This is a genomic window from Brevibacillus formosus (genome assembly GCF_003013405.1).
Lineage (GTDB): Bacteria > Bacillota > Bacilli > Brevibacillales > Brevibacillaceae > Brevibacillus > Brevibacillus formosus.
The window spans coordinates 1-57671 of the sequence record NZ_PXZL01000013.1; the positions used below are offsets into that span (position 1 = coordinate 1).

The 57671-nt window shown below is 46.8% G+C and carries 52 protein-coding genes and 7 tRNA genes (2 of these 59 only partly in view); 40 read left to right on the forward strand and 19 right to left on the reverse strand.

Features of this window, described 5'->3' with window-relative positions:
* Nucleotides 1–50: 50 nt before the first annotated feature.
* The 8 genes from C7R91_RS12470 (at nt 51) to mnmL (ending at nt 3727) form a co-directional block, all read left to right on the forward strand.
* Nucleotides 51–141 (forward strand) — tRNA-Ser (locus C7R91_RS12470).
* 10 nt (nt 142–151) lie between these two features.
* A tRNA-Met gene (locus C7R91_RS12475) sits at nt 152–228 on the forward strand.
* A 17-nt stretch (nt 229–245) separates the two neighbouring features.
* Nucleotides 246–321, forward strand: a tRNA-His gene (locus tag C7R91_RS12480).
* Between the two features lie 9 nt (nt 322–330).
* Nucleotides 331–404 (forward strand) — tRNA-Cys (locus C7R91_RS12485).
* Nucleotides 405–409: 5 nt separating this feature from the next.
* Nucleotides 410–486: transfer RNA gene (locus C7R91_RS12490), tRNA-Arg, on the forward strand.
* Nucleotides 487–960: 474 nt separating this feature from the next.
* A tRNA-Leu gene (locus tag C7R91_RS12495) sits at nt 961–1045 on the forward strand.
* Between the two features lie 298 nt (nt 1046–1343).
* The gene (locus tag C7R91_RS12500) at nt 1344–2582 is read left to right on the forward strand and encodes a glycosyltransferase family 2 protein (protein WP_047068638.1); all 1239 of its coding nucleotides are present in this window, start codon (nt 1344–1346) and stop codon (nt 2580–2582) included.
* Between the two features lie 176 nt (nt 2583–2758).
* The gene (mnmL, locus tag C7R91_RS12505) at nt 2759–3727 is read left to right on the forward strand and encodes a tRNA modification radical SAM protein MnmL/YtqA (RefSeq protein ID WP_047068639.1); all 969 of its coding nucleotides are present in this window, start codon (nt 2759–2761) and stop codon (nt 3725–3727) included.
* 50 nt (nt 3728–3777) lie between these two features.
* Here the strand turns inward: mnmL and C7R91_RS12510 are convergent, their stop codons facing one another.
* Both C7R91_RS12510 and yjcZ read right to left on the reverse strand, forming a co-directional pair.
* Complete coding sequence (locus tag C7R91_RS12510) at nt 3778–4506, reverse strand: glycerophosphodiester phosphodiesterase (RefSeq protein ID WP_052773368.1); 729 nt, start codon at nt 4504–4506, stop codon at nt 3778–3780.
* A 96-nt stretch (nt 4507–4602) separates the two neighbouring features.
* Complete coding sequence (gene yjcZ / locus C7R91_RS29960) at nt 4603–4917, reverse strand: sporulation protein YjcZ (RefSeq protein WP_106786205.1); 315 nt, start codon at nt 4915–4917, stop codon at nt 4603–4605.
* On the opposite strand from yjcZ, the gene ablB reads away from it, so the two are divergent.
* The gene (gene ablB / locus C7R91_RS12520) at nt 4865–5719 is read left to right on the forward strand and encodes a putative beta-lysine N-acetyltransferase (RefSeq protein ID WP_047068640.1); all 855 of its coding nucleotides are present in this window, start codon (nt 4865–4867) and stop codon (nt 5717–5719) included. The genes yjcZ and ablB overlap by 53 nt on opposite strands.
* 4 nt (nt 5720–5723) lie before the next feature.
* Here the strand turns inward: ablB and C7R91_RS12525 are convergent, their stop codons facing one another.
* Complete coding sequence (locus C7R91_RS12525; protein WP_047068641.1) at nt 5724–7268, reverse strand: PucR family transcriptional regulator; 1545 nt, start codon at nt 7266–7268, stop codon at nt 5724–5726.
* A 156-nt stretch (nt 7269–7424) separates the two neighbouring features.
* Here C7R91_RS12525 and C7R91_RS12530 point away from each other — a divergent pair, with 156 nt between their 5' ends.
* The 7 genes from C7R91_RS12530 (at nt 7425) to C7R91_RS12560 (ending at nt 14855) form a co-directional block, all read left to right on the forward strand.
* Nucleotides 7425–8777 (forward strand): aspartate aminotransferase family protein, encoded by a 1353-nt coding sequence (locus C7R91_RS12530; protein WP_047068642.1) that lies wholly within the window; start codon nt 7425–7427, stop codon nt 8775–8777.
* Between the two features lie 16 nt (nt 8778–8793).
* Entirely contained in the window at nt 8794–9486 is a 693-nt protein-coding gene (locus tag C7R91_RS12535; protein WP_047068643.1) for a 3-oxoacid CoA-transferase subunit A, read from the forward strand.
* On the forward strand, nt 9468–10145 hold the full coding sequence (locus C7R91_RS12540; RefSeq protein ID WP_012685801.1) for a 3-oxoacid CoA-transferase subunit B: 678 nt from the start codon (nt 9468–9470) through the stop codon (nt 10143–10145). The genes C7R91_RS12535 and C7R91_RS12540 overlap by 19 nt, the downstream gene beginning before the upstream one ends.
* A gap of 32 nt (nt 10146–10177) precedes the next feature.
* A complete protein-coding gene (locus C7R91_RS12545; protein WP_047068644.1) occupies nt 10178–11458 on the forward strand; it encodes a peptidase in 1281 nt (426 codons plus the stop codon).
* Nucleotides 11459–11557: 99 nt separating this feature from the next.
* Nucleotides 11558–12976, forward strand: a complete 1419-nt coding sequence (locus C7R91_RS12550) for an aldehyde dehydrogenase family protein (RefSeq protein WP_174769345.1) — start codon at nt 11558–11560, stop codon at nt 12974–12976.
* Nucleotides 12977–13043: 67 nt separating this feature from the next.
* Nucleotides 13044–13132, forward strand: a tRNA-Ser gene (locus C7R91_RS12555).
* A gap of 157 nt (nt 13133–13289) precedes the next feature.
* Nucleotides 13290–14855 carry an acyl-CoA synthetase gene (locus C7R91_RS12560; RefSeq protein ID WP_047068646.1) on the forward strand — a complete coding sequence of 522 codons (1566 nt, stop codon included), beginning with the start codon at nt 13290–13292 and terminating at the stop codon, nt 14853–14855.
* A gap of 67 nt (nt 14856–14922) precedes the next feature.
* On the opposite strand, the gene C7R91_RS12565 is transcribed toward C7R91_RS12560, so the two are convergent.
* Nucleotides 14923–16971 carry an exo-beta-N-acetylmuramidase NamZ domain-containing protein gene (locus C7R91_RS12565; RefSeq protein ID WP_047069457.1) on the reverse strand — a complete coding sequence of 683 codons (2049 nt, stop codon included), beginning with the start codon at nt 16969–16971 and terminating at the stop codon, nt 14923–14925.
* A 222-nt stretch (nt 16972–17193) separates the two neighbouring features.
* Here C7R91_RS12565 and C7R91_RS12570 point away from each other — a divergent pair, with 222 nt between their 5' ends.
* The 7 genes from C7R91_RS12570 (at nt 17194) to C7R91_RS12600 (ending at nt 25812) form a co-directional block, all read left to right on the forward strand.
* Nucleotides 17194–18021 (forward strand): copper amine oxidase N-terminal domain-containing protein, encoded by an 828-nt coding sequence (locus tag C7R91_RS12570; protein WP_047068647.1) that lies wholly within the window; start codon nt 17194–17196, stop codon nt 18019–18021.
* 66 nt (nt 18022–18087) lie between these two features.
* Nucleotides 18088–18711 carry a YhcN/YlaJ family sporulation lipoprotein gene (locus C7R91_RS12575; protein WP_047068648.1) on the forward strand — a complete coding sequence of 208 codons (624 nt, stop codon included), beginning with the start codon at nt 18088–18090 and terminating at the stop codon, nt 18709–18711.
* A 122-nt stretch (nt 18712–18833) separates the two neighbouring features.
* Nucleotides 18834–22040 (forward strand): AfsR/SARP family transcriptional regulator, encoded by a 3207-nt coding sequence (locus tag C7R91_RS12580; protein ID WP_047068649.1) that lies wholly within the window; start codon nt 18834–18836, stop codon nt 22038–22040.
* Nucleotides 22041–22167: 127 nt separating this feature from the next.
* Complete coding sequence (locus C7R91_RS12585; RefSeq protein WP_047068650.1) at nt 22168–22749, forward strand: TetR/AcrR family transcriptional regulator; 582 nt, start codon at nt 22168–22170, stop codon at nt 22747–22749.
* 28 nt (nt 22750–22777) lie between these two features.
* On the forward strand, nt 22778–23968 hold the full coding sequence (locus tag C7R91_RS12590; RefSeq protein WP_047068651.1) for an HlyD family secretion protein: 1191 nt from the start codon (nt 22778–22780) through the stop codon (nt 23966–23968).
* Complete coding sequence (locus C7R91_RS12595) at nt 23958–25136, forward strand: ABC transporter permease (RefSeq protein WP_047068652.1); 1179 nt, start codon at nt 23958–23960, stop codon at nt 25134–25136. The genes C7R91_RS12590 and C7R91_RS12595 overlap by 11 nt, the downstream gene beginning before the upstream one ends.
* 163 nt (nt 25137–25299) lie before the next feature.
* Nucleotides 25300–25812 carry a YpuI family protein gene (locus tag C7R91_RS12600; RefSeq protein WP_047068653.1) on the forward strand — a complete coding sequence of 171 codons (513 nt, stop codon included), beginning with the start codon at nt 25300–25302 and terminating at the stop codon, nt 25810–25812.
* Nucleotides 25813–25911: 99 nt separating this feature from the next.
* On the opposite strand, the gene C7R91_RS12605 is transcribed toward C7R91_RS12600, so the two are convergent.
* On the reverse strand, nt 25912–26073 hold the full coding sequence (locus tag C7R91_RS12605) for an anti-repressor SinI family protein (RefSeq protein WP_083995021.1): 162 nt from the start codon (nt 26071–26073) through the stop codon (nt 25912–25914).
* Between the two features lie 190 nt (nt 26074–26263).
* The gene (locus C7R91_RS12610; protein WP_047068654.1) at nt 26264–26593 is read right to left on the reverse strand and encodes a helix-turn-helix domain-containing protein; all 330 of its coding nucleotides are present in this window, start codon (nt 26591–26593) and stop codon (nt 26264–26266) included.
* A 726-nt stretch (nt 26594–27319) separates the two neighbouring features.
* Between C7R91_RS12610 and C7R91_RS12615 the strand changes: the two genes are divergently transcribed.
* From C7R91_RS12615 to C7R91_RS12645, 8 genes are all read left to right on the forward strand, one after another.
* Entirely contained in the window at nt 27320–28021 is a 702-nt protein-coding gene (locus C7R91_RS12615; RefSeq protein ID WP_160309976.1) for a HEAT repeat domain-containing protein, read from the forward strand.
* A 22-nt stretch (nt 28022–28043) separates the two neighbouring features.
* Nucleotides 28044–29447: a glycosyltransferase family 2 protein gene (locus C7R91_RS12620; protein ID WP_047068655.1), complete on the forward strand. Its 1404-nt coding sequence runs from the start codon at nt 28044–28046 to the stop codon at nt 29445–29447.
* Nucleotides 29448–29474: 27 nt separating this feature from the next.
* On the forward strand, nt 29475–30278 hold the full coding sequence (locus C7R91_RS12625) for a response regulator transcription factor (RefSeq protein WP_047068656.1): 804 nt from the start codon (nt 29475–29477) through the stop codon (nt 30276–30278).
* 25 nt (nt 30279–30303) lie between these two features.
* Nucleotides 30304–31665 (forward strand): nucleotide sugar dehydrogenase, encoded by a 1362-nt coding sequence (locus C7R91_RS12630; protein ID WP_047068657.1) that lies wholly within the window; start codon nt 30304–30306, stop codon nt 31663–31665.
* A gap of 41 nt (nt 31666–31706) precedes the next feature.
* The gene (gene glmS / locus C7R91_RS12635) at nt 31707–33539 is read left to right on the forward strand and encodes a glutamine--fructose-6-phosphate transaminase (isomerizing) (protein WP_047068658.1); all 1833 of its coding nucleotides are present in this window, start codon (nt 31707–31709) and stop codon (nt 33537–33539) included.
* Between the two features lie 111 nt (nt 33540–33650).
* Complete coding sequence (locus C7R91_RS29350) at nt 33651–33809, forward strand: YwzD family small protein (protein ID WP_160309977.1); 159 nt, start codon at nt 33651–33653, stop codon at nt 33807–33809.
* Nucleotides 33810–33831: 22 nt separating this feature from the next.
* On the forward strand, nt 33832–35208 hold the full coding sequence (gene glmU / locus C7R91_RS12640; RefSeq protein ID WP_047068659.1) for a bifunctional UDP-N-acetylglucosamine diphosphorylase/glucosamine-1-phosphate N-acetyltransferase GlmU: 1377 nt from the start codon (nt 33832–33834) through the stop codon (nt 35206–35208).
* 147 nt (nt 35209–35355) lie between these two features.
* Nucleotides 35356–38289 carry a hypothetical protein gene (locus C7R91_RS12645; RefSeq protein ID WP_052773370.1) on the forward strand — a complete coding sequence of 978 codons (2934 nt, stop codon included), beginning with the start codon at nt 35356–35358 and terminating at the stop codon, nt 38287–38289.
* Between the two features lie 92 nt (nt 38290–38381).
* Here C7R91_RS12645 and C7R91_RS12650 read toward each other — a convergent pair whose 3' ends face one another.
* From C7R91_RS12650 to C7R91_RS12670, 5 genes are all read right to left on the reverse strand, one after another.
* Nucleotides 38382–39782 carry a S8 family peptidase gene (locus C7R91_RS12650; RefSeq protein WP_047068660.1) on the reverse strand — a complete coding sequence of 467 codons (1401 nt, stop codon included), beginning with the start codon at nt 39780–39782 and terminating at the stop codon, nt 38382–38384.
* An 85-nt stretch (nt 39783–39867) separates the two neighbouring features.
* On the reverse strand, nt 39868–40638 hold the full coding sequence (locus C7R91_RS12655) for a Cof-type HAD-IIB family hydrolase (RefSeq protein WP_047068661.1): 771 nt from the start codon (nt 40636–40638) through the stop codon (nt 39868–39870).
* Nucleotides 40639–40748: 110 nt separating this feature from the next.
* The gene (locus tag C7R91_RS12660; RefSeq protein WP_047068662.1) at nt 40749–41864 is read right to left on the reverse strand and encodes an ABC transporter ATP-binding protein; all 1116 of its coding nucleotides are present in this window, start codon (nt 41862–41864) and stop codon (nt 40749–40751) included.
* Between the two features lie 112 nt (nt 41865–41976).
* Nucleotides 41977–42984: a PucR family transcriptional regulator gene (locus tag C7R91_RS12665; RefSeq protein ID WP_047068663.1), complete on the reverse strand. Its 1008-nt coding sequence runs from the start codon at nt 42982–42984 to the stop codon at nt 41977–41979.
* Nucleotides 42985–43026: 42 nt separating this feature from the next.
* Entirely contained in the window at nt 43027–43926 is a 900-nt protein-coding gene (locus C7R91_RS12670; RefSeq protein ID WP_047069460.1) for a metallophosphoesterase, read from the reverse strand.
* A 161-nt stretch (nt 43927–44087) separates the two neighbouring features.
* Here C7R91_RS12670 and acsA point away from each other — a divergent pair, with 161 nt between their 5' ends.
* On the forward strand, nt 44088–45803 hold the full coding sequence (acsA, locus tag C7R91_RS12675) for an acetate--CoA ligase (protein WP_047069461.1): 1716 nt from the start codon (nt 44088–44090) through the stop codon (nt 45801–45803).
* Nucleotides 45804–45850: 47 nt separating this feature from the next.
* Here acsA and C7R91_RS12680 read toward each other — a convergent pair whose 3' ends face one another.
* The 3 genes from C7R91_RS12680 to C7R91_RS12690 all read right to left on the reverse strand — a co-directional run bounded on the left by C7R91_RS12680 (nt 45851) and on the right by C7R91_RS12690 (nt 48472).
* Nucleotides 45851–46870, reverse strand: coding sequence for a cation diffusion facilitator family transporter (locus C7R91_RS12680; RefSeq protein ID WP_047068664.1), 1020 nt, complete (start codon nt 46868–46870; stop codon nt 45851–45853).
* Between the two features lie 29 nt (nt 46871–46899).
* Nucleotides 46900–47940 (reverse strand): flavin-containing monooxygenase, encoded by a 1041-nt coding sequence (locus tag C7R91_RS12685; RefSeq protein ID WP_047068665.1) that lies wholly within the window; start codon nt 47938–47940, stop codon nt 46900–46902.
* Between the two features lie 142 nt (nt 47941–48082).
* On the reverse strand, nt 48083–48472 hold the full coding sequence (locus C7R91_RS12690) for an ArsR/SmtB family transcription factor (RefSeq protein ID WP_047069462.1): 390 nt from the start codon (nt 48470–48472) through the stop codon (nt 48083–48085).
* 176 nt (nt 48473–48648) lie between these two features.
* Here C7R91_RS12690 and C7R91_RS12695 point away from each other — a divergent pair, with 176 nt between their 5' ends.
* From C7R91_RS12695 to C7R91_RS12725, 7 genes are all read left to right on the forward strand, one after another.
* On the forward strand, nt 48649–49653 hold the full coding sequence (locus C7R91_RS12695) for a permease (protein WP_047068666.1): 1005 nt from the start codon (nt 48649–48651) through the stop codon (nt 49651–49653).
* Nucleotides 49654–49663: 10 nt separating this feature from the next.
* The gene (locus C7R91_RS12700) at nt 49664–50662 is read left to right on the forward strand and encodes a TIGR03943 family putative permease subunit (protein WP_047068667.1); all 999 of its coding nucleotides are present in this window, start codon (nt 49664–49666) and stop codon (nt 50660–50662) included.
* Nucleotides 50663–50679: 17 nt separating this feature from the next.
* Nucleotides 50680–51129, forward strand: coding sequence for a GNAT family N-acetyltransferase (locus tag C7R91_RS12705; RefSeq protein WP_047068668.1), 450 nt, complete (start codon nt 50680–50682; stop codon nt 51127–51129).
* Between the two features lie 80 nt (nt 51130–51209).
* Nucleotides 51210–51650: an Rrf2 family transcriptional regulator gene (locus C7R91_RS12710; protein ID WP_047068669.1), complete on the forward strand. Its 441-nt coding sequence runs from the start codon at nt 51210–51212 to the stop codon at nt 51648–51650.
* A gap of 81 nt (nt 51651–51731) precedes the next feature.
* Entirely contained in the window at nt 51732–52601 is an 870-nt protein-coding gene (locus C7R91_RS12715; protein WP_047068670.1) for an alpha/beta hydrolase, read from the forward strand.
* A 240-nt stretch (nt 52602–52841) separates the two neighbouring features.
* A complete protein-coding gene (locus C7R91_RS12720; protein WP_047068671.1) occupies nt 52842–53021 on the forward strand; it encodes a hypothetical protein in 180 nt (59 codons plus the stop codon).
* 77 nt (nt 53022–53098) lie between these two features.
* Nucleotides 53099–53293, forward strand: coding sequence for a transcription initiation factor TFIIIB (locus C7R91_RS12725; protein ID WP_083995022.1), 195 nt, complete (start codon nt 53099–53101; stop codon nt 53291–53293).
* A 114-nt stretch (nt 53294–53407) separates the two neighbouring features.
* On the opposite strand, the gene C7R91_RS12730 is transcribed toward C7R91_RS12725, so the two are convergent.
* From C7R91_RS12730 to C7R91_RS12740, 3 genes are all read right to left on the reverse strand, one after another.
* A complete protein-coding gene (locus C7R91_RS12730; RefSeq protein ID WP_047068672.1) occupies nt 53408–53812 on the reverse strand; it encodes an SET domain-containing protein in 405 nt (134 codons plus the stop codon).
* Nucleotides 53813–53893: 81 nt separating this feature from the next.
* On the reverse strand, nt 53894–54541 hold the full coding sequence (locus tag C7R91_RS12735) for a response regulator (protein WP_012685827.1): 648 nt from the start codon (nt 54539–54541) through the stop codon (nt 53894–53896).
* The gene (locus C7R91_RS12740) at nt 54538–55344 is read right to left on the reverse strand and encodes a sensor histidine kinase (RefSeq protein ID WP_106786197.1); all 807 of its coding nucleotides are present in this window, start codon (nt 55342–55344) and stop codon (nt 54538–54540) included. The genes C7R91_RS12735 and C7R91_RS12740 overlap by 4 nt, the downstream gene beginning before the upstream one ends.
* A gap of 108 nt (nt 55345–55452) precedes the next feature.
* Here C7R91_RS12740 and thiD point away from each other — a divergent pair, with 108 nt between their 5' ends.
* On the forward strand, nt 55453–56247 hold the full coding sequence (gene thiD, locus C7R91_RS12745) for a bifunctional hydroxymethylpyrimidine kinase/phosphomethylpyrimidine kinase (RefSeq protein WP_047068674.1): 795 nt from the start codon (nt 55453–55455) through the stop codon (nt 56245–56247).
* A 59-nt stretch (nt 56248–56306) separates the two neighbouring features.
* Here the strand turns inward: thiD and C7R91_RS12750 are convergent, their stop codons facing one another.
* Nucleotides 56307–57671, reverse strand: partial view of a DUF4179 domain-containing protein gene (locus tag C7R91_RS12750; RefSeq protein ID WP_258183143.1) — the 3' portion only. Its footprint extends 27 nt past the window's final position; 1365 of the gene's 1392 nt are visible here — the last part of the coding sequence; its start codon lies beyond the right edge, outside the window; its stop codon occupies nt 56307–56309.
* Nucleotides 57644–57671, reverse strand: the 3' end of a protein-coding gene (locus C7R91_RS12755) for a sigma-70 family RNA polymerase sigma factor (protein WP_047068676.1). It continues 497 nt past the right edge of the window; 28 of the gene's 525 nt are visible here — the last part of the coding sequence; its start codon lies beyond the right edge, outside the window — the gene reads right to left on this strand; its stop codon occupies nt 57644–57646. Before C7R91_RS12755 ends, C7R91_RS12750 begins: the two co-directional genes overlap by 55 nt.

The following is a 57671-nucleotide window of genomic DNA, read 5'->3' on the forward strand; positions in this document are numbered from 1 at the left end:
CACACTCTTAGCAATCATGCATATCTAGTTTTGAAGGTGCATATAATCACGGAGAGTTACCCAAGAGGCCGAAGGGGACGGTTTGCTAAACCGTTAGTATGCGCAAGCGTAGCGAGGGTTCGAATCCCTCACTCTCCGCCATTTTTATTTTGGCGGCGTAGCTCAGCTGGTTAGAGCGTTCGGTTCATACCCGAAAGGTCGGGGGTTCGATTCCCTCCACCGCTACCAAACTACATAAAAATATGGCGGTCGTGGCGAAGGGGTTAACGCACCGGATTGTGGCTCCGGCACTCGTGGGTTCAAGTCCCATCGATCGCCCCATAACAACACGGGAGTATAGCCAAGTGGTAAGGCACGGGTCTGCAAAACCCTTATCCCCGGTTCAAATCCGGGTACTCCCTCCATTTTAGTCCCAGTAGCTCAGCAGGATAGAGCAACGGCCTTCTAAGCCGTCGGTCGGGAGTTCGAATCTCTCCTGGGACGCCACGCCTTTTCAAAAGATAGCCTCCTTGAGACGTTGTGGCGTCCGCAGGAGGTTTTTTTCGTAGAAGATAGCGTGTCCTTTCAGGAGACAATCAGAAGCAAGTGATAAGTCAAATGGCCTATTTCGAAAAAATAGTAAAAAAACTTTCATCCACAATTGGAAATGTTTTGTCTAATTTGTCATAAATTATGTAAAAAAATCACAGAATATGGCTCCCTTTCTATTCCGAAAATGTGACGAAACGATGATATTTTTGTAGAGAGGCGTTTGCATTCTTTCAAAATTTTTGCGACATGTAACTTTCTTTTTCGACAAACGTATCTACTAGAAGACTGAGCAAACAAAGCGATAGTTTGACAGGGAAAATCTGGGCTCCATCCAGTTGAAAACGATATTGACTTGCGAAAATTGATTGTGTATACTCAAAAACGTACTTCGTGTCAACAGAAAAACACGAGTAAAATCAGCGTTTATAGGCGGTCGTGGTGGAATTGGCAGACACACCATCTTGAGGGGGTGGCGGGGCGACCCGTGCGAGTTCGAGTCTCGCCGACCGCACCAATCCCGGAAACAATCAGGAAGAAATGGAAACGAGTGTTTGTGTTTTTCTAAATAAACAGAGCCTTTTTCGACAAGGGCTTTTTTTTCTGCCAACTGCCAAGCACTGTCGAATAGAAAGAGAAAAAGGTGGGAAAGGTGATAGCAGTGCCTTATTTTTTCCCACTTTTGGGTCATTGCTTATGAATCGCATTTGATGTAAACTGCCAATTGAGAGAAAAACAATAGAGAAATGTTGGAAAAACAACACTACCTAAATTCAGATCAGACCCAATCTGATTTAGGTCGAGGAGAAGAACCCATGAGTGTAATTAGAGAGATCATTGAGGGATTATTCATCGGATTTACTTCTGCGGTGGGCGTAATCGGCACATACCAAACACTGGTTTCTTGTGCAGGCCTATTCCGCAAAAAAGAGCAAGTAACATCTGAGCCGCAAAAGACGTTTGCTGTGCTCGTGGCCGCTCACAATGAGAGCGCCGTAATTGCTCCGCTTATTGAAAACCTGAAGAAACTCGACTATCCACGTGAAATGTACGACATCTTTGTCATTTGCGACAACTGTACAGATAACACGGCAGAAATTAGTCGGGCGCATGGTGCAATTGCATGTGAGCGTTTTGACACATCCAAGCGTGGGAAAGGCTACGGTATCGAATGGATGCTGGAGAACCTCTGGGCAAGACCAAAGCAGTACGACGCTGTCGTCATGTTTGATGCTGACAACTTGGTTGAGAAAAACTTCCTGAAAGTAATGAATGACCGTCTCTGCAAAGGGGCGCGTGTGATTCAAGGCTACCTTGATTCCAAGAACCCGTTTGATTCCTGGATTACGCTGTCCTATGCGGTTACCTACTGGTTTACAAACCGTATGTGGCAGCTGGCTCGTCACAATTTGGGACTGCCGAACACTTTGGGCGGAACTGGCTTGTGCGTTGAGAGCAACCTGCTCAAAGAAATGGGCTGGGGAGCAACAAGTCTCACGGAAGACCTGGAATTTGCAACACGTTGTATTGAACGCGGTATTTACCCGACTTGGGCTCATGACACCAAGGTCTGGGATGAAAAACCGATTGACTTAAAATCGTCTATGCGCCAGCGTTTGCGTTGGATGCAAGGGCACTACGATGTGGCAGGACGCTACATTCGTTCTGTCTTGTTTAATGGTGTGAAGTCGAGAAAGCTGGGGATGCTTGACGCAGCCTTCTACCTCTTCCAACCGATGTACGTGCTTATGGTGACAATGATGTCGGTATTGTTTCTGGCAAGATTTTTTGATATTGGTACGTTTTCAACGGTATCCACGATCTTGCCTACGTGGCTGGTATACGGTTCTACTGCCGTGTTCTACCTGTTGCCAATCTTGGCCCTCTATTTGGATAAAGTTCCGTGGAAGGGGTATTTCGGGCTCCTCTTGCTACCGTTCTTTTTCCTGACCTGGCTTCCGATTATGTTTTACGCGTTCTTTACGAAGAAAAACCAAGTGTGGAGTCATACCTCTCACACACGCGCGATTCGTATCGAGGAGATCCAGCAATAGTGATGTAAACAAGCAAAAACCACAGGGGGAATATTCACCTGTGGTTTTCCTATTATCTTAAAGTAGCGAGACCGTTGCCGAATTTGTTATAATGACGTGATCAAGCAAGTAGCGTTTGCCAACGGGATTAAGGCACCAGCGCCAGACGTAGCGGTGCCCATAGGAGGAAAACAGCAATGAAGCTCGCGACAGATATTCACAACAACGACGTCCCATTGTTGTGGGGCGATAAAAGATACCATACATGGAATTATCATTTAAGAGGGACTTTTCACGAAAAGATTTTCAAGGTTCCATTGGATGGCGGCTTTAGCTGTCCGAATCGGGATGGGAAAGTAGCGACAGGCGGCTGCACGTTTTGCAGCGCGAGAGGATCTGGAGATTTTGCCGGTGACCGCAGAATGGATCTGGAAAGACAGTTTCATGATGTGAAAAATCGCATGCACGAGAAATGGCCGCAAGCCAAGTATTTGGGCTTCTTCCAAGCGTATACGAATACGTATGCTCCTGTGGAGGAACTGCGGGAGATGTACGAAGTCATCCTTAAACAGGAAGGGGTAGTCGGACTCTCCATTGCCACACGTCCTGACTGCTTGCCAGATGACGTCGTGGAGTATTTGGCTGAACTGAATGAGCGCACATATTTGTGGGTGGAGCTCGGTCTGCAGACAGTCCATGAGCACACAGCTCAGTTAATTAATCGAGCGCACGATTATCAATGCTACGTGGACGCTGTAGAGAGGTTGCGCAAGCACAACATTCGTGTATGCTCTCATATCATCTACGGATTGCCAGGAGAGAGCCACGAAGAGATGATGCAGACGGCAGATGCTGTGGCACATCTGGATGTGCAGGGGATCAAGATACACTTGTTGCATCTGCTGCGCAAAACGCCGATGGTGAAGCAATATGAAGCAGGTCTCTTGGAATTCCTGTCGCAGGAGGAGTACACGAAACTCGTTGTGGATACATTGGAAATTCTACCTCCGGAGATGATCGTCCATCGAATCACAGGGGACGGACCACCTGATCTCTTGATTGGACCGATGTGGAGTCGCAAAAAGTGGGAAGTTCTGAATGGCATTGATGCAGAACTGAAAGCACGGAATAGCTGGCAAGGAAAGTTTTTCGTGCCACGCACGTAAATGTCACAGCACCAAAAAGGAGGGAGCCTTTTCAGGGCTCCCTTTCTTTTTTATAGATTTCGAATGAGATTTCTCGCACGCTTCGGGTAATTGGTGATCAGTCCATCTACCCCACAGTCAATGGCTCGCTGGATTTGCCGACCAGTATTTACGGTCCAGCTCAAAACTTCAAAATGATGCTGCTTTGCTTGTTTGACCAAGTCTTCCGTCAATTGATCAAATGGGACGTGCAATTGATCAGCACGATAGCTGCTGGCTACTTCCCAAGGCTTGGCGAGTGGTCCAACGTATAAAAGTCCCGTCGTTTGCGTGGCATCCAATTGCTTGATTCGTAAAAGGCTGTCGAAGTTAAACGTTGAAATGATGGTTCGCTCTGTTAGCTGATAGCGTCTGATTTGTTCGATGACGAGCTCCTCTAAGTGAGGTTGATCAAGGAAGAAATTTTTCATCTCGATGATGAAACGCAGTGGTGTGTCTACAAACGTCTGGAATACCTCCTGTAGGGTTGGAATGTGGGCTTTTGGTACTCGCATAGACGAGTCTTTATCCGCACGTAGCTGACGCAGCTCACGCAATGTGTATTGACGCACCAATCCAGAACCATTGGTTGTGCGCTCCAGGCTATGGTCATGAATAACGACCAGCTTATTGTCACTGCTGAGCTGAACGTCTAATTCGATCCCATTGGCTTTTCGTCGGACAGCTCCTTGAAACGATTCCATCGTATTTTCCGGAAACAGGCCGGAAGCGCCACGATGGGCATAGATAAGTGGGGGCACGAGGGCTTCCTCCCTTCTCGAGCGTGTAATTCCCTACTACCATGATATGTAAAGGGCCCCTCGATACGACCTGACATGAGAGGCATCTGCAGAAGTCTATCCGATTACGACAAGTACGATGACCAAAAGGACAAAGAGGACAAGGATCATGGCAAAATTGTTATTGCAGCTCACAAAAAACACCCTCCTTCTCGCACATGAAGCATCTACTCTCATGGTATGAAGAACGAGTAAATATGACCCAACAGAATGCCCACCTTCTGTTTTTTTGTGCATGTGGAACGCTTTTTTATACAGATTGGCAGATGACGGCTTTACTTGTTTTGCTACAATGAGAGGAGGAGTATTGTAGGGGAGGATGAAGACCGTGATAAATGTTATAGGCGCACAGGACGCTGGCGACCTGATCATTGATCGACAAAATCGCCGGGTAAAACTGCATGTGTATGAACCATCACAAATCGAGCAGTGGAATCGGGTCTTGAAGGAGCTGGCCGAAGAGTCAGAGGCAACAAAAGTGATTGTGTACGGGAAGAAACAAGATGTTCCACAATGGCAATCCCTGGGTTACGAGCTGGAGGGAACCATCGATGGTTTTTTTCAAGGGGAAAACGCACAGATGCTCACCTGCTATCTGACAAAAGAGCGAGCTACCTCTGGTGCAGCAAAACTTGCCGAGGAAATTCTTGCGCTAAGTCTATCTCGAGCGGGGAGTACGATAGAAAAATCATTACCTGAAGGGTACCGCCTACGTGAAGCAACGGAGGCAGACACGAAGGAATTGGCGTGTTTGTATGGACTGGTATTCGCGACGTATCCTACACCGATGAACGATCCGTCCTACATTCGCAAAACCATGCAAGAAGGTACCGTCTACTATGTCGTTGAATTTGAAGGTAAGATCGCATGTGCTGCTTCAGCTGAAGTATCCGAACGCTTTGGTTCAGCGGAAATGACGGATTGCGCGACCCATCCAGACCATGCAGGGAAAGGTCTCCTCCAACCGCTGTTTATCGCGCTGGAACAAAGGATGGAGGAGGCGGGGATTTACTTTTTGTACACCTTGACCCGGGCACAATCTGCAGGAATGAATGTGACGGCTGCCAAAATGGGTTATGAATATCGGGGAAGGCTGATTAATAACTGTACGATTTTTTCAGGCTATGAAGACATGAATATATGGGTAAAGCCGCTTCGCCCGACGAGGGAATAACAGGCTACCTGTTTGTAGGATACAACTGCTGTTGCAGACGACGGGCCATCAGGGCCAACTGAAGCTGCCAGCGTTGATGGGCATCCTCCAGGCGGTAGCCTGTTTTTTCTTCGATCTGGGTCAACCGGTACTTGAGCGTATGTCGATGGATATACAAGGCTTGCGAGGTTTGCAGACCATTTCCATTCTGGGCCAAATACACTTCAAGTGTTTCGAGCAGCTGTTGATTGTATTTTGTATCATAGCGAATTAATGGGTCCAGCAATGGGTTCCACAGGCGGAGCAAGCTTTCTTTTTCACGATGGTACGGAAACAAAAACTGATAGCCCTGCATATCCCGGTATCGCAAAATTTGCGGGGATTGGGCCAACAGCGGGTACGCTTGCAGAGCAAACATCGCTTCTTCGGAGGCACTGACGACGTTTGGCAATTGCTCACAGGGATTGCTCAAGGCGATCTGTAGTGCAAGCTCAGGATGCAGCCCTCTCCAGCGGGAAGTGAGCTGTTCTAACAGGCGTAGGCTCGTCTGATCATCCGGCAAAATAAACAAGAGGCAATGTGGCCGCTCGCGAAGCAAATAAGAGCGCTGATGACGGTCGCTAAGCCTCCGCATCAACGTAATGACACTTTGATGCATGTCTCCGAGCATCGTCTGATCGGCTACCTCTACGCGAACAGCGACACAGAGATGATGTCCAGCAAGCGGGTACCCCAGCATGCGACAACGGCTCTCCAGCTCCGTATGGGTCATCTGCTGCCCGTTGAGCAACTCCTCCACAAAATCCCCTTTTAACCGCCATTCCGTTGCCGCTACCGCCCTTTCCTTTACATATTCGAGTGCACATAAGGTAGAGGCATGCTGTAGAGCGACGTCATCGAGCTCTTTCCAGGCGTGCTCAGGCTTCGTTAAGGTCAACGTGCCAAAATGCTCGCGATTGGCGCGAATCGGGACACGATGCGCGATTTCCTGAGACTGATCATGTAGGAGTGCTTCCGAACTGCCATGCTGTGTGACTTCGAAGCCTAATGCATCAACGAGTGACACGACGCCTCCCGTAAGTGCAGCGAGCTCCCCGGCAATAGCGGGAAGGCCTCCCTTGGACAGGGCAGCGTCAATCATACGGTTATGAATGGCAGAGGAATAGGCCAGCGTTTCAAATTGCCGATTCATGATCGGCTGCAAGATGGCTTTGGTTATGGTTGAAAAGTTTATCTCCGTGGGAATTTCAATCAATGGCAGTTGATAGTGATCCGCCAAAGTCAAAAACGTCTCGGGAATTTCCCGTAAATAAAAACCTGTATGAATCGCAACGCCACTCAGCTTTTGCTTCGCCAACGAAGGAATAAAAGAAGCGAGCTTTTCTGTGTGCTCAGCCAGCCCAAAGCCGGTTGTAATCAAAAATTCGCCTTCCTGCAAGCGACTCGTATCCTCCAGCACCTCGACAATTGTCACCCAACGAATCGGATTGTCCAGTCCGCCTGCTCCTGCGATCAGCCTGGTGTGAACCATGTCCGGCAGTTGCAGCGCTTCTCTTATCGTGATGGTCATCAGGTATCTCCTCCAAAAGTCTCGGTAAAGGTTCTCTTATACAAAATGTACAAAAGATTTTGTCTCTTTTCCATGTTTTTTTGCCAGCACGTAGGATGGCTCTTGCGTGCTGGTCAGCTAGGATAGAGGTAGAGAATAAGTGAGGTGGCGACGAAAATGACGAAAAGCTATGTAATCAAGCCTGAATTGGGCAAAGAGTATCCGGTTATTTCTCACGGTAAAGGCATCTATCTTTACGATAAAGATGGGAATCGTTACATCGACGGTTCCAGTGGAGCAGTGACGGCAAGCATTGGCCACGGTGTAGAAGAAGTAGCTGAGGCGATGTATGCGCAAGCCAAGGAGGTTTCCTTCGTATACCGGTCGCATTTCAGCAGCGATGCTGTGGAGAAGCTGGCTACAAAGCTGGCGGAGTGGGCACCAGGCTCACTGAACTGGACGTTTTTTGTCAGCAGCGGTTCGGAAGCAACCGAGACGGCACAAAAAATCGCGATTCAATACTGGCAGGAAAAAGGTAGACCAACGAAAAACCGGATTATCTCCCGCTGGATGAGCTATCACGGGATTACAATGGGTGCACTTTCGATGTCTGGACACGTCTTGCGCAGAAAGCGGTTCACTCCACTATTGGCTGACTATCCGGCGATCACAGGACCATATCCGTATCGCAAACCAGAAGACATGTCCCTCGAATCGTATGCGCTTGCGTGTGCAAACGAGCTGGAGACCGCAATTTTGCGCGTCGGACCTGAGCAGGTAGCGGCATTCATTGCAGAGCCTGTCATCGGCGCTTCAGGGGGAGCGGTCGTGCCACCAGACGGTTACTTCCAGCGTATTCGCGAGATTTGTGATAAATATGAGGTTTTGTTTATCGCAGACGAAGTAATGACAGGAGTAGGTCGCACAGGGAAAGCGTTTGGGATCGACCATTGGGGCGTCGTGCCTGACCTGATGACATTGGGTAAAGGGATGAGTGCCGGTTACACGCCTATGGCTGCTACGATTGTCTCGGACGAAATCATTGAGACCATTACAAAAGGTAGCGGCTCGATTATGGCAGGACATACGTATAGTGCCAATCCACAATCTGCTGCTGTTTCTCTGGCTGTCCTCGACTATGTGGAAAAGCATCAGTTAGTCGACAAAGCAGCCGAACAAGGTGCCTATATGCTTGCCCGCCTAAAAGAACTGGCAGACGAGCTGCCGTTGGTCGGAGATGCACGTGGTCTTGGCATGCTGTGCGCACTGGAATTTGTGAAAAACAAGCAGACAAAAGAACCGTTTGCGCTCTCGGGGGGAGTAGGCGGGAAGGTCATTCAAAAAGCATTTGAAAAAGGCTTGCTTATTTATCCGGCAATGGGCGGAATCGAAGGGGTGGCAGGAGACGCTGTCATCATCTCACCTCCACTGACCATTACTACGGAGCAAATCGATGAACTGATATCTCTGCTGAAAGAAGCGGTGGTAGCTGTTCAGCAAGAGCTCCAAGACAAGGCACTGATCGGATAGAAGAGGAGGAACGAGGATGACAAATCGATTTGAAAAGGTCGTCTCCCTGTCCGAAGCGCTCACCCATTTTCGCGATGGGATGACGCTTTTGGCAGGGGGATTCGGTGGGGTAGGCAACCCGCCTACTTTGATTCAGGGAATTTTGGATAAGGGCGTGCGTGATCTGACGCTGATCAGTAACGATACTGCTTTCCCGCATATCGGAATAGGCAAGCTGGTGACCGAAAAGCGCGTAAAAAAAGTGATAGCTTCACATATTGGCTCAAATCCGAACGCAGGGGCCCAAATGACGGCTGGAGAGCTGGAAGTAGAGTTCTGCCCGCAGGGGATACTTGCAGAGCGTGTACGGGCAGGTGGAGTCGGTCTGGGAGGCATTCTATCGGATGTCGGCATCGGGACGATCGCGGAAAAAGGGAAGCAGAAGATCGTTCTGGATGGAAAGGAATACTTGTTGGAGACACCACTCACTGCCGAAGTGGCGATCGTACATGCGAAAAAAGCGGATCGCTTTGGCAATTTGGTGTTCGATACAAGTGCACGCAATTTCAATCCGTTAGTGGCGATGGCGGGCGACATTACGATCGTGGAGGCGGATGAGATAGTAGAGGTAGGTATGATCGACCCGGAAGAAATCGTGACCCCGGGCGTTTTCGTGAACTTTATCGTCCAAAGTGAAGGGGTGAACTGGCAATGGGCATGGGAGAAGTAAAAGAAACCGAGAGCTATCGTGAACGTATTGCCCGCCGCGCAGCACTGGAAGTGGAAGACGGCATGATTATTAACTTGGGAATCGGCATTCCAACGTTGGTTGCGGATTTTATTCCAGCTGAGAAAAGAGTCATGTTTCACGCGGAGAACGGCATTCTCGGTACAGGGCCAAGCCCTGCAAAAGGCGAGGAGAACGCCATGCTTTGCAATGCGGGCGGTTTTCCTGTCACGCTTGCCACAGGGGCATCCTTTTTCGATAGTGCGACCGCTTTTGCCATCATCCGCCGCGGACTGTTGGATATGACGATTTTAGGAGTCCTGGAAGTAAGCCAAAATGGTGACATTGCCAACTGGATCGTTCCAGGCAAACGCGTCCCTGGCATGGGAGGAGCTATGGAACTGGCACAAAAGGCCAAAAAGGTCATGGTTGTGACCACGCATCTGGATAAAAACGGACGTTCAAAAATCGTTCGTGAATGCTCACTGCCGTTAACCGCAACAAAAGCTGCGGATTTGATTATCACGGACATGGCTGTTATGGAGGTCATGCCAGATGGGTTGTATCTGCGGGAAGTCATGTATCCGTACAGTGTCGCTGACGTGATTGGAGCAACGGAAGCCGAGCTCAAGATGGACGGAGAGGTTGGCGTTTTCCGCTAAGCAAAGACAAAACCATGGAACGGGGGAAAAACATGGCAAACTGGAAGGGGCTTATACGGGAGCAATTGGAAAAAGATCGAGAGGCTGCTGTTCAACTGCTGCAGCAATGGGTAAAAAGCCCGAGTGTACAAGGAGAAGAGCAATCCATCCAGCAAAGCATTGCAGAGCTTTTGGGGCAGATGGGGTTGGACGTTGACTTATGGGTCATGGAAGGCGAAGAGCTGGTGTCACATCCGTATTTTGTCTCCCCGCGTACGACGTTTGAAGGCAGTCCAAATGTCATCGGCGTGTGGAAGGGACAAGGAGATGGCCGTTCCATCATTCTAAACGGACACGTGGATGTAGTGCCCGCGGGCGATCTGGCACAGTGGGACGATGATCCGTTTAGCGGGAAGGTTGAAGACGGCAAGCTTTATGGACGCGGAGCAACCGACATGAAGGGTGGAAATTTATCATCGTTGTTGGCGATCCAGGTTCTACAGAAGTTGGGTGTGCAACTGAAAGGCGACGTCATTTTTCAGAGCGTCGTAGAAGAAGAAAGCGGCGGTGCAGGTACATTGGCGACGATCATTCGCGGTTACAAGGCGGATGCTGCCCTGATTCCAGAGCCGACCAATATGAAAATTTTCCCGAAGCAGCAAGGCTCCATGTGGTTCAGATTGACCGTCAAAGGGCGTTCTGCTCACGGAGGGACCCGCTACGAGGGAGTCAGCGCCATCGAAAAGAGCATGCTTGTCGTTCAAGCAATTGGACAATTGGAAAAAGAGCGTAACGATCGACTCGACGATCCGCTCTACGCCAAGCTGCCCATTCCGATCCCGATTAATTTGGGGGTGATTGAGGGGGGCAAGTGGCCTTCGTCTGTAGCTGACCTCGTCAAGCTGGAAGGAAGGATGGGGGTTGCCCCAGGAGAACAGATGGACGATGCCAAAGCAGAAATGGCGGCAGCACTCAAAAAGCTGGCAGAGGTCGATCCGTGGTTTGCAGAGCAGCCTGTTGAGCTGGAATGGTTCGGAGCTCGTTGGGTCCCGGGAGCAGTGGAGCTCGATCATCCGTTGATGGATATTCTGCAAGCGCAGTTTGAAGCTGTGACAGGAGATCGTGCCATTGTGGAAGCATCGCCTTGGGGAACAGATGGCGGCTTGCTGACTGCTTTGGCCAATACGCCAGCGATTGTGGTCGGACCTGGAGTCACACAGGTTGCACACTACCCGAATGAATACATCGTTTTGGATGAGGTATTCCGTTGTGCTGAGATCTTTGCGCTTACGTTACTGGAATGGTGCGGTGTGGCTGAAAGTGTGAAAGAGTAAGGAGATATCCAAATATTTCAAAGTCAAGACAGGAAGGCACGTATATGAGGGAGAATGATTGGATGGTGAACGCCAATCAATGAGAGTGGGGATATGCCGATGAAAAAAACGTGCTTTATCGGGGGGGAGTGGGTGCCAGCCACTGCTCATGCACCGCTATTCTCTCCATGTACGGGTCAAGAGATTGCACAAATTTCGCAAGCAGACTCATCATTGGTTGAAAAAGCAATTGCTGCGGCCCACGAAGCGACAGCCGTCATGCGGCGACTTCCTGCCTATCAACGCGCCTTCCTGCTTGAAAAAATCTCGATTTTGATGAATGAACGTTTGGAAGAGGCAGCGCGGATCATTGCAATAGAAGCGGGGAAACCAATCAAAACAGCCCGTGGTGAAGTGATTCGAACCATTCAGACGTATAAATTTGCGGCAGAGGAAGCCAAACGGCTCCACGGAGAAACCGTACCACTCGATGCAGCTATCGGGGGAGAGGGACGTTTGGCTTATACCGTGCGTGAACCGCTGGGAGTCATCGGCGCAATTACACCCTTTCATTTTCCAATGAATCTCGTTGCTCATAAGGTCGGACCTGCTCTAGCTGCTGGCAATACTGTTGTTCTCAAGCCAGCATCGCAGACACCGCTTAGCGCATTGTTTCTAGCAGAGCTTGCAGAGCAAGCTGGTGTGCCCGCAGGAGCCCTCAATGTGATCACGGGCAGTGGGGCGAGCGTAGGTGATAAAATCGTATCTGATCCGAGAGTCAGGGCGGTGACCTTTACAGGGAGTCCAAATGTTGGGCTGGATATACGCAATCGAGCGGGTATGAAAAGAGTCACGCTCGAGCTGGGATCGAATTCGGCAGTAATCGTTGATCGTAATGTGCAGCTGAATGAAGTGATTCCTCGATGCGTTTTTGGCGCCTTCGCCTACTCTGGGCAGGTATGTATCTCTGTGCAAAGAATTTATGTGGACAAAGAGATCTATCGAGATTTCGTCGAACATTTTGTTGAGCAAACACGAGCACTTCGCGGTGGTGATTCGCTTTCTGAGGAAGCGGACTATTCTGCCATGATTAATCCGCGCGAAACAGAACGTGTGTTGGAGTGGATTCATGAGGCACTTCTACAGGGGGCGCGTTTGGAGTGTGGGGGACAGATCGTGGATCGGATGCTCCAGCCTACGGTATTAACGGGTGTTCCAGCAGATGCAAAAGTATCTTGTCAGGAGGTATTCGGCCCTGTCGTTCTGATAAATCCAGTGGAGTCGGTCCGGCATGGTATTACGTTGGTAAACGATTCTCGCTATGGATTACAGGCTGGTGTCTATACCAACAATCTGTCGTTGGCTCTGGAAGCGGTAGAAGAGCTACGCGTAGGAGGTGTGATGGTGAATGATATTCCCACTTTTCGCGTGGACCATATGCCGTACGGTGGCGTGAAAGAGAGTGGACTTGGTCGGGAAGGGGTCAAATACGCGATAGAAGAAATGACGGAATTGAAACTCGTTGCCATCAAGCGATAAAGGAAATGGGAAAAGAGCTCTTGCAAAAAATAGTAGAGCTGTGATATAGTATATATTGTTGAAATACGGAGGGATACCGAAGTGGTCATAACGGGGCGGTCTTGAAAACCGTTAGAGTGCAAGCTCACGCGGGTTCGAATCCTGCTCCCTCCGCCATAAATACAAATGAACCGACTCCAGTTGAAAAACTGGGGTCTTTTTTATGGTCGAGCGCTTTGAGAGTTAGTTGTGGGTTCTTTTTTGTAAAAATATCAGAAAATAAAGAAAACTATTATATAATGGAGATGAGATTATAAGTGATGGGGGAATTTGCATGCTAGAAGCGCAAAGGGTTCGGAGAAATGCACTTGGCGATATTTTGCGAAGAAGTCGTGGACGAAACCCTGATAAGCCTGCCCTGTACTTTGAAGAAGAAGTATTGACCTACACGCAGCTTGATCAGCTTGCAAACAAGACGGCTCATTCGCTTCTTTCAAGAGGCTTGCAAAAAGGGGAGCGGGTAGCAGTACTGTCACGCAACTCGATGGATTTTGCGATTCTGAATTTTGGGCTAGCGAAAGCAGGAGCCATCATGGTGCCGATCAACTTCATGTTGAATAAGGAAGATGTCGCCTATATTTTCGGTCATGCGGAAGTGAGTGCGTGCTTCGTAGCCCCCGAATTCATGCAGCTCGCTCAAGACGGACTCCACTTAGCTGGAATTTCCCCCAAGCTGCTTTCCCTCATCTCCAAACCAGCAGTACAAGAAGAGGAATGGTTGCCTTTTCGCACGCTGATTGAATCGGCAGACGACCATGAGCCTGAAGTAGACATAGTGGACGAAGATGTTGTGCAGATTTTGTATACCAGCGGAACGGAATCAAAGCCAAAAGGTGTTATGCTCACTCATAAAAGCATCATCTCCGAATATGTCAGCACGATTATCGAAGGTGGAATGACGCAGGATGATGTGGCTGTTCACGCACTCCCCTTGTTCCATAGTGCGCAGCTTCATTGCTTTTTGGGTCCGTACGTGTACCTGGGTGGAAGCGGAATTATTTTGGAACAGGCAACCCCTGCGTTGATGCTACAGACGGTAGAGGAGTATAAGGCTACTCAGTTGTTTTGTCCGCCAACCGTGTGGATTGCCTTACTGCGTTCTCCCGATTTTGCCGCGCGTAATTTGGGTTCTTTGCAAAAGTGCTACTATGGTGCAGCAATCATGCCAGTAGAAGTGTTAAAAGAGCTTGGTCAACGCCTCCCCAACGCTCAGTTTTACAATTTTTACGGACAGACGGAAGTAGCGCCATTAGCAACTGTTTTACAACCGAAGGATCAGATGAGAAAAGTAGGCTCTGCAGGCAAGCCAGCATTAAATGTGGAAACGAAAATCGTCGATGATGATGGGAAGGAAGTCCCACGTGGTAGTGTAGGTGAGATTGTACACAGGACCAGCCATGCGATGCTGGGGTATTTCCGAGATGAGGAAAAGACACAGGCTGCCTTCCAAGGAGGGTGGTTTCACAGCGGGGATTTAGGCATTATGGATGAGGAAGGCTATATCACGGTCGTTGATCGGAAAAAAGATATGATTAAATCGGGGGGAGAGAATGTAGCAAGCAGGGAGGTTGAGGAGCTTATTTATCAACATCCCAAAGTGTCTGAGGTCGCAGTAATCGGAGTTCCCCATCCGTACTGGATCGAAGCAGTGACGGCTGTCGTTGTGCCAAAAGCAGGTGAGTTACTGACTGCTGACGAGATGCTTGCTTTTTGCAAAGATCGTCTTTCCTCCTTCAAAGCACCCAAATATGTAGTGATTGCTGACAATCTTCCTAGAAACCCCAGCGGCAAAATCTTGAAAAGAGAGTTGCGCCTCCGATACGAAACACTTACGACGTAGACACTCGCAAGGTCTAAAGCGCAGAAAAACCCGCTCTGAATCCGGAGCGGGCTTTTTGCTGCTGTGATTATTTTACGTTGGAAACAGTTGGGCGATCGGCTTGAATGACTTCAAAACGATAGCCTTTTTCTTTCAAGTACGAAATGATTTCGGGGAGAGCTTCAGCCGTTGGCGACTTGGTACTGGAATCATGCATCAAAACAACGATTTCTTTTTGTGACTTTACTTGCTGCTTTATATTTGCCAGTGCTTGCGCGGCTGTGTATTTGTTACTCCTTGCATCGCCGTTGGTTACATTCCAGTCGATAAACATATAGCCACGTTGTTTCGCCTCTGCTTTGATCGCCTGCATGACTGTATGCTGCTTGTTATAACGCGTAGGATCTTGATATTTCAAACTGACAGTATTCGTACTGCCACCTGGATAGCGAAACACGGTTGGTTTTACGCCGACTGCCTTTTCAATCATTTGACTGCCTTTTTCCAGGTCTGCAAAAAAGCCATCCATATTTTTGTAAAGAAGCTGATAATTATGGGAATACGAATGTCCTCCCAGCGCATGTCCTTCAGCTACAATCCTCTTAAGAATGGCCTCATGACCAGCCACCTCACGGCCTACAATAAAGAAGGTGGCTTTGACCTGATGCGTTTTTAGCGTATCCAAAACGCGTGGAGTTACAGGAGAGGGTCCATCGTCAAAGGTTAAATAAGCGATCTTCTCAGAAGTCTTCGGTGTCTGAGGGGCCGGTTTTTTAGCTGGTTCAGGCTTTTTCGTTTGATCGGTCGTTCCGTTATGATTGCCAGTCTTCGGTGGAGTCGGTTTCTCTGGTTTTGCTGGCTTGGACGGTTTTGGCTGTTCTGGTTGCTTTGGTTGTTCCGGTTGTTTTGTGTGCTTTTGGTGAAGCGGCTGCATCGGGATAAATGGTTCATCGCCATAGATCAAATATTTTTGCCGCAGCTCTACAAATTTCTTCAGATCCGCTTCATAGGAGGAAACGATCTCCTGCGGGGATTTTCCTTGTTCGAGAAGCAGACCGATTTTGTTGGTACCCATTACCTTGTCGAACATAGAGATTTGCATACTCGTACTTTTTGGTATAGGGAATGGCTGCAATTGCTTGGCATAAGCTAGCGCGTAAATACCTGTTTTTGCCGGGTTAAACTGATGTGGATCGTTGATCTGAAGGCGTACGCCCCCGGCAGTTCCTTTATTCTCAGGAATAAAGAGGACGCCAGGCAGAAGACTGCCATTTAACAAATCGGCGTACTTGTGCGAATCTAGGCCCTCTGCCCCGATCCAGGTGAAATGGTCGCCTTGACGAATAGGGGTACCCTCACCCAAACCAGTTGCCATATACCCAAAAACCGAGGTCAAGTTAGGGATGTGCGGAGAACTCGGAATCCAGGCCAATCCTGTCTGTTGGTAAATCATGTTGCGTGTATACCCTTGCATCGGAATGACGGTAAGATCTACACCGATAGTACGATTGAAAAACAAGGCCAGCTCTCCGATGGTCATACCATGTGCAAGCGGGAGGGTATCCACTCCGATAAAGGAGCGGTAAGGAAGTTCAACTACAGGACCCTCGACAATCGTTCCACCGAGAGGATTCGGTCGATCCAGTACCATTACTTCTTTTCCTTGTTCTTTTGCAGTTATCATGGCGTATTGCAAGGTAGATATGTATGTGTAGGTTCTCGATCCGATATCCTGCAAATCAACGAGAAGAATATCGATGTCTTTCAGCATTTCTGGTGTCGGCTTGCGAGTTGATCCAGACAAGCCGTAGACGGGAATAGCGTAGACGGGGTGAACAAAGCTCGTTACTTGTTTCCCTGCGACCGTTTTTCCGTCGAGGCCGTGTTCAGGTGCATACAGAGCGGTTAAATGGACGGAGCGATCACGTCGTAACATGTCGATCGTGCTAACCATTTGACTGTTTTGACCTGTTTGATTCGTAATTAACCCGACTTTTTTGCCTTCAATGAGATGGTGGAACTGATTGAACAGTACATCACTTCCCAATTGGATGGCAGTCGTGTTGGCGGAGCTTCCTACGGGAGGAATTAAGGTTAAGATAATTGCCAGGATGAGGAAAGGGAGAAATTTGTTCATCATACATTGCCTCTTTCAAGATAAAATACTGTCGCTTCTTGTCTATTGTAACGGTTTTGGAAAGCAAGATGGTTGCATTTTTGTAACAATTTGAAATTAGGTCAAAAGGAGGAGGAAAAGTAACGGAAAAGAGGAGAGCTACTAGGAAAGAATGATCTTTTGAAAAGGAGACTAGAGGAAAATCTTGAAACAGCCTTCATCCTATAGTAGATTAAGAATCGTGTGAACCTTTTTGGAAATGGAGTGAATGTTTTGCTAAAAAAAGTAACCTCATTACTGCTGGCGATCGCCTTGGTACCGATGGCAGCATTTTCTGCGGCTGCAGCGCCTGCAACTGTAACGCCTAAAGCCGTACAGAATGCTGTTAAGGTGGAGTACAATAAAAAACAAATTGCGTTTCCTGACCAAGCACCTATTATCAACCAAGGACGTACACTGGTTCCGATTCGTCCGATTGCAGAGAGTCTTGGATTTGAAGTGAAATGGAATGAACAAACTCGTACCGTTACCATCAATAAAGGGAAAGATAACATCAGATTGGTCGTTACTCAAAAAATTGCCAACAAAAATGGACAAACGATTAAGCTAGATGTACCTGCACAGATTGTGAACAAGCGCACCGTAGTACCTGTTCGGTTTATCGCGGAAGCTCTGAGCTACAAGGTTGAGTGGGATCCGAATACACAAACTGTATTGATTGCGGATAATGTGAACACTAATCAAGTCGGCCAACAGGAACAGCCAAAAGATCCAGCAAAGCCTGCAACAGACGAGAAAAAATCCGATACACATGTAGCATTGTTCGATAAAGCAAGTATTGAGGGGAAAAAGGTGAACGTCTTTGCTTATTATCAAGTTACCGGAAAAGTTGACCCCGACTCAGAAGTTGTCGTCGTCTTAGGAGATGATACATTTGAGGTTGATGTCAATAAAGACGGTACTTTCAAGTTCCAACATGAAGGTGAGCATGATGGCATTCGTTCCTTCACTTTAAAAGCAGAAAAGGACGGTAAACAAGATACAGTAGACGGTGAGTTTATCGCTCAATAAGGCAGCTACTTCCTGAGTAAGAATACCTCCTGCACATCATACTAAGTGCAAGGAGGTGTTTTTGTTGTGAGACGAATAAGTAGGAGTATCATTGCTGTACTTCTGTTTGCCGGCTTGCTGACAGGGTGTTCGCCTAACAAAGAACAGGGCACCGAAGATCAGAACGGAAATCAGGCCAAATTTGAATCTCTCGGAATTAATTTCCAAAACGATAACGTCGGTAGGGACAAAGGACCGGCAGCCATGATTAGCCAAAAGAGGGTTCATCAGCGAGAGCCGCAGCTCGTGAGGCACTTGGAAGGGCATGCGGAAAAGCTGCCCGGTGTAGCCGATATCAAGGTGTTAGCGTACAAGGATAACTTGATTGTAGGTGTGTTGCCAGTCGATACACCAAAGCCTGACGAAGTCAACCCGCGGCCGTCCATTCCGTATACGCCTGGAAAAATTGTGCGAGTCGATAATGGACATCCAGATTCACTGCACAGACGTGTTGTGGATCGGATGAGGTCACGCTTGCAGGCAGAAACACGCTTCAACATTTTGTACGTGTCTACCAATCGCGCTGTTTATGACCGGATTGCAGATTTGCATTCACGAATTACAAACGGAGAGCACATCAGTGACGAGGAGTTCCAAGTTTTGTTAAATGATATTGGATATACGGTCATTGGATATAATTTAGTGGATTGAAAGAGCACCACCTGGACTCCCGGGTGGGCTTTTTGTCGATTAAGGCTCAAATGGCAGGAGAATAGTTAGAAATGGGGAAATAGTCAAAGAAGAGCAGGAGAACGGCAAGGAGTGCACATTGTATGATACCAATCCACATCCCTATATCCAAAATAACTCCTCCAGGACAGAAGCCATATGTCTTACGGCGACCTGCATTGGCAAAAAAATTACGCCTGTTGAAATATACGCAGCTTTGTCTCATTCATGCAGGGACAGGCTATGGCAAAACGACTTCTTTGGCTACATTTCTACATGATGAAGCACTGGCTGCTTCCTGGTATACCATTCAGGATGGAGACGATGCCCTGCTAGCGTTTGTCTTCTGTCTCGTCGAAAGCGTTCGTCAGGTTCATTCTGATTTTGGACAGGTATTGCGAGAGCAACTCAAGCGTATCACAGAACAAAGTCCGGTGCCCTCCATAGACAGTAAGGTATTGGTCGACTGGTTTGTCGGGGAATGCGTACAGCTTCAGGCTGACCACATACTCGTTTTGGACCATTACCAGCGAATTGAGAATGGTAGTGACGTCGATCGATTTGTTCAAAGGTTAGCCGAGGCTCTTCCACAAAAGGTCAAGCTGGTTATTTTAACGCGCTTTCGACCGAAATGGTCCACCCTCGACTTGTTGTCTGCAAGAGGAGAGTGTCTGGAGCTTACATCAAATGACCTTTCGTTTACACTGGAGGAGAGCGAGGCCTTTTATTCTGATCAATACGACATCACGCTGTCTGAAGAGGATTGGGGCCGAGTCGAAGAGGTGGCCCAAGGCTGGGTGATGGCTCTGCGGACTTTTGGTGAAATGGTAACGAGGGGACAGACGGTTTCTGACAGTCTGCGTGAGTTATCGCGATTGCTGCATTTGCTGGAAGTAGAAGTCTGGACACAGCTGGATGCAGGTATGCAGTGCTTTTTAATGGAGGCAGCGGTTCTCGAACAATTCGATTTGGAGGATTGCAAGCAAATACTTGGGGAAGGATGCATAGAACACCTGTTGGAAGCACAGCGTTGTAATCTATTTCTTCATGTCCAAGCAGGATCTCTTTATTCCTTTCATCCGCTTTTCCAGCGTCTTTTGTCTAGCAAGCTGGCTGCGAATCAAGCGACGTACGTACATGTCAATCAAAAGGCCGCAGGATGGTACAGACGTAAAGGGGACGAGGCAAAAGCTTTCGGGCGGTTGCGTCTCGTGGAGCAGTGGGAGGTGCTGGGTGAGTGGCTGTGCCAAGCATCAGAAAGGTTGCTCCAAGCAGGGAAGCTAGACTTTTTATACGAGTGGATAACGTTGTTACCTGAGCGCATCAAGTGCGAACAGCATTGGCTGTTGTTTTATCAGGGCGAAGTAGAACGTTATCGCTGTCTATATGCGAAGGCTTTTTCTTCGTACGAGCAATTTTTGAAGCACTGTGAACAAAAGCAAGATCAAATCGGATTGTGCCGCGGGTTGGAAGGGCAAGCACGCGTTCATCTCGACAGCGTGCAAGGCGTCCGGGCAGAAGAACTGCTCAAGAGGGCGATTCAACTTTTGCCCCCGTTTGAGCAAGAGAATGAGATGGCACCGAGGCTATACCGCTTGCTGGCAGAAATCTATACGAATCGCGGAGATGCCAAACAGGCGGCAGCTTGGTATGAACGGAGTCAGGAATTAGAGCAGCAGACGGAGGTTGAGCTGGAATCGCGCCTGTTGTTTCGTACTGGCCGATTGCAGTCCTCCATTCAGCTCTTGGAGAGTAAGTGGCAGGTAGAACAGAGGAAGCATCCTCCGTTGACCAGATCGTATCGGGAAACCTCTTTGCTGTTATCTTTCGTCTATGCATTGAATGGAGAATGGGAGCGAGGATGGGAATCTGCAGAAACTGCCATACAACTTGGGCGTGCAGCGCATTCACCTTTTGTAGAGGCGAATGGCTATGTTCGAAAAGCCCATGCGGCCCTGATCAGTCAAACTTTGCCTACGGACGAGATTCGCCAGCTTTATGAAAAAGGTTTGCAAATCATGGAGGAGCTCCAGTCGACACGCGGAAAGTCAGAAACGCTTCTGGGACTAACCTTGCTTCATGCAAGAGAAAAGGCACTCGACCAAGCGCTTTTGTATGGCAACAGGGGGATACAAGAGACAGAGGCAATGCGCGACGACTGGTTAGGCAGTCTCGTACGTATGGCGATCGGGATTGCATATGCCAAATACGGGAAAGAAGAGGAAGCGTGGGCTACCTTTATCGATTGTGCCGACCGGCTTAGTCACTGCGGGGATAGCTACAGTGTCGTCATTTGCCAATTGTGGCTGAGCTTCTTGGCTTATCGCAAAAAACAATGGGATTTGTTTGTGCCTGCGGTGACGCAAGCGCTGTCCTTGATGAAGTCCGGTGAATATCAATTCCTTTTGCAGAGACCTACCCTGCTTACACCACATGATGTACAGCAGCTTATGCCGATTCTGATTGAGGCAGAGCGCCGAAAGGTATCGCCGGATTACGTCTCTCAGCTGTTAAATGATTTGGGCTTGCAAAACGTGACATTCCACCCCGGGTATACCCTTCGTATTCAGACGCTGGGCGCTTTCCGTGTATGGTTGGGAGACCGGGAACTGAGCGAAAAGGCGTGGCAGCGTGGGACGGCCAAGCTGTTGTTTCAGCTTTTATTGACAAAGAGACATCATTTGTTAGCCCGGGAAGAAATCATGAACCGACTTTGGCCAGACAGTATCGAGGAAGCGGCCATTCGCGATTTTAAAGTGTCACTGAATGCATTGAACAAAGCCCTTGAGCCAGATCGTGCTGCCAGAACAGACACATTCTTCATTCAACGCCATGGCAGCTCTTACGGTTTCAATCTGGCATCGGGCTACCATATGGATGTCGAAGAGTTCGAGAAGCTCGTTACACTGGGCTTGGCAGAATCAGATCGGCGCCAGGGGGCCATCCTTTTGGAAAAAGGGCTTGCGTACTACTTGGGTGATTACATGCCGGAATGCCGCTATGAGGATTGGTGTGTAGAAGAGCGAGAGAGAGTGCAGGCGCTGTTTTTACGCGGAGCAGAGAGGTTAGCTAAAATCATGCTAGAGGACGGGCAATTGGAAAAAACGATCCGTTGGTGTGAAGCGATTCTGCGGGTGGATGATTGCTGGGAGGAGTCGTACCGCTTACTTATGACTGCGTATTATCAGCAGAATAATCGGACACAGGCAATCCGCTGGTATGAAAAATGTGTAGGAAAGCTAAGGGAGAACCTCGGTGTCGCGCCAATGCCTGCAACCATGGAGACTTACCTTCAAATTATCGAGAAGTAAAAGATCGCCCGCAAAGCGATCTTTTTTTGTACATAGAGCAATGGCTGCTTGACAAAACTAGGAAGTATTCGTAATATAATCTTTGTACTGACCAGTCAGTTCAAAAAATCGAAAGGGGACAGGAGTGATGGCACCATCCAAAAAAGATCAAATTGCGAATGGAGCGCTAACCGCATTTGCCCAATTGGGTTATAGCGAAACGACCATGGATGCAATCGCGGAAATGGCGCAGGTGGCAAAAGGAACACTCTATTATCACTTTTCCACAAAGGAAGAGCTATTTTTGTACGTGATAGAAAAAGGCGTGAAGATGCTGATTTACCATGTAGATAATGTAATACAAAATGAAGAGCTTTCCTTGGAGGATCGCATTCTGAATGTGCTGGATGAGCATCTTCGCTTCTTTTCCGAGAATCAAGATTTGTGTTTTCTGTTGCTGAGTGCCTTCTCAGGAGATGGGCAGCGCGACAGGATGGTTGGCAATCTGCTAGGTGGCTATTTCAGCACAATGGAGTCACACATGCTGGAACTTCAGCAGCAGGGGTATATTCGGGCGGATATCGATATTCGCACACTTGCTTCCGCGTTGTTTGGTATGGTTGGTTTTACCGTACTTCGCAAGCAGTTTCGCAAAGAGCCAGTGAACAGTGCCGCAGATAAACAGACGCTTCGTTATATGCTTTCAGGAATGTTTCAAAATAACGTCTAGAGAAACGTAAAACAAGAGGAGAAGACAGATGAACAAACGTGCATGGATCGGTGTAGGTAGCTTTGTAGTCAGCATTGCAGTGCTTGGAACCGTATTGTTTGGTTCCAATGTGAGTAGCATGGCTGGTCAGAATACAACGAAATTAGCAGGTGTAATCGAGGGAACAGAGGTAGACCTCTCTTTTAAAATGGGCGGTTCCATCGAACAGCTCTCACTAAAAGAAGGAGACGAAGTAAAAGCAGGGCAAGTAGTTGCCACGCTAAGCAGCGCGGAAATCCTTGCGAAGAAAGAGCAGGCTGAAGCTGCTTACAAGCTCTCACTCGTCAGACTGGACCAGGCGAAAAAAGGAGTATCAGTGACGGATAACTCCAGCAATGCTCAAGTCGACCAAGCAAAAGCAGCAGTCAACTCGGCGCAAGCGCAGCTTGACGCGAACAAAAATGGAGCCCGTTCAGAAGAAATTACACAGCTCAAAGCGAAATTACAAGCAGCACAAACTTCGAATCAAATTGCCGCGACAAATTTGGAGCGAATGAAAAAATTACTGGCGGAAGGTGCCGTTCCACAAGTGAAAGTGGAAGAGGCACAGATGCAAGCAGATAAAGCACAAGCGGAATTTAAGGCAGCAGAAGAACAGTTGAAAATGGCTCAAACTGGATCGCGCAAAGAGCAGGTCGATGCCGCACAAGCACAACTGGATCAAGCAAAAGCTGCATACAACCAAGCTGTAGCAGGGAGAGGTCAAGTAGGCTTGAAGGAGCTGGATGTTAAATCCGCAGAAGCGAACGTCATGCAGGCAAAAGGCGCCCTGGCAGAAATGGAAGCCTATGTGAACAACACCAAGCTGACAGCTCCAGTAGACGGTATTGTAAAATCAGTTGCCGTTCAAAAGGGAGAGCTGGTTTCGCAAGGCTTCACCGTCTTGACGATCCAAACGAAATCAGACAACTATGTCAAATTTTATGTGAATGAATACATGCTCGCGAATGTGAAAACAGGCGATCAAGTGAAATTGTTTGTCCCAGCCCTGAACAGAGAAGTAGACGCCAAAGTAGTTACTGTAGCTCCTGCTGCTGACTTTGCCGTAAAAAAAGCGACACAAGAACTCGGTGATCGTGACATTCGTTCCTTCCAGGTGAAGCTGCTGGTGTCCGATCCGGAATTGCGTCCAGGCCTGACGGTTGAGTGGCAACTTGAAGGAGCTGGTAATGGTGAATAGTTTCTCTCACCTGTTCTGGAGCGAATGGAAAAATCTTTTTGCCAACAAAACCATTCGGAATATTCTCTTCCTCGTACCGCTGATTTATTTGACGATGTTCGGCTTTCTGTACAGTGAGAAAAAAGTAATGGAGATCCCGACTGTCATGGTGGATGCCGATCAAACCGAATTGAGTCGTGAGCTCTATCGCGCCTTTGAGGTCGATCATACATTTCGGATCACGTCGATCGTAGGAACAGAAGAAGAAGCAATGAAAATGGTTGACAAGGGCGAAGCAAATATCGCCCTGATCATTCCTGCTGGATTAGAAAAGGATGTGAAGGCTGGGAGAGAGGCAGAGGTATTGACTGTTATCGACGGCAGTAACATCATGATTTCGAATACGGCAGTTCGGGCAGCGAATACAGCGATTAAGTCTGTTTCAGCAGGAACCACGCTGAAGAAGATGGAAGCACTTGGCGGCTGGGGAGAAGAAGGAAAAAACATGTTTACGGGTATCGACTATCGATACAGAGTGTTGTATAACCCGACCTTCAGTTATCTGTCCTTCATGGTATTCGGACTTGCAGGTACAGTGCTTCAGCAAGTACTGTTCCTAGGAATTGTATTGTCGGTTGCCCAACAAAAAGAAGAGGGCACTTGGAAAGATACACTCTCTCGCCATGGCTTCTTCGCGATTACAGCGAGCAAATTGTTGCCGTACTTTCTGGCAGGAACCCTCAACATGTTCCTGGCGTTTACACTGATGTTAAAAGGTTTCGATATCCCTTATTACGGAAGCACGTTTGACCTAATGCTACTGGCTACCATGTTTAACTTGGCGGTGTTGGCTATCGGTTATGCCATCTCCTTTGTATCCGGCAGCCAGCTCCAAGCCACTCAGATCGGGATGATGATTGCCGTACCTTCTTTCATGCTATCGGGTTACACATGGCCACTGATGTCGATGCCAACCGGGATTGCTGCGATTGCAAAATCTTTGCCGCTGACCTATTTCCTCGATGGTGTCAGAGAAATTTTGACGAAGGGACACGGGCTGTCAGCAGTCATGGATGACTTTATGGTTCTCGGTTTCATGACACTCATTGGGTTGTTCGCAGCCTATGTCATTTATTTGTTGCAGATAAGGAAAATGAAGGGGAAAGTAAGAGAACAAACGGCGGCATAAATGTAAGAATTTGGCTGCGCCAAAGCTATGGCGTAGCCTTATTTGTGTTTACATGCATCTTGATTGGCAGGCAGGTTGTATAAAAATAACCCTTGTGTAATAAATAATCTTTCCTTTATACTTATTTTAAAAAAGGCAGATTCTTCAACGCTAGGGGGATTTTATGTCAGCGACTCATCTAAAGCAATTGTGCGAGGAGACATACACCAAGTTGAAAAAGGTCAGCATGGAAGTGGAACGTTTTTTGAATCAGGTTACCTTATCTGCTCTAGTATCCGCGTCAGGTGATCCTGAAGAATTTGAAACGTATTACCGTAACTATCTTTCCGACTTGCGCCACCTTTTAGTCTACTGCGAAAATGCATATGAAAGGCTGGGAGTATCACTCCGGCGCGCACGATTCCATGAGGAGTTTGCCGAAGAAGTATTGTATCAGGTATACCATACCTGTATAAATAACTTCTACTATCCCAAAGGCGAGGTCTATGAAGAAGATGGGCGGTTGGCCTATACGGGTCAGGATTGTATCATTTTCCGCAAGCAGGTAGTCCCTGAGTTGCAGCAATTGACCTTGTCTCTATCCAGAGTGTTCGAACAGATGCGTAATGATCTTCAATATTACGAGACAGACTACATTGCGAAAAAAAGTATGCAAATAGAAAAAGCACAGGCCTAATAAGCCTGTGTTTTTCTTTGGGTTCCCGATCAGGGATGAACCGTGATGGAAGTCCTATCATTTATGAAAGTGTAGCGTAATGGATAATAGCTGTTTACATTATGCTTCGAAAGAATCAGTTTTCTCCTCGTTAAAAGAGGGAGGAGAGTTCACGAGAAAAAAACGAATTTCCTCAATGGATAATCCCATTTTTCGTGCTGTAAGGATTAAATCGATCCATTCCTTATCTAGGAGATCTTTAGGAGACGGAGTGGTTTTCATGTTAGTTCCCCTTTTACCCTCCTTTTGTAAAAACAAATAAATTACCCAAAAAATGGTAGATAGGTAAAAAGCTTATATCAGAAATGATACTTAATTCAGTTTCATATGTAAATCTAGTATTTGTGACTTTTGTTTTAAATTCATGCAAAAAAAATTATAAGCCACCACTATATCAGTGCTGGCAACAATGTTATTTATGTCGATTTAACCGCCATTTATTGTACTCCAAAAACTCTCGAAACTGTTCTTTACTTACCCCGGATTTCATAGCCTCTTCGATCAGCTTGTACCATTCTTCATCAACATTCTCGCTTGAAGGAATATCTTTATCCTGAAGCAATGTGTCTACTGTCACATTTAATACTAGTGCGATTTTCTCAAGAAATTGAATAGAAGGATTTCGCTGAATGCCGCGCTCGATTGAGCTCAGATAAGACTTGGCGACACCAGCGCGTTCAGCTAAATCAGAAAGAGAAAGGCCTTTGTCTATTCTAAGCTGCTGTATACGCGAGCCGATCATGTAATAGCCACCCCTTTAAATCTCTTCGTTTATTATAACGTCAATATAGCTGAAACACAACTTTTTGTGGGACTAGTCCTGTGTCGTTTGGCTCATTTATTCGAATTGACTCTACTGACATTGCTAAAAAATTACCTTTCTACTAGATAAAATGGAGCGTCATTATGGCTAAGTATCTATAATCATGATCGTTCTTTATAAGAAACGGAGCGTTCGCTATTAAGGTTGAGTAAAAACGAGATATTCAGACGATATTCTACAAAATAGTCGATTTTCGCTGTTTTTGGTCTATTTTTAGAGAAAATTGATAGTTTACATTCCATTGCCTGTACAGGATACTAATTTCAAATCGTTCTTTATAAAGAACAAAACGAACGAACCGTTCTCTATAAAGAAAAGTTTGAGCTTGGATGGCGCTAACCGCTGCCGACTTGAAATGGATAGGAATGCACAGAAAAACTTACAAAAAAATTCGGAGAGGAGAGATCCATTCTGCATGCCAATTTGTCAGAAGCAGTAACGGTAATCTGCCTGCTAATTGTAATAATTATACTATTTTTTATGGGTATCTTGGTGATTAAATCACGGAATTTGTTGATAGAAAGGAGAACACGCGTTTATCTGGGACAGTTTCAAGACTACTTCACGTATATCCAGTCTCATATGGACTCGCCTGAGAGGTTCAAACCGCCTTACTGGCAATTAAATCGTTTGGAAATGAGAGTTTTGCAACAAAAACTCATTGAATGGATCGAATCTCTTACGGGAAGCCACCGAAAGAAAATGATTACACTATGTGAGGATACAGGGCTCGTCAAGCAAAACCTCCAAAGGCTGCATAGTCGCTTCCATTGGATAAGGATCGATGCAGCCTACCATCTAGGAGCAATGCGATCCGAGGAAGCCGTACCAAGACTTCTGGAATTGCTACAGACAAAAAAACTCGATCCCACTCATTTTATCATCGCGAGATCTATCGCTAAGTGTGCGAGAAATCTGGACGATATAAGGAACATGTTGATGCTTCTTGTAAAGCATCGAAAAAGCAATCATTACCTTGCCGTTGACATCATGAAAGAGACAGAGCTGGATTGTACGCCATTATTACTTGAATGTTTGCGAAGTACGGACAAGGATTTGAATAAAATCGCTTTGATTGGATGGTCTGCTCCTTTAACCGCGGAGATTGCGGATTTGGTATATCGGCAGATTGATTCGGAAGACAAGGAAGTCCGCATCCTGTCAGTAAGGTTACTGTTCAAATATGATGCTGCTTTGGCAACGGCAGTGTTCGAGTCCTTGATGAAGAAGAACGATACGGAGGTTTGTCAGAATACTGAAATGATTGAGATGTATGCCAGTTACAGAAAGCAAATCAATGAGGATGAGCAGGTGGACGAGAAAAGTCGTTATGTTTATGCCGTGTAATTATACCTGAAAGGAGTTTGACATGAGGGACTTTTTGCAAGCATACGGGATCTTTGCTGTTTATTATGTAATCGTGATTGAGACGCTCTATTTAACAATTCTAAGCCTGTCCATCAAAAATATTTTTTCCATCATCAAAAGCTCCATGTATTCTCGCTTTCAGTCACTCTCTGGCTCAGAGTACGTACCACAAATTTCGATTCTCGTTCCCGCTTACAATGAAGAATTGACCATCATTGAAAACGTTCGTTCGCTTCTCGCGCTAGATTATCCCAAGTATGAAGTCGTTGTTATTAATGACGGTTCCAAAGATGAAACGTTGCAGGTTTTGTTACAGGAGTTCCAGTTAACTCGCACAGAGTATGCAGGGGGCTCCAGAGTATTGGAAACCTCCAACGTACGAGGCGTTTATTACAATCCGCAATATCCTAATTTATATCTTATTGATAAGGAAAACGGAGGAAAAGCCGACTCGCTAAACGCAGGGATTAATCTTTCTCATTATCCATTGATTGCTTCCATCGATGCTGATTCGTTATTGGAAAAGGACGCGTTGATCCGCATAGCCAAGGTGTACATGGAAAACCCTGAAGAAACGGTCGCGATCGGCGGTATCGTCCGAATTGCAAACGGCTGTGAAATCGAGGATGGAATGATAAAGAAAGTCAATCTTCCTACCAAAATCTTGCCTATGTTCCAGTGTGTCGAATACTTAAAGGCATTCCTAGGGGGAAGGATTGGGTGGAGTTCAATCAACGGGCTGATTATTGTGTCTGGTGCCTTTGGGGTATTTCGAAAAGATTTCGTTGTCAAAGCTGGCGGTTATCGAGGGGGATATCCCGGCGAGGACATGAACATCATCATCAAGCTTCATAAATATATGCTTGAAAATAAACTTCCGTATCGAGTGGCTTTTTGCCCCGATGCCGTTTGCTGGACCCAGGCTCCTGATACGCTGAAAATACTTGGCAGCCAGCGAAGAAGATGGGGACGCGGCAACCTCAAAAACATGCTGGAATACGGCATCTATATAGTTGGCCGTCCCAAGTACAAAGTTATGGGCCTGATTACATTTCCCTATAACATCATTTTCGAAACATTGAATCCATATTTCAGATTTACCGGTTTTTTGGCTCTGCTTGGATATACATTGATGGACATGACTCAATGGAGAATACTGGCCATCTATGCGCTGCTGAATCTCTTGTTTGGCGTGCTGCTCGGAATCGGCTCCCTGTTTATGGAAGAGCTGGCCTTCAAGCGTTACACAAGAGTTCGCGACAACATCAAGATGTTGGCATTTCTCTTCTTCATGTTTCTTGGATATCAGCAGTTGGGGGTCATTTGGAGATTCTTGGGTCATATCGAGTTTATGCGCAACAATAACACATGGGGAACCATGACGAGAACAAGCTGGAAAACATAGAGAAACAGGGCACAGGAGGGAGATACCATGAGTCAGATTGCAAAAGCGTATTCGTTTCCTTTATTTCAAGCCTTTGAACATGTGCTTACCTTCTATGAATCGAGTCAGTTGCCATGCGGGATTATTCTGGCTGTGACGAATGAAAGCAGTGAAGAAAAGATCCAAGATTTGAAAATGTCTTTGGCAAAAGCAGAGGGGTTTACCGATATCCATTGTTTTTACGACAAACAAAGCAGCATTCTTGGTATTCTCCTTGGCGATCAAATGCTAGGTAATACTCATTTCCATTCTCTCTTCATCAAGGAACAGCTACAGACCCAACAAATGTTGGCAGGGCCAGTATTCATCGCCAGCTTCCCTGAACAGGGGGAATCAGCAGCACAAGTTCTCAGTGGTATGGTACAGGAGATTACTGCTGGAAAGGGAAGCGCTGGTGATATTCACATATACAGCGGTAAAAGATCATCGGAAGTAAAAAGAAGTCTTTTGCTTGTTTCGCAAGATGAAACTGTAAATGAGTTTTTACGCATCTATTTACAAAGAAAAGGTTACTGCGTTTATTTGGCAGACAACGGGAGAGAAGCGTGGGAAAAATACAAGCGATTTTTACCAGACGCTGTTATCACCGATGTCAATTTAGCTATTGAAGACGGTTATCAGCTCATCAGCAAGATTAATGCAGTTGAGCATGGCACCAAAATCGTGGTACTAACCCACAAAAGGTTGGAAGACGACAAGAAAAGATCATTCGAGCTGGGAGTCTCAGATTATATAGCGAAGCCATTTTCACCCGTAGACTTGGAAGCACGAGTGAGAAGTCTATTGTCTTAAACATAGATAAAAGGGAGGAAGAAAAATGAGCTACTTTACAAAATTGAAGCAAAAAATGGAATCAAAAACCGTAAAAGTTGGGGTAATAGGACTTGGATACGTTGGTCTGCCCCTCGCTATGGAAATGGCAAAAAGCGGTTTCTCTGTTTATGGGATCGATTTGGACAAGCGAAAGGTAGAAACCTTGCTCGCAGGCAGATCGTATATCCAGGACGTTCCTTGCGAGGTGATCCAATCAAGCCTTTCTGCTCAGCGATTCTTCCCGACCACTGATTATCGGGTTCTCAAGGAGCTGGATGCCGTCAGCATATGTGTTCCAACGCCACTCAGTGAAAATCAAGACCCGGATACGTCCTTTATTAAGGGAGTTGTCCGTGAAATTATCAAATACAAAAAGAAAAACCTCCTGATTACGCTTGAAAGCACAACTTACCCAGGGACGACAGAAGAATTGATCCAATGGGAGTTCGAAAAGCTGGGTCTGACCGTCGGAAAGGATTTCTTCCTTTGCTTCTCTCCTGAGCGTGTAGATCCAGGTAACTATTCCTTCAACACGCACAATACGCCAAAAGTAATCGGGGGAACCACGCCGAAGTGCTTGGAGTTGGGGGCCCTGCTGTATAGCAATTTGGTTACCAGTGTAGTAACGGTTTCTTCTCCGAAAGTCGCCGAAATGTCTAAATTATTAGAAAATACATTCCGAAGTGTAAACATTGCCTTTATCAATGAAATGGCTATGATGTGCGACAAAATGGGCATCGATGTGTGGGAGGTTATCAAAGCAGCGTCAACGAAACCGTTTGGCTATATGCCATTTTATCCAGGTCCTGGAATTGGGGGGCATTGCATTCCACTTGATCCGATGTACCTCTCTTGGAAGGCAAAGGGCTTCCGTTTTCATAGCAAATTCATCGAACTGGCACAATCGATTAACGACAATATGCCAGACTATGTGATCAATAAAACTGCACAGGTACTGAATCTTTATGCCAAATCAATCAAAAATTCGCGGATACTCATTTTGGGGATGGCCTACAAGCCTGACATTGATGATCTGCGTGAATCCCCTGGCTTGCATATATACGAGCTGTTTCAGGAAAACGGGGCACGTGTCGATTACTATGATCCATATGCACAAAGCTTTTTAGATAAACGCGGGAACACAGTTCGTTCCATTCCGCATGACTTGGAACAAATGAAAAATTACGATTGCATGGTACTCGTTACGAATCATAAGAGCTTTGACTACCAAGAGTTTGCTGACCTGGGTGTAGCCGTCATTGATACACGAAATGCCTTTGACAGCATAACAGGTCAACACATTTACAAGCTGGGGAATCCGGCAAGGATGAACGTCGAGGAAGAACGAGTCGTACTCCTGGCTTAACTAGAAACTGACTGATGATTACCGAATAGGGAGGCAATCGTATGTGCGGTATCGTGGGATACATTGGTGAGAGGCAAGCGCAACAAATCCTGACAAATGGTTTGCAGAAGTTGGAGTATCGCGGCTATGACTCGGCTGGTGTCGCAATATTTAACGGTGAAAAAATGGAGATTTGCAAATCGAAAGGAAGGCTGGCCGTTTTGGAAGAACGGCTCGTCCAATCTCCTATTCGAGGTAGTTTGGGAATCGGACATACCCGTTGGGCTACTCACGGCCGTCCATCCGATGAGAACTCACATCCGCATACGGATGAATCGGGAAAGTTTTCTGTTGTCCACAACGGTATTATCGAAAACTATCTGGAAATCAAACAGGAGCTTTTGGACCATGGAGTCACGTTTACATCCGAGACCGATACAGAAGTCATTGCTCATCTCATTGCTGTACTATACGAAGGTGATCTCGTCGCCGCGGTTCGAAATGCAGTGCTGCGTATGCGCGGGGCATATGCTCTGGGTGTTGTTTGCGAGTACGAGCCAGATAAAATGGTGGCAGTCCGATTGGCAAGTCCATTAATTATCGGGGTAGGCAAAGGAGAAAACTTCATTGGCTCCGACATCTCTGCGGTTCTTGAGCACACACGAGACATTGTCATCTTAGAAGACGGGGAAATGGCGGTACTCAAGAAAGACAGCGTTTCTCTCATGAAAGTGGAAACGAGTGAACCGCTTCAGCGAGAGCTGTTCCGCGTAGACTGGAATGTGGAGCAGACGGAAAAAGACGGTTTTGAGCACTTCATGCTAAAAGAAATTTACGAGCAGCCAAATGCATTTCGCAACACGCTGCTCAACCGGATTGACGAGGACGGAAAACAAATTGTTTTGAAGGATTTTCCATTACGACCAGAACAAATCAATCGGTTTGAGAAAATATTCATCGTAGCGTGCGGAACCGCTTATCATGCAGGGTTGATCGGCAAGAATGTGATCGAAGAACTGGCGAGGATACCCGTAGAGGTCGATGTCGCTTCAGAATTCAGATATCGACGCCCTATTATATCTGAAAAAACGCTGGTCATTGTCGTGAGTCAGTCAGGTGAAACAGCTGATACACTGGCAGCGTTGCGGGAAAGTCAACGCCTGGGAGCCAAGGTCTTGGCCATCACGAATGTACAAGGCAGCTCGATTGCCCGTGAGGCCGATTATGTGCTTGCTACCTTTGCCGGACCGGAAATTGCTGTCGCTTCTACGAAGGCGTACACCTCTCAGGTAATCGTTTTTTATCTGCTGGGATTGTACCTGGCTCAAGTGAAGGAGACACTCGCGGAAACAGAAAGAGAATGCTTGATAGCCAATCTGCGACAGCTGCCTGAGCAGGCTGAAAAGGCACTCCAACATGCGGATGATATTCGCGTCTATGCTGAGTCGATCAAAAATCATGCCAGCCTGTTTTTTATCGGTCGAGGCATTGATTATGCTGTGGCGTTGGAAGGGTCCTTGAAGCTGAAGGAAATTTCGTACCTTCACTCAGAGGCATACGCAGCAGGGGAATTGAAGCATGGAACGCTGGCTTTGATTGAAGAGGGTACGCCTGTCATTGCCTTGGTGACACAAAAAGAGCTGGAAGAAAAAATGGTTAGCAATATTACCGAAGTGAAGGCACGAGGTGGGAATGTGTTAGCGATCACGTTGGAAGGGAATGTTGAATTGCACCGAAATGTAGACGAGGTGTGCTTTGTGCCTGCGACATTGCCTGTATTTACCCCCATCCTGACCGTTATTCCGCTACAGTTGATCTCGTATTACACTTCTTTGGCATTGGGCAATGATGTTGACAAGCCACGGAATCTTGCCAAAAGTGTAACCGTTGAATAAAAAATATGATTTGGAAGAATCCCGGAACAGCCAGTTTTTTGGAGAGACGGGATTCTTTCCCCATTTTGACCTGTCGGATTTACATTATTTCCGTAAGGGGCTGAATTTTCCATGATGGATGCCACTGACCAAACTCTTGATCAAAAAACGCTGATAGAGATCATGCTGCAGGTTTACGAGAAAGGTCAACAGACAACGACAATGGGAACGAGAGATATTGTTGAGGATATTGTCAACAGAGTAAGGCCGTACTTCAAAGAAGCCAAATAAGTCGATCTGATGGGAGGATCACATGAGTAGTCGTTATGCAATTGTATTGGCAGCGGGAAAAGGGACACGGATGAGGTCTACGCGTTGCAAAGTGCTCCATGAGGTTTGTGGAAAACCAATGATCCAGCATATTGTCGACCGATTACATGGTCTTGGCATCCATGAGATTATTTTGATTGTAGGGCATGGGGCCGAGCAAGTGAAAAATCAATTCGGTGCTTCTGTCCGCTATGCTTACCAGTCCGAGCAATTGGGAACTGCCCATGCAGTGATGATGGCGGCAGACCTCTTGCAAGACAAACAGGGGACAACGATCGTGTTGAGCGGGGATACACCATTGGTGAGGGAGAAAACGCTGGAGCAATTGCTTGAGCAGCATGAAACTCAACATGCAGCTGCAACTGTATTAACGGCACGGGTAGACGATCCTACAGGGTACGGGCGATTGATCCGCGACGCAAACGGTCTGGTAGAACGCATCGTGGAGCACAAGGATGCAACAGCCGAAGAACGGCAAGTATGCGAAATCAATACAGGAATGTATTGTTTCGACAATCAAAAGCTGTTTCAAGCCATATCCCGGGTGAAAAATGATAATGCCCAGAAAGAGTATTATTTGCCGGACGTTTTAACTATTTTAAACGAGCAAAACGAGTGCATTGGGGCTTTCATGACCGATGATGCGGAAGAGGGGACAGGCGTGAATGATCGAATCCAGCTGGCTTGCGCTGAGAGATTACTCCGTATGCGAATCAATGAGCAGCATATGCAAAACGGAGTCACGATCATTGATCCGACCTCCACATATATTGATGCCGATGTGTGTATCGGACCTGACACGGTTATTCATCCGGGAACGTACCTTCGCGGGAAAACAAAAATAGGACCGGCTTGCGTCATCGGACCAAATGCAGACGTAAGTGATTGTATCGTAGGGGGTAACGTAGAAATTCGTTACACAAATGCATGTAATAGCACGATTCGAGACGGAGCAGTGGTTGGTCCTTATGCCTATATTCGTCCAGGTTCAGATGTAGGTGAGGTGGCGAAGGTCGGAGATTTTGTTGAACTGAAAAATTCACGTCTCGGGAAAGGTGCAAAGGTTGCTCATCTTTCGTATATTGGTGATTCTGATATTGGTGAACATGTAAACGTAGGGTGCGGTACAATCACTGTCAACTACGATGGCGTCCGCAAGCATAAAACGATCGTTGGTGATCACGCCTTTATTGGTTGCAATGCCAATTTGATCGCTCCAGTTACCATCGGAGAGGGCGCTTATGTAGCCGCAGGCTCTACGATCACAGATGATGTTCCAAACGACGCTTTGGCCATCGCCAGAGAACGCCAGAGCATCAAAGAACAGTATGCTAAACGGTTGATGAGTACCCGCCCATAATCGCAGTCAGTAGGAGGATGTCTTATTTTTACAGCTAGCATAGAACCAGAACAAAATCGATCAAGCAAAAAAAAGCTACTCCTTGGTTTTTTGATCATCATCATACCAGTCATCGCAATCATCGCTTATTTGTATAGGACTCCGCCGATGATCGCAACCTGGATTTGGAATACACAGCTCATTATCACAGAAAAAGAAGATATCATCGCATTTGCCAAGCAACATGACGTCAATCTCATTTATTTGCATATTGATCAAGAAAATGTTGCCCATCAAGATTATCGTTCCTTTATTAAGGAAGCAAATGCATCCGGCATTCGAGTAGATGCTCTTGCAGGAGATCCGGTCTGGTCTCTTGTTTCCAATCGAAAAAGTATTACCACCTTTGTAAACTGGGTTCAGACCTATAATAAATCAGCAGGGGAAGGTGAAAGATTTAGTGGCCTCCATCTTGATATTGAACCTCACGTACTACCCGAATGGAATGAGAACAAGGAAGTAATCAAAAACGAATGGATAGCCAATATCGAGTACTTGTCCGCGGAAATCAAAAAGGATCCGGCGTTGGAGCTAAGTGTCGATATTCCGTTTTGGATGTACGAGCTGTCGCTGGAAGACAAATCGGAAACTGTCAGCAAATGGCTGGTCAGCACGCTAGATCATGTAACATTAATGGCCTATCGCGACAGGGTAGAGGGACCGAACGGGGTATTGGAAATTGTGAACCCGATCATGAACGAAGCGAACGATCAAAAAAACAAAGTAATCGTAGGCCTTAACCTGCTGCAAAGCGCAGAGGGAGAAAACACAACCTTTTATGAGGAAGGGCATGGCGGATTGGAGGAGCAGCTGGCCGTTCTCGAAGATAATCTCGAAGAATTTGGAGGCTACGCCGGGTACGCCATTCATGATTACGAGAAGTGGAAGGAACTGGTCAAAAAAAGCGAAGCCCAAATGGAAGCAAGCAAAGCAGCAAAACCGATGCCTGTATTCGAAGGTGAAGGCAAAAAGCTGGTTGCCAAAGTAGACGGCGGGGATATTGCCCTCTACAACGGGCAAGGCTGGGAACCCGTGTTTTGGGCGGGAATCAACCTCGGTGCAACGACACCAGGACACTATCCTGGAGAGCTCTCCCCGACCCGCGAAGATTACTTGCGCTGGTTTTCGCAGATGAAGGAAATGAATAACAAAGTCGTCCGCATTTATACGATTCTACCTCCGATTTTTTATGAGGCCTTACACGAGTTCAACCAAAAACAAGAAGAGCCGTTGCTCCTACTGCAAGGAATCTGGTCGCCGGATGAAGCGCTCGCGGGTGAAGATCGGAAAGGACGGGATGCATTTACTCCCGAGATAACCAGAGATTTTCGCCAAGAGATTAAAGACGCGGTACAAGCAGTCCATGGAGACGTGACTCTCCCGGAGCGGTACGGCCGTGCAAGCGGTGAATATCGAACAGATGTATCGGAATACTTGGTAGGGTGGATACTCGGTACCGAGTGGCATCCATATACGGTACAGGTGACGAATGCATCTCATCTGGACATGCCTCCTTATCAGGGAAAAAACATCTTAGCAACGGAAAAAGCGTCTCCTTTTGAAAGTTGGCTTGCCTCCATGCTTGATTATTTGGCTGAGGAAGAGATGAAATACGGCTGGCAACATCCAGTATCGTTCACAAACTGGCTGACGACTGATCCTCTGGCTCATCCCAATGAGCCGCTGCCACAAGAGGATATGGTCTCGATCGATCCAATGAATTTGAAAGCATCGGCGGAATGGACAGCCGGTTATTTTGCCGCTTATCATGTCTATCCGTATTACCCGGACTTTTTGCGATATGAGGGAAAGTACCAAACATACCGGGATTCAAGCGGCAAGATAAATCCGTATGCCGGATACTTACATGATTTGCGTGCCCACCATAAAGGAATCCCATTGTTAGTTGCCGAATATGGCGTACCCAGCTCGCGTGGAATGACTCATTATGGGCCAGCTGGACGGAATCAAGGAATGCATACGGAACAAGAGCAAGGTGAGATAAACGCTGACATGCTACGCAATATTTATGAAGAGGGTTACGATGGCGCACTTTTATTCGCATGGCAGGATGAATGGTTCAAATTTACCTGGAATACGATTGACCTGGAGCTGCCTTGGGAGCGGAGGGCGATGTGGAACAATCCGTTAACGAACGAGGAAAAATTTGGTGTCATCGCGGTCGAACCCGGTAATTACGTCTCTGACCAGATCATCCTTGATGGGAAAACAGCAGATTGGGAAAAAAGACTTCAGCGAGTCAAACGTGCTTATCCCGGATTTGAACTCTCTGTTTCACACGATGAAGCGTACCTGTATCTCATGCTAAAGAAGAGCGAAGGAGTTTGGGATTTCTCAAAGGACAGGCTGGATATTGGCTTTGATACGCTGAGTGGTGGGAGTCGAACCGCTGATCAAGCACCAGGAATTACATTTTCCCAAGAGATCGAATTTTTGCTGCGAATGCAAGGGGAAAGCAATTCTCGTATTTTTGTCAATAGCGCCTATGATCAGCATAGTTGGCTATATGGGTATATTAAGGGAATGCTGCCTTGGGACGAGCGTTATGATCAAGCAGATCGGGGCATATTCTTGCCATGGAAGCTGACACTCAACAAAGCATTGTATTTACCGGAAACCAAGAAAACAGTACCTTTCGAAGAGCTGGAAGTGGGCATCATGAAGCCAGGGATTTCCGATCCAGAAGATCCGACGTACAACTCATTGGCAGATTGGTATGCAAAGGGTAATGTTTTGGAAATACGGATTCCTTGGATGTTTCTGGGGTATACTGACCCGAGCAGCAAACAGGTTTGGAAATACCCGTATGAGGAGAATGGAATCGTTCCAACTGAAAGTAAAGGTGTTGGAGTGGAAGTATTTGCACATTCCAATCAAAAGCCATTCTCGCGGGAAGCTTCCAAACCACTCTTGTACCAATGGGACAAATGGGATCTGCCCACGTACCATGAACGCAAAAAGCAGAGCTTTGAGATTTTGCGCAAGGCTTATGAAACATATGGTATGCCCAAGCCTCAGTGACATCCGATTTAACAGAGAAATAAGGGCGTGGTCCCATATAAAAAAGACGTACGAGCCCTAAATCAGTTCGTACGTCTTTTTGTTCACTAAGCTTATTGCCCACCAAAACGCAGTCGTTGAAAGAATTTATTGAGCAAGCCCCCGATTGTTTTTGGAGGCTGTTCGGTTTTGACTTCCTCGACCGGCTGGGCTTGGCGAAGGGCTTGGTTCACGTTAATCATACCGTACCCGTACAACTGATCGTGACCTGGAGCTCCGAGGTCAGTTGCGGACTGTCTGATGAGATTCATCACGTCTCGGGTGTTCATATCGGGATGAATGGAACGGATGAGCGAAGCGAGTGCAGCGACGTGAGGACATGCCATTGAAGTACCTGATAGCGAGGCGTAATCGCTATAAATGTATGTGCTCGGAATATCGACCCCAGGAGCAGATACATCTACATAATCACCAAAGTTGGAAAAATCAGCACGTTCTTTGCGGTGATCGACAGCGGCAACGGCGAGGACCTCATCATAGGCAGCAGGAAAGCTAGGCTGATCACTCGCATCGTTTCCGGAAGCCGCAACCAACACGACATTCCTTTCAAAGGCGTAGCGACAAGCTTCCCGTAGAGCCGCAGAGGAGGTGTAGTTGCCTACGCTCAAGTTGATGACATCTGCACCGTTATCAGTCGCCCAATAAATCCCTTGTGCGATGTCTACAGCTGATCCCGAACCGTCTGCGCCAATGGCTTTGATCGGCATGAGCCTGCTATTCCAGGACATACCGGCAATACCATCTGCGTTGTTCGTTTTCGCGGCAATGACACCCGATACGTGGGTTCCATGACCATTATCATCCTGAGGGGTGTTGCTGCCATCCAAAACGTTGTAGCCTTTGACCAGCTTACCAGCAAATTCTGGATGCTTCATATCAACTCCCGTATCGACGACTGCCACGATAACATCGCTGCTGCCTTCACTGACGTCCCAACTTTGTTCCATGCCGATCAGAGAAAGATTCCACTGGTATTCATTGTAGTACGTATCGTTCGGCTTCACATTGGGGAGTAGGAGATAATTCGGTTCGGCATATACCGAGTCAGGGTGTTCAGCGAGTTTTTTCATAAGCTGCTTGGTAGTCATGCTCTTTGATTTGATAATGAGAAATTTGTCAACGTCGCGCTTGATCTTGGCATCCAACGAAGAAACGAGCTGATCAATTTTTTCTTGCTTGGGTCGAGGTGAAAAGCGCACGACGACTTCATTTTCTACATAATGACTGCGATCACGCTGGTTATGATGAAGCGTTTGAATATGGCTTTTTTTCTCCAAGTCACGACGAATATCTTTCACCTGTTCAATGTAGTTAATCCGGGGAATTCTCGCCTGCAGCGATGTCACGTGGGGATGAGGTTCGCGCATTTCCTGCTCTGCATTCTGATTCATCCGATACGGGACAACTACGAGACCGACCAAGGCAATAGCGGCAACAAAAGGCCAGACGCGCAAAAAAACTCACTCCCTCCAGTGCTGTTATCTATATCGTGCACATGAAGGGAGTGATTATGAAGGAAATAGCTTACAATTAGCGTGATTAGATTAAGCCAAGCTTTGCTAAACCATATTGGATGCCACTGTCGTTTACGTGGCGCGTAATCATGTTGGCGAACGGCTTCAATTCTTCATGAGCATTACCCATCGCTACCCCCATGCCAACATAGGAGAGCATCTCTTTGTCGTTCAATCCGTCTCCAAAGGCAACAGCATCAGCAGGAGTGAGTCCAAAATGTTTCAAGACGGCTTCAACTCCTTTTGCCTTGGAGCCATTTGGAGGCAAAATATCCATGCAGTGTTCATGCCAACGAATATAAGAGACGTCACGGAATTCTCCTGTGTACTTCGCTTCATCTGGGCCACAGTAGAGAAATGCTTGATAAATCGGCGTTTCCTCCCAGTAGCGATGGCGATACGCTGGGTATTCCAGTCCCAACCAATCAAAAGACTCGATGATATGTGGGTGATCCATCGCATTGGCATAGAAGTGATCTGCACTCAAAAATACCATGGGATGGGAATGACCCTCAGCCATTTGTTCGAGCTTTGCCAAAGTATCTGTAGCAATTGGCGTATGATGGATGATCTTCCCTTCACTCTTCACATACGACCCGTTAAAGCCCACGAATGTCTCAATGCCCAGTTGCTCAGCGATTGGCATCAAATGATAAGGAGCTCGGCCTGTTGCGATCGCGACATGGATACCGTTTTGTTTTAATGTTTGTACGGCGTCCACCGTTGTTTGTGGAATGATGTGATCGGTGTTCAGTAAGGTTCCGTCAATGTCAAAAAAGACGATTTGATAAGCCACTTCTTATCCGCTCCTCTCCACGCTATCTCTCTAGGTGTTCTCTCTATAAAGGTTTTGCACAAAAAATAGGAAAAGGAATGCCGGATGGGACACTCCTTCTCATTTCGCTATTAGAATACAGCTACTTCTGTTTCGCTGTCAAATACATGACATTTGGCAAGATCCATGGCTAGTTTTACCTTCATCTTAGGTTTTAGCGCTTCACGAGAATCCACGCGCGCTACCATCTGGGTATCCCCAATATTGTGGAAATATACATACAATTCAGAGCCCATATTTTCTACGACTTCAACTTCTGCTTCCAATGCGCTCTCAAATGGATTTGCTTCCATAAAGGAGGCGTCGCTGTAAATGTCCTCAGGGCGAATCCCAAAAATAACCTGCTTATTTACATAACCTTTTTCCCGTAAAGTCTTAGCTTTATCTTCTGGGAAGCGTACATGAATATTTTGCGCATCAAAATAGAGTGCCCCGTCTTTTTCGGAAAGATTTCCTTTCACAAAGTTCATGGCAGGGGAGCCGATGAAGCTCGCTACAAACAGATTGACTGGATGATTGTAGATTTCGGTCGGGGTGGCAACCTGTTGGATAAGGCCGTCCTTCATGACGACGATCCGGTCTCCCATGGTCATGGCTTCTGTCTGATCGTGCGTCACATAAATGATCGTGGTATTCAAGCGTTGATGCAGTTTCAAAATTTCCGTGCGCATTTGTACACGCAGCTTTGCATCGAGGTTGGACAACGGTTCATCCATCAAAAATACTTGCGGTTCACGCACGATCGCGCGCCCTAATGCGACACGCTGTCTTTGTCCCCCTGACAGCGCTTTTGGCTTGCGGTCTAGCAAATGCGAAATATCGAGGATTCGCGCTGCGTCTTGAATTCGCTTATCAATATCGGATTTGGAGAATTTGCGCAATTTCAGACCGAAAGCCATATTTTCGTATACATTCATATGCGGATAGAGTGCATAGCTTTGAAAAACCATGGCGATGTCCCGATCTTTGGGAGCCACATCGTTGACACGGCGATCGCCTATGTATAAATCACCTTCCGAAATCTCTTCCAGACCTGCAATCATGCGCAGCGTGGTAGATTTTCCACAACCAGATGGTCCGACTAGAACGAGGAATTCGCGATCTTGAATTTCCAAGTGAAAATCGTCAACTGCCGTAACGTTGTTTCCATATCGTTTATAAATGTGGGAAAGACTTACCTTTGCCATGAAAAAGGCACCTCCTCGTGTTTGTGGAGAGAGAAAATTCTTGGATGACTGTAAGAGTAGGGTACCAATTCATTTGCAAGTTGGATACGGACAGTATATACGAAATGTTTTGTTAATTTTGACGAAAGAGCAGGTAGAGCTGGAGCAGGACGGCATCAGGAAACAATCGCGGGTCTAATCCGGTTTGTTCCGTCAGCTTGTCCAATCGATACAACAGTGTATTCCGATGAAGGAAAAGCTGTCGTGCTGTATCGCTTACATTCAATTGTCTGGCGAACAATGTATCTAATGTTTCCAGTTGTTCATCTGTCATGTGCGGAACGGTTATGACAGCAGCCAGCTCGTTTGCGATAGCGGCTGCTATTTCTTTGGGGAGAGAAGCTGCCCATCGTTCTAACGGATAAGACCAATCTCCAGCAACCATCATTTGTGGTCGATAGGATTGAAGGGCACGGGCAAGTGATAATTGTCGTAATAGAGTGTCGCCCAATGTAAGTGGACTCGTGATTGGCGATCCGACAACAAGTCGAACGGGTTCCATCCATTCCATCGAAATCAGATCATGCAGGCCAGATGCCCACTCTAAAAGCTCTGAAGACGTTTTCTGATGATCGAGCATGGAGACAGGGACGATGAGAAGGGCATGTGTTTGCGTTAACGGAATAAAATCGGGTCCTCCTTCAAAAAAATCATGCAGCAAGGGCTGCAAGGAATCCCATTCTCCCTTTCGATCCGGTCTGCATCGCTCTAATAAAAAGGAGACGCGCGCTTCTTTCCACGGCCATTTTGCTTCGAGTTGAGCAGGGATTGCAACAGGGGAGCCAGTGACAATGCTCGAAAGCCAATTGGATATCTGTTTTGGGAGAGGAAGCGTTGCTGGATCATCCACATGAGGAAAAATCAGATCCAACAACGCTCGGGCTGAAGTGTGCCACGATGCCGTTTCGATAAGGATCAATGTCACTACATCGTTACTCGAATGGCGGGCAACTTGCTCCCAGCCTTTTTGTACCCAATCCTGTTGGATATGTGCTGCTTTTGTTTGTGAGACTTGTACATATTCGATAGGAAAATGCGTCGTTTGTCGGATGTGCTCGACATCTCTCTTCCATTTTTCCACAAGGTGACCCCCATCTCGACACGAAAGTAAGGTTATTATACCTTAGTCGAGGGCGAGCGTGGCAGCGGTTTCTTGTAGGGCTGGAGCTGGAGTGGCCAAATCGTTGTATGGAGCATCAGTGCCCAGGACATGCAAGGTTATCTCGGGACGGGAACGCAGACGGATGTTTACCCCTGTTTGCCCCAAGCCCTCACTGATGTAAAAGGATCGACCATCCATCTCGTGAAGACCTTTCACGATATTTAGCTTAGGCAGTTTCCCCATCGTTGCGAGATGAAAGGGGCGAGGCCAATGGATCTGTCCTCCGTGAAAATGCCCTGACAACAAATAATCGTAAGCATACTCTTTCATGTGCAAAACTATATTAGGATCATGAGTCAAGACGAGCCTTGCTCCTGTCTCGGGTACACCGAAGAAAGACTTGGCCAGGTTGCTATGGCGCGTGCTGAAATCATCCACACCGATAATGTGCAGGGGCTGCCCTTTGTGATAAATGGTTTCATTTTCATTGATAAGAACACGGCAGCCAATACGCTCTAACTCTGATTTCAGCTGGGCGAGCTTGAAAGGGGCAAGAACATAGTCATGATTGCCAAAAACCACATAGGTTCCGAGTGTCGGCTGCAATTGCTGGAGACATTGCACAAAAGCAACTGCCTTCGGAATGTTTATTTCACGGTCAAGCAAGTCGCCGGTAATCGCAATCAGGTCTACCTGACGCTGCGAGAAGTCATCGACAATGCGCTGGGGCCGTACCGATAAGTTTTCCATGTGCAAATCAGACAAGTGCAAGATCGAAATCGGCTCAAAATCATGCGGTTGTTGAAGGTGTCGGGATTTTTGCAAGGGTATCGCTACTTCTTTTATTTGAACATCAAATGTATTGCGATAGGCTCGAAAAAGCAACAAGGCGATAGCGCCAAGTAAAATAAACCAGATCATCATGGTCAGCCATCTCCTTTGCGGTAAGAATACTGTCATTATACTAGAAAAAGTTCACGATCGAATAAGTAGGTTCTGGTAGGAGGAATTACGCAAAAAATGTAGAAATATTATGAATGTTGCGTAGTGAGAAAAACGATGTAGAGTGGGAGAGTGAAGACATGAACGTGGAGAAAATTCCAGCAACGGAAGGCCCTTATAATCTGGAAAATTATGACGAAGCATATGCGAATTTTGATTGGGCGGATGTGGAGAAGCAATTCTCTTGGTATGAGACCGGGAAAGTGAACATGGTGTATGAAGCCATTGATCGACATCTCGCTACGGATCGGAAAGACAAAATCGCTTTGATGTACAGCAATGCGACGAGAGACGAGACTTATACTTTTGCACAATTAAGTGAATTATCCAATAAATTCGGGAATGTTTTGCGGAATTTGGGCATTGTGAAAGGGGACCGCGTTTTCGTCTTTATGCCGCGTTCGCCGGAGCTTTATGTAAGCGTTTTAGGTACGATCAAGGTTGGCGCAATCGTAGGGCCGCTATTTGAAGCGTTCATGGAAGCGGCTGTGCGTGATCGTTTGGAAAACAGCGAAGCCATTGCGATCGTTACGACACCTGCACTTTTGCCACGTATTCCAGTAAACGACCTGCCTGCACTAAAACACGTGATTGTTGTGGGTGCAGAAGAGGAGCTAAAAGAAGGTCATATCCGCTTTGAAAAAGCGATGGAAGAAGCCTCCACCGAGCTGGAAATCGAATGGGTCGATCGTGAGGATGGCATGATCCTGCACTATACCTCAGGCTCAACCGGTAAGCCAAAGGGTGTCCTCCACGTCCACAATGCCATGATCCAGCATTACCAAACTGGGAAATGGATTCTCGACTTGCAAGAGGATGATATTTATTGGTGCACAGCAGACCCAGGCTGGGTAACGGGTACTTCGTATGGCATTTTTTCGCCTTGGTTGAATGGAGCAACCATTGTCGTACGTGGTGGACGTTTCACTCCCGAAGACTGGTATAAAGTGATTGAGAAAAACAAAGTATCGATTTGGTTCAGTGCTCCGACTACGTTCCGCATGTTCATGGGGGCAGGGGATGAACTCGTCAAGCAGTTTGACTTATCCAGTCTGCGTCACGTCCTGAGCGTTGGCGAACCACTCAATCCAGAAGTCGTTCATTGGGGCATGCGCGTGTTCAATCAACGCATTCACGACAACTGGTGGATGACGGAAACAGGTGCTCAGCTGATTTCTAACTATCGCTGTATGGCAATCAAGCCTGGATCGATGGGTAAGCCGTTCCCAGGTATTTATGCAGCGATTATTGACGATCGAGGAAATGAGCTGCCGCCGAATCGTATGGGGAACCTGGCCATCCGTGCGGGCTGGCCGGCCATGATGAGACAAATCTGGAACAACCCAGCGAAGTACGAGGAATACTTCAGCATCCCAGGCTGGTATGTATCCGGGGATTCTGCATACAGGGATGAAGAAGGCTACTTCTGGTTCCAAGGCCGTATTGATGATGTGATCAATACTTCGGGTGAGCGAGTTGGTCCGTTTGAAGTAGAGAGCAAGCTCGTGGAGCATCCAGCAGTAGCCGAAGCAGGCGTCATCGGCAAACCAGATCCGGTTCGTGGTGAAATTATCAAAGCATTCATCGCGCTGCGAGCTGGATATGAGCCAAGTGAAGCGTTGATGGAAGAGATTCGCAAGTTTGTAAAGGAAGGATTGGCTGCACATGCTGCTCCTCGTGAAATCGAATTCCGCGACAAGTTGCCAAAAACTCGTTCCGGAAAAATCATGCGCCGCGTCTTGAAAGCGTGGGAATTAGGTCTACCAACTGGTGACCTGTCTACGATGGAAGATTAATCACAAGAAAAACCATCTCTCGAAATGTCGGGAGATGGTTTCTTTTTTTAGGAATGGTTATGTTGTTTATGATCATGCGGATGGTCGTGGTTGTGCTCATGCTTATGGTTATGATCGTGATCATGGGAATCGGCTGTTGCCTGGCAATGTAAGTCACCATGTACAGTAGAGGAGTTCTCAATCTGAATGGTAGCGTGTGTAATGCCGAATTCTTTTTCCAAAAGGACCAGTGCGTCATTTAACACAGGGTAGCTGGGCAAATCGTCCTGAACAACCAGATGGCATGTCAGGGAATCAAATCCGGAAGTAACCGTCCAAATGTGCAGGTCATGCACTTTGATAACTCCAGACAGCTGACTGAGTCGTTCTTCCACTTTTGCCGTATCCAGCCGGGAAGGGGCTCCTTCCAGCAAAATATTGACGGATTCTTTCGTTACGCGCCATGCGCTCAGCATGATCAGGACAGCCACGACGATACTGATGATCGGGTCGGCAATGTACCAGCCAAAAGCCCACATCAGGATACCACCAACGATTGCACCGACAGAACCGAGAAGATCGCCGAGAACGTGGAGATAGGCGCTGCGTACATTGACGTTGTTCTTGGTGTCACCACGCATGAGTACCATCGCTGCAGCAATATTTGCCAAGAGTCCAACTGAGGCAATAATGATCATGGAGCCACTGGCAACCTCAGGGGGATTCCACATGCGTTGGAACCCTTCCCAGAAAATGAACAAGGAGATCAGCACGAGTGTCACACCATTGGTCAGTGCAGCCAAGATTTCAAAACGTTTCAACCCAAATGTTCTCTTGGCAGAAGGTGGTCGTGAAGCGAAATGAACAGCGATCAAGCTCAATAGAAGCGCTAATGCATCACTTAGCATATGTCCAGCGTCAGAGAGCAACGCCAAGCTATTGGTGAGGAAGCCCCCGATGGTTTCTACAACCAAAAATACAGCAATGATGAGGAAAGAAATGAGAAGAGCTCGTTTACTGGCTCCTTTTCCATGGTGATGGTGGTCGTGACCATGACCATCTCCATGATCGTGATGATGAAATCCCATAATTGTGTCCTCCTTATAACATGAATGAATTATAGATGCTCTGCTAAATAAAGCGCGTCATTCCCAACACCGCCCATAAGCGCTGATCCTCGTGTATGCTGCCAGGGCAGCCCGAGAAAGGATAGGCCAGGAACTTTTGTTATCCCGCGATGATGAATCGGTCGGCCGTGGGAATCGAGCAAATTAGGGACGTTAAGCCAATCGTAGTTCGGTCGAAAACCGGTAGCCCACAATATGTTATTAACCGTTGCTTGAGTTCCATCAGCAAAAATAGCAGTGTTTCCATTCACCTGTACTGCCCGGGGAACCAATCGCAGTGCTCCGGATCTGGACAATTCGCGGACCTGCTTTTTGTAACCGAAAATGGGATCAGGTGATTGACTCAATTTTTGTCCAAGCCAGGTGGAGCGGGGGACATCAAGTAATCCGAGTACCTTCATGTAATCAAAGATAGGTTTTCCAAAAATGAAGAGCGGCAAGTAAGAACGTGATTCGCCTTGTGAAAAAATAACGGGTCGATGAGCGGCAAGCTCTACTGCGATTTGTGCGCCAGAGTTGCCACTGCCCACGACGAGGACAGGACCGTCAATGAGCTGGCTTTCATTTTTGTACTGCTCGGTGTGCCATTGACGAATGCTGGGGTCCAAGCTGTTTGCGATAGCTGGGATATAGGGTGTATGAAAGGGCCCCGTAGCAATCACTACCTGGTTCGCGAAGAGCAAGCTGTCTGGTGTCCGAACCTGAAATCTAGATCCGGCATGGCTAAGTTCCAAAACGGTAGTTCCGAGCATGACTGGCAATTCAAAACGTTTCGCGTACAATTCCAGATAATCTGCTGCATCGTCTTTGTTTGGGAGTGTATGCGGCTCTCCAGGGAAAGCGAGGCCAGGCAGATAATTATATTTGCGAGGCGTAAAAAGTACGAGTGAATCGTACCGCTTGCGCCAACTATCACCAATCCGTTTGTTTTGCTCCAAGATGACAAAACGGCGGCTTTTACGCTTGAGAGCATAACCGAGAGCAAGTCCTGCCTGCCCTCCGCCAATTACGATGACGTCATAGTCGTTCATGATTCGGGCCTTCTTTCCGGTAAGGATTACCTAAATCATACCATATTCATTATTATATTCAAGTAATTGTTTGAATGTTTTTTGGACATCAGCAAAAAAGGCCGCCACTATTGGTGACGGACCCGGATAAAAGCCAGTGGATTTACGGCTTTGATTGCTTCAATTCGGCAGCATGCTCAATACCACACATGATTAAATGGCGGACATGATCGTCGTCGAGTGAGTAATAGACGAGCTTGCCATTTTTTCGGTACCGGGCGAGACCCATGTTTTTTAACAAGCGCAGATGGTGGGAGGTATTGGGAATCGAACTATTGATGGTTGCAGCGACATCGCATACGCATAGCTCTCCTTCAAGTGCCAGCGCATAAATGATTTTTGCTCGCGTATCATCTGCAAGAGCCTTGAAGAGAGGGGCGACACCTTCCGTCTCCATCATTCTGGGCCGAAGCCTGTTTACTTTTTCTTCGTCGATCGTCTGGACTTCACAAACCTCTAGATCAGTGGGAATGCGCTGAATGTCTTCGCTCATTTCCTTCACCCCAAACCGTACCATTTTCCACCATTATAAGACGGATAAAGGGGGAAGGGAAGGCTGGACAACCTGTTCATTTTGTAAAAAAAGGTCAAGGAAAAGAAGGAAATATCGGTGCCTTTATATAAATAGGAATGATACCTATTTGCGAAAAGAGAGGAGAGAAATTCCACTTGATTCTGAAGATTCGCCAATTCCTGGTTGAAATAATCGGGGCGCTCCTGCTTGGACTAAGTGTCGTTTGGTTAACAATGGGCAGGGACAGCGGCTTGTTTTCCGGTTGGAGCATAGAATGGTCCCCTTTGTGGCTTGATGTGAAAACCTTTTTCCTTAGTATTTGGCTGGAAGCAATCCCGTTTGTCCTCTTGGGTGTATTCTTTTCTGCGTTTATCCAGACGTTTGTGACAGAAGAGCAGGTAAGGCGTTGGACACCGAAGCATCCACTCGTTGCCCTGCCGTTTGCCGGGTTACTGGGATTTTTATTCCCCGTATGTGAATGTGCCATTATCCCTGTGGTTCGTCGCTTGATACAAAAAGGGATGCCGCTGTCAGTCGGGATTGTTTTCTTATTGGCGGGACCGATTGTGAATCCCGTTGTTTTGTCATCGACCTATGTGGCTTTCGCGCGTCAGCCGGAAATGGCTCTCTACCGGGGCATTGCGGGATTCGTTGTTGCGCTAATTGTAGGCATGCTTGTGTTCCTGTTTGTCAAAAAAAATCCAATACGGCTCGGCATGGAATCGCAAATCAGTCATGAAGCCGACCATGTAAAAGCGACGGGTGGAAAGCTATCCTCGACGTTTGCCCACGCGGTGGATGAATTTTTCGACATGGGGAAATATTTGTTGTTTGGTGCGTTTATCAGTGCGCTTTTACAGGTGTACATCAGCCGGGATACGCTCATGGACATCGGTCAAACACCGCTCACCTCCAATTTGGTCATGATGGGGATGGCGTACTTGTTTTCGCTTTGCTCAGAGGCAGATGCGTTTATCGCTGCTTCCTTTGCCAATACATTTTCAAGCAGCTCGTTGCTTGCCTTTCTGGTTTTTGGCCCCATGCTCGATTTAAAAACGACGTTGATGCTATTTGGAACGTTTCGCTTTGGTTTTGTTGTCAAGCTGGTCGTAGCTATTACGCTTTTGGTGATTTGCGTCACCATGCTCATACCGATGTAAGGAGGAGAATATGGATCAGAACAAATTGAAGCGTCATCATATCATGCGCAGTTTGATTTTGGCAGGCATTACAGCGTTATTGGCCTATTTGATCCTGTCGGAAACACTCAGTCATTATCTCGCACCGCGATTGCACATGTTCAGCTATGTCACACTCGTCATCCTGGCCCTGTTGACAATTGTCAGCATACGGCAAATTTTTGTTGGCAGTAGCGTTTACGATTGCGATTGTGAGGAGCAGCACAAAGTTCCGCGTACACCTATGGGCTCCCTTTTGGTTTATAGCTTGTTTATACTCCCCATCGTAATGGGATTTGTCATGCCGGATAAAATTCTTGGCAGTGATGTAGCCGAGAAGCGGGGGATCACGCTACTCAGCAATGATGTACGAAAGCTGGCGGATGTCACGGCGAACGCGAATATGAATGCGAATGCAACAGAGAATGCAAAGCAGACAGCAGAGGTAAAAGAAGATGCCGAGCCAAGCGTAGAACCGCAGTCAGAGACTACCAATCAAGTAGCAACACCCCCAGTGCAAGCAACAGACGACGAGCAATTGCGGCAACGATTCTCGAACGGGGGATTTGGTGACTTTTATACGGATATCGCCGTCTTTTTACATAAACAGCCAGTGATTGAACTGAATGACAAAGTGTTCTTGGACGGACTCACCACAATGGAGCTATATGCAAAAGAATTTGCTGGGAAAGAGCTTGAAACGATGGGATTTGTATATCGGCAGCCTGATTTTACCAAGCAGCAGTTTGTTGTAGCGCGTTTTTCCGTCACCTGCTGTACAGCAGATTCCAGTGTTTACGGCGTTCTGGTGGAAAAGGATGACGCGAACAAATGGGCAAAAGATAGCTGGGTAAAAGTTCGTGGAAAGCTCGAGCTGCGTCAGGTAGACGGATACGACATGCTAGTGCTCAAAGCATCTCAGGTAGAAGCCGTCTCCGCGCCGAAAGATCCTTATGTGTATTACAGCTTTGAAGCAGCAACAGACAGTTAAAATGCGGGGGAACCGAAATGATCGTGCGACTAGATTTACAGGATGAACAAACGGTACAAAAACTTTGGAACATGCAGCAAAGAGCATATCGTGTAGAGGCAGAGATAATTGGTACAGAAGATATTCCTCCCCTGCGAGAATCAGTAGAACAACTGAGAGCATGTGGAGAAACGTTTTATGGCTACATAGAAGGAGGCGAGCTGGCTGGGGCTGTATCTTTTTTGATCGAAGGAGATACATTGGATATTCACCGAATGATTGTAGATCCTATTCATTTTCGCAAGGGAATCGCGAGTCAATTGCTTGCCTCTGTCCACGAGCATGGCAGCAGCAAGATCATCGTCGCGACTGGTTCTTTGAACGAACCGGCCGTACGGTTGTATGGGAGACATGGTTTTACCTTGACGGATAAAAAAGAAGTGAAGCCCGGTCTTTGGCTATCTTTTTTCGAGAAAAGGATAAAGTAAGTCTTCGCACATCCACTGCTATAGATTGCTTGACACCACCTTTCGTTGTTAGTATATTGGTTACAACGAGGGGTGGTACAATGAAAATCAGTAACAGATTCACCATCGCAGTACATATACTGTCGCTTATAAGTGTCCGTACCGATAATATGACCTCAGAGCAAATAGCCGATAGTGTGAATATTAATGCGGGATATATTCGGCAAATCAGTGGACTTTTGAAAAAAGCCGGATTAATCGGAGTGAAACGTGGATCGGGTGGAGCATACTTGTTAAAAGAACCAGTTTCTATTTCTTTATACGACGTTTATCAAGCCGTCGATGTAGTCGTCGAGGGTGAACTCTTCCATTGGCATGAAAATCCCAATCCAAATTGTTGGGTTGGATCTAATATCCATGATGTTTTGGAAATCTATTTATTGAAGGCACAACAAGCTATGGAAGAGGTCTTGAGAGCAGTCTCCATCCATGAAATTACTGAGATCATGATTAGAAAAAAAAATGCTTCTTCGGGAGCATAATTTTTTTGGTTTTGTTGTAAGTGTTTTACTAACAACGAGCCCACCCTCTCAAAAAAATGATTACACAAGGAGGATTTAGCAATGGTTGGTTATGAATCTGAAATTAAAGAACTTCACTGGGATCAAGATGTAAATTCATTTCTTCAACTTATTCCAAACATCATTTATTCCGACAAAGGGAACAACCCTTTAAAGCTAAACTTATTGGTATATAGAAATCCGATGGATGCTCTATTTAATCGAGAGGGTAACAAAGAGGTTTATCCATTGATTATCTATCTGCAAGGTTGTGGATGGGGATGGAGCGACCAAGATTTGTTCGCCTTTATCCCACAGCTGTCAGAATTCGCCAAACGCGGGTATGTCGTTGCAAGCGTGCAATACCGCCTTAGTTCAGAGGCTATTTTTCCTGCTCAACTCGATGATGTGAAGGATGCGATACAATTTCTAAAATCAAATGCTGCGAAGTACAACATAGATCCAAGCAAAGTCGGTCTATGGGGAGATTCCTCCGGTGCACACTTAGCTTTACTAGCAGGGTTAGATGCTTTGGGATCAGAGGAAAATCAATGTGTGGTTCAAGCAGTTGTGGATTGGTTTGGGCCAACCGAATTACTGTCCATGAGCAAATACCCTTCTGTTTTTGACCATGATTCACCACATTCGCCGGAGTCTAAGCTAGTGGGAGGAGCGATTCAAGAGAATCAAGCAAGAGCAAGAGAAGCGAGTCCCATCGAGTATGTTCGTTCGGATGCTCCGCCCATATTGATTATGCATGGTGACGCAGATGATGTAGTGCCCTATGAACAAAGCGTTGAACTTTTTTATGCATTGCGCAGAGCTGGAAACAATGCAAGTATGTATAAAATTAAAGGAGCAGGGCATAACGGTTTCACACAACAGCAAACGATGGATGTTGTTAAAGCTTTTTTCGACGAACATTTAAAATAAACGCTAGTGACCTAATAGAGAAGGATCTCATAAAAAAGACAGCCCCGTAACGTGCCCCCCTTAAAATAGCCATTGGAACACACCCTGTTGTTGAAGCCGATGAATATTTTAGAGGGTGCTTTTTTCGTGGCGAAAAAGGGGCAAAAAATTCCGAAACGATAAGGTAGGGGACAACGTAGAAGGTATCATGAAGGATTTCTTGTTTTACAGCCAAAGATCTTGTATACGGAGGATTAAATTGTGAGAAAACAATGGGTTGGCAAAATTGCTATCGTAATAGGGATGGTCCTGTTTGTTTTGCAATATTATTTACAGACCTTTGAATACGGCTATATTTTATCAGGGCTTGGGGTGATTCTCTGCCTGATGGGAGGGTTCCTGGTTGCGAAGGATTCTCCCAAAAAGGAAACAAAGATGTGATCCTGTAAGAAAGAAATAGACTAAATATATAGTGACAGCGGTGAATTATTCGATTGATATAAAAGCGAGGTGCAAAAATGGAAAATCAAAAAGAGCAGTGCCCAAAATGCGGATGTAATGAGATTGGAACAGGGAGGCAGTCCGGTGATGCGAGCGTGTTTCCTGTAGGCAAGTTTTTTGTTCTTGGTTCTATTATCACTTATAGAATCTGTACAGATTGTGGCTATGTTATGGAAAGTTATGTTGAGAACCCGTCTAAATTTAAAGATTAAGATGGTGATTTAACAAGGCTATGCAGTTGATGGCATTCTACAAAACAACCCGGATAACGGGCACTTTTTTCAAGTGTCTGTTTCCGGGTTTTCTTTCTTTTTACAGTCATAAGCTTATTTGGTATCGTCTGTTTCTTTCTGTTGGTCTTCATAAAACCAGAGAGGATCATCGCAATCCTCATCACCATTGTAGTTGATTAAGATTTCTTCACCCGCTTGAATGTCCGTATACGCATAAAAATCAAACGTGTGGTTGTCGAAGTTAATCTCATACGTGGCATTTGGCGTGTAGGAATGATTAAATAGCATGCCATAGCCTAACAAGAGGGCTGTGTGATTGGCGCCGTACTCAAATGCATAATCCGCGAGTAAGGTTTTCTCGATATGCTCATGCTCTTCGTTCAAATAGGGCAGCACGGGCGCTTCATGAATCAGGTCGCCTTTTCGGATATCTTGCGTTGCAAATACACCTCTATTTAATTCTCCATTGCTTAGTTTGGAGGTCTTGACTTCGATCATGCGGATCACCTGCATTTCTTATGTCTGTGGAAAACGTATCTTTCTAAGGATGACAGTTGATCGAGCAGAAAGCAATGTTTTTTATTTGATAACCAAATGATGGCGAACCGCATAAGCAGCGAGCTGGACGCGATTAGCCAATTGCAGCTTCTCGAGAATGTTTTTCAGGTGGTTTTTCACAGTGTTTTCAGCGATGATCAGCGCTTCGCTTATTTCCCGATTCGTTTTTCCGGCTCCCACATACATGACAATCTCTCGCTCTCGTGGGGTCAGAACAGCGGGCACCATTTCATCCGTCGCCTCTTCTTGACGGAAGCGGTACATGAGACGGGTTGCCATTTCGCGAGTCAACTCACTGTCCTCGCCGAGCAAGGCATGCAAGTAGTTAATCCAGTCGTCAGGCTCTAAATTTTTCAGCAAGTAACCTTGGGCACCGAACTGAATGGCCGTGATCAGGTCAGCAACGTCATCGGAGACGCTGAGAATGACGACCTTGATGTGCGGGTATGCTTTTTTGACCTCACGGGTCGCTTCGAGTCCGCTCCATTTCGGCATGTTGATGTCCATGAGCACAAGGTCCGGTTGTATTTGTCCGCATAAGAGAAAGGCTTCCTCGCCATTTTGCGCTTCTCCGATGACCTCAAAAGAGGGATCGGGATCAAGCAGGCTGCGAATGGCCATACGAGCCATAGGGTGGTCGTCGGCAATCAATACACGGTAAGCGTTCATAGTGTTTTTCCTCCTGAATGAGAAGATAAGCGGATGATCGTACCGCCTGCCGGTCGTACCTGAATGTCGATGGAGGCGTTCAACTGGCGCGCTCGCTCACGCATCATGGACAGACCGTATTTTTTCGTATCGGGAGAAGGGTTGGAAATCCCAATGCCATCGTCCTCAACGGCGAGAAGCCAGCCAGTTGTTTCATCCGTCGTGAGGTGAATCCACGAATGCTTGGCCTGAGAATGCTTGCGAATGTTGGCAAAAGCTTCTTGGATGATCCCGAACAGTTGCACTTCTGCGGTGGGAGTGAAAAAGCCGTCTTTGACATGCAATTCGCTAGCAACGTCGATCCCAGATAAAGCGCTCCATTGCGCCAGACATTTCTCAAGGCGTTGATCCAGACTGCCTTCTTCTGGCAATGAGCGCAAGTTAAAGATGGCTTGGCGAACATGATTGTCGATGGCAGATACAGCGACCCGTGCATCGTCCAAGTGTCCCTGCTTCAGCTTTACGTTGAGGAAGAACAGAGACTGCGCAATCCCGTCGTGTAATTCGCGGGCAAGGCGTTCCCGTTCTTCATAGACAGCGCGACGAGCTTGTTCCTCGACAATTCGTGCATTCATTTGTTTAAGGGTGTGAAACATCCAGGTAGCGAATAAAAAAGAGAGAAAGAGCGTCAAGAGGGTAATGTACACATTTCCGACTTCCATAGACATATAGGGCAGCAGAAAGTCATGACGGATAAATTCAAAACCCCCGATGATGATGGTTGGAATCAAAAAGGTCAACCAATAAAAGATCCGATAGGACATGCAGACGCCTCCTTGCATGACTGTTGGCAAACATTCCTTAAGTATACCGAATGGGACGAGCGGATGGTATACTCAGGTGAGAAAAGGTGGAAAGCAGGAGGGAATGTCATGAGCACGATTGCGAAAGCGTTGACAATAGCGGGTTCAGATAGCGGTGGGGGAGCTGGGATTCAGGCAGACCTGAAAACCTTTCATCAACTCGGTGTGTACGGGATGAGTGCAATCACAGCGATCACTGCACAAAATACATTGGACGTAGCAGGCGTTTATCCGTTGCCGACAGAGGCAGTTGCCCAGCAAATGCATGAGGTGCTGCGTGATCTTGGCACTGACGCGGCGAAAACGGGCATGCTGTTTAACGCTGATATCATTCGTGCTGTTGCGGAACAGGTCAAAGAGTTTGGCCTGAAAAAGCTGGTGGTAGACCCTGTGATGATTGCCAAGGGAGGGTCAAAATTACTGCTGGACGAGGCAATCGTTGCATTGAAAAAAGAGCTGCTGCCACTCGCGGAAGTCGTCACACCTAACTTGCCAGAAGCAGAATGCTTGACTGGCATGAGAATCGAGACGACAGACGAGATGCGCGAAGCGGCAAAAGCGATACATGCGTTAGGCGCCCGCAATGTCCTGATGAAGGGTGGACATTTGCAAGGGGATGTTGTTGTTGATATTTTGTTCGACGGTACCGCATTCCATGAAATATCCCATGAGCGCATCCATACACGTCATACCCACGGCACAGGTTGTACGTTTTCAGCGGCTCTCACAGCAGAGTTAGCCAAAAATACACCGCTCATCACTGCGGTTGAAAAAGCAAATCGCTTTATCTTCGAAGCAATTAAGACAGCACCACAATTGGGTGGCGGGCATGGGCCGACCAATCACTGGGCGGTTGTAGACTAAATTTATCAAAAGAATGCCCCACAGCGATGCAGTACAAGCAATCGCTGATGGGGCAATTTTTATTTGACTTCTACAGAAAAAGTACCTTGAAGGCGTTCAGGATAGCTGGACAGAGGAAAGGAATAGAAAGTAGGTGTGCCTTTGTTTGTTTTTCGCTTGAATAGTATGGAATAGTTTTGAATAGATTCATCATCTGTTGAGGAGGAGCTTGCTTGCACAGAATCATATTTATTTCCCCGGTCGTCCGTCAGATCATACCCTAAGGAGATATAAGAGTGTTTATCTTGAGGCGGAACCTTCAAGGAAAAGTCCATGCCAACGACATCATCAACTTGACGTAGTGCCGTTAATGTTAGGCGATCATTTGGCACTTTTGTTAATGTGCCGGTCTTCGCATCAATCACGATTTGCAATTTATCTTTGTCTATAGCACGAATGCCATCGGCTTTGAGAATAAGCTTTTCGGGCTCTACAAAATAAATACTCTCCAGATGGTATATCCTCCCATTCTCACCGTTGTCTCGAACGGGAACGCCATTTCCCCAAAAAGCGAATGTTTCACCTTTTTCATCTTCGAGCCTTAGCTTATCAAAATCAAATACGTGTTTTTGGTTAGCTGGATCAAAGCGAATGCTCACTTCAGTCTGAGTGGGAAATACTGCGATTTGTTCAATCGTAAAGCGTTGACCGTCAACTGTGACATCCTTCATCACTGGATACACTTTTTTCTCAAAAGTCTTGAATTTGTTTTTATCTACAGCAAAGTCGATCAAGAGAGGAGTCTTTTGTTCGAGATTATCGGTTTTTAGCGTGATTTTTGCAGTCATCGAATCGGGTATTTCATTGGCTTCTTCGATCATAATATCAATACGATTCTGAATCACAGGGTCTTCGCTCTCCATGCTTGACCAAGACATACCATGTTTCCATTCCTTTCCTGTTTGGTCTAACAACTCGATCTTGTGCAAGCCTACTTTTTTATCGGTGAAAGAATGTTTTAGTGTATAGAAGAGGACCATCCGTTTTTCGTCGGCCAAAACTTGATCGATGGTAAACGTCACATCTTCTACTGAATCACTGGCGCCAATATCCTGGACAAGATTGTGTTCTGCTGCCTTTTGCAAGCCTTTATCATCCCGAAGAAACTCAACGATCTTTTCCATCCCGGGAATCGAGCTGACATAAGCGGCAACAGCAGGCGAAAGGCGGACGGAAAAAATAAACACGAAAATAAACAAACAAGCAACCAGACTAGAACCAATGCGTATCCACCGATTGCGGCTCCGATTTTGACGCAGCTCTTTTGCTTGCTCCATCCCTCTTCGAATGTATTGATCAATCTCAGCGGGAACAATGAATGGACTCGCATTCTTTTTTTCATTTTCACGCATAAAGCTCACCAGCCTTTCCCGAGATCTTTGCGA

Bases quoted from the DNA above. Each gene is read 5' to 3' on its own strand.
- C7R91_RS12630 (WP_047068657.1), top strand. From the start codon at position 30,304: ATGAGCTACTTTACAAAATTGAAGCAAAAAATGGAATCAAAAACCGTA.
- C7R91_RS12710 (WP_047068669.1), top strand. From the start codon at position 51,210: ATGAAAATCAGTAACAGATTCACCATCGCAGTACATATACTGTCGCTT.
- acsA (WP_047069461.1), top strand. From the start codon at position 44,088: ATGAACGTGGAGAAAATTCCAGCAACGGAAGGCCCTTATAATCTGGAA.
- C7R91_RS12560 (WP_047068646.1), top strand. From the start codon at position 13,290: ATGCTAGAAGCGCAAAGGGTTCGGAGAAATGCACTTGGCGATATTTTG.
- yjcZ (WP_106786205.1), bottom strand. From the start codon at position 4,917: ATGATCAGGTCGCCAGCGTCCTGTGCGCCTATAACATTTATCACGGTC.
- C7R91_RS12705 (WP_047068668.1), top strand. From the start codon at position 50,680: ATGATCGTGCGACTAGATTTACAGGATGAACAAACGGTACAAAAACTT.
- C7R91_RS12600 (WP_047068653.1), top strand. From the start codon at position 25,300: ATGTCAGCGACTCATCTAAAGCAATTGTGCGAGGAGACATACACCAAG.
- C7R91_RS12670 (WP_047069460.1), bottom strand. From the start codon at position 43,926: ATGATCTGGTTTATTTTACTTGGCGCTATCGCCTTGTTGCTTTTTCGA.
- C7R91_RS12580 (WP_047068649.1), top strand. From the start codon at position 18,834: ATGATACCAATCCACATCCCTATATCCAAAATAACTCCTCCAGGACAG.
- C7R91_RS12550 (WP_174769345.1), top strand. From the start codon at position 11,558: ATGAAAAAAACGTGCTTTATCGGGGGGGAGTGGGTGCCAGCCACTGCT.
- C7R91_RS12660 (WP_047068662.1), bottom strand. From the start codon at position 41,864: ATGGCAAAGGTAAGTCTTTCCCACATTTATAAACGATATGGAAACAAC.
- glmS (WP_047068658.1), top strand. From the start codon at position 31,707: ATGTGCGGTATCGTGGGATACATTGGTGAGAGGCAAGCGCAACAAATC.
- C7R91_RS12690 (WP_047069462.1), bottom strand. From the start codon at position 48,472: ATGAGCGAAGACATTCAGCGCATTCCCACTGATCTAGAGGTTTGTGAA.
- C7R91_RS12610 (WP_047068654.1), bottom strand. From the start codon at position 26,593: ATGATCGGCTCGCGTATACAGCAGCTTAGAATAGACAAAGGCCTTTCT.
- C7R91_RS12625 (WP_047068656.1), top strand. From the start codon at position 29,475: ATGAGTCAGATTGCAAAAGCGTATTCGTTTCCTTTATTTCAAGCCTTT.
- C7R91_RS12540 (WP_012685801.1), top strand. From the start codon at position 9,468: ATGGGCATGGGAGAAGTAAAAGAAACCGAGAGCTATCGTGAACGTATT.
- C7R91_RS12565 (WP_047069457.1), bottom strand. From the start codon at position 16,971: ATGAACAAATTTCTCCCTTTCCTCATCCTGGCAATTATCTTAACCTTA.
- C7R91_RS12735 (WP_012685827.1), bottom strand. From the start codon at position 54,541: ATGAACGCTTACCGTGTATTGATTGCCGACGACCACCCTATGGCTCGT.
- C7R91_RS12535 (WP_047068643.1), top strand. From the start codon at position 8,794: ATGACAAATCGATTTGAAAAGGTCGTCTCCCTGTCCGAAGCGCTCACC.
- C7R91_RS12545 (WP_047068644.1), top strand. From the start codon at position 10,178: ATGGCAAACTGGAAGGGGCTTATACGGGAGCAATTGGAAAAAGATCGA.
- C7R91_RS12740 (WP_106786197.1), bottom strand. From the start codon at position 55,344: ATGTCCTATCGGATCTTTTATTGGTTGACCTTTTTGATTCCAACCATC.
- C7R91_RS12680 (WP_047068664.1), bottom strand. From the start codon at position 46,870: ATGGGATTTCATCATCACGATCATGGAGATGGTCATGGTCACGACCAC.
- C7R91_RS12605 (WP_083995021.1), bottom strand. From the start codon at position 26,073: ATGAAAACCACTCCGTCTCCTAAAGATCTCCTAGATAAGGAATGGATC.
- mnmL (WP_047068639.1), top strand. From the start codon at position 2,759: ATGAAGCTCGCGACAGATATTCACAACAACGACGTCCCATTGTTGTGG.
- C7R91_RS12585 (WP_047068650.1), top strand. From the start codon at position 22,168: ATGGCACCATCCAAAAAAGATCAAATTGCGAATGGAGCGCTAACCGCA.
- C7R91_RS12725 (WP_083995022.1), top strand. From the start codon at position 53,099: ATGGAAAATCAAAAAGAGCAGTGCCCAAAATGCGGATGTAATGAGATT.
- C7R91_RS29350 (WP_160309977.1), top strand. From the start codon at position 33,651: ATGATGGATGCCACTGACCAAACTCTTGATCAAAAAACGCTGATAGAG.
- C7R91_RS12730 (WP_047068672.1), bottom strand. From the start codon at position 53,812: ATGATCGAAGTCAAGACCTCCAAACTAAGCAATGGAGAATTAAATAGA.
- C7R91_RS12700 (WP_047068667.1), top strand. From the start codon at position 49,664: ATGGATCAGAACAAATTGAAGCGTCATCATATCATGCGCAGTTTGATT.
- C7R91_RS12715 (WP_047068670.1), top strand. From the start codon at position 51,732: ATGGTTGGTTATGAATCTGAAATTAAAGAACTTCACTGGGATCAAGAT.
- C7R91_RS12500 (WP_047068638.1), top strand. From the start codon at position 1,344: ATGAGTGTAATTAGAGAGATCATTGAGGGATTATTCATCGGATTTACT.
- glmU (WP_047068659.1), top strand. From the start codon at position 33,832: ATGAGTAGTCGTTATGCAATTGTATTGGCAGCGGGAAAAGGGACACGG.
- C7R91_RS12530 (WP_047068642.1), top strand. From the start codon at position 7,425: ATGACGAAAAGCTATGTAATCAAGCCTGAATTGGGCAAAGAGTATCCG.
- C7R91_RS12590 (WP_047068651.1), top strand. From the start codon at position 22,778: ATGAACAAACGTGCATGGATCGGTGTAGGTAGCTTTGTAGTCAGCATT.
- C7R91_RS12685 (WP_047068665.1), bottom strand. From the start codon at position 47,940: ATGAACGACTATGACGTCATCGTAATTGGCGGAGGGCAGGCAGGACTT.
- C7R91_RS12595 (WP_047068652.1), top strand. From the start codon at position 23,958: ATGGTGAATAGTTTCTCTCACCTGTTCTGGAGCGAATGGAAAAATCTT.
- C7R91_RS12620 (WP_047068655.1), top strand. From the start codon at position 28,044: ATGAGGGACTTTTTGCAAGCATACGGGATCTTTGCTGTTTATTATGTA.
- C7R91_RS12645 (WP_052773370.1), top strand. From the start codon at position 35,356: ATGATCGCAACCTGGATTTGGAATACACAGCTCATTATCACAGAAAAA.
- C7R91_RS12525 (WP_047068641.1), bottom strand. From the start codon at position 7,268: ATGACCATCACGATAAGAGAAGCGCTGCAACTGCCGGACATGGTTCAC.
- thiD (WP_047068674.1), top strand. From the start codon at position 55,453: ATGAGCACGATTGCGAAAGCGTTGACAATAGCGGGTTCAGATAGCGGT.
- ablB (WP_047068640.1), top strand. From the start codon at position 4,865: ATGAAGACCGTGATAAATGTTATAGGCGCACAGGACGCTGGCGACCTG.